42 protein-coding genes and 1 tRNA gene (2 of these 43 running past the window's edge) are annotated in these 57671 nt (G+C 45.4%); 14 read left to right on the top strand and 29 right to left on the bottom strand.

The features are described from left to right. Positions 1–216: the final stretch of a M20 family metallopeptidase gene (locus GPK88_RS05640; protein ID WP_148444988.1), read on the top strand. The gene continues 1143 nt to the left of window position 1, outside the view; only the last 216 of its 1359 coding nucleotides appear in the window; its start codon lies off the left edge, out of view; it ends in the stop codon at positions 214–216. A 156-nt stretch (positions 217–372) separates the two neighbouring features. On the opposite strand, the gene GPK88_RS05635 is transcribed toward GPK88_RS05640, so the two are convergent. Further along, positions 373–906, bottom strand: a complete 534-nt coding sequence (locus GPK88_RS05635) for a YgjV family protein (RefSeq protein ID WP_173761804.1) — start codon at positions 904–906, stop codon at positions 373–375. Positions 907–1188: 282 nt separating this feature from the next. On the opposite strand from GPK88_RS05635, the gene GPK88_RS05630 reads away from it, so the two are divergent. Continuing rightward, positions 1189–1995, top strand: a complete 807-nt coding sequence (locus tag GPK88_RS05630; RefSeq protein WP_173761803.1) for a Cof-type HAD-IIB family hydrolase — start codon at positions 1189–1191, stop codon at positions 1993–1995. 71 nt (positions 1996–2066) lie between these two features. Beyond that, positions 2067–3353 carry a Na+/H+ antiporter NhaC family protein gene (locus GPK88_RS05625; protein ID WP_173761802.1) on the top strand — a complete coding sequence of 429 codons (1287 nt, stop codon included), beginning with the start codon at positions 2067–2069 and terminating at the stop codon, positions 3351–3353. Here the strand turns inward: GPK88_RS05625 and GPK88_RS05620 are convergent. Together GPK88_RS05620 and GPK88_RS05615 are read right to left on the bottom strand one after the other, a co-directional pair. Next, positions 3346–4707: an MATE family efflux transporter gene (locus tag GPK88_RS05620; protein ID WP_173761801.1), complete on the bottom strand. Its 1362-nt coding sequence runs from the start codon at positions 4705–4707 to the stop codon at positions 3346–3348. The genes GPK88_RS05625 and GPK88_RS05620 overlap by 8 nt on opposite strands. After that, a complete protein-coding gene (locus GPK88_RS05615; RefSeq protein ID WP_173761800.1) occupies positions 4697–5320 on the bottom strand; it encodes a sugar O-acetyltransferase in 624 nt (207 codons plus the stop codon). The genes GPK88_RS05620 and GPK88_RS05615 overlap by 11 nt, the downstream gene beginning before the upstream one ends. Before the next feature lie 232 nt (positions 5321–5552). On the opposite strand from GPK88_RS05615, the gene GPK88_RS05610 reads away from it, so the two are divergent. Continuing rightward, positions 5553–6425 carry an AraC family transcriptional regulator gene (locus tag GPK88_RS05610; protein ID WP_173761799.1) on the top strand — a complete coding sequence of 291 codons (873 nt, stop codon included), beginning with the start codon at positions 5553–5555 and terminating at the stop codon, positions 6423–6425. A 14-nt stretch (positions 6426–6439) separates the two neighbouring features. Here GPK88_RS05610 and GPK88_RS05605 read toward each other — a convergent pair whose 3' ends face one another. Then, positions 6440–7285 carry a helix-turn-helix transcriptional regulator gene (locus GPK88_RS05605; protein WP_173761798.1) on the bottom strand — a complete coding sequence of 282 codons (846 nt, stop codon included), beginning with the start codon at positions 7283–7285 and terminating at the stop codon, positions 6440–6442. 183 nt (positions 7286–7468) lie between these two features. Between GPK88_RS05605 and GPK88_RS05600 the strand changes: the two genes are divergently transcribed. Continuing rightward, the gene (locus GPK88_RS05600; RefSeq protein WP_173761797.1) at positions 7469–8662 is read left to right on the top strand and encodes an MFS transporter; all 1194 of its coding nucleotides are present in this window, start codon (positions 7469–7471) and stop codon (positions 8660–8662) included. Positions 8663–8798: 136 nt separating this feature from the next. Here the strand turns inward: GPK88_RS05600 and GPK88_RS05595 are convergent, their stop codons facing one another. Further along, the gene (locus GPK88_RS05595) at positions 8799–10916 is read right to left on the bottom strand and encodes a glycoside hydrolase family 36 protein (protein ID WP_173761796.1); all 2118 of its coding nucleotides are present in this window, start codon (positions 10914–10916) and stop codon (positions 8799–8801) included. Between the two features lie 212 nt (positions 10917–11128). Between GPK88_RS05595 and GPK88_RS05590 the strand changes: the two genes are divergently transcribed. Beyond that, positions 11129–12073, top strand: coding sequence for an AraC family transcriptional regulator (locus GPK88_RS05590; RefSeq protein WP_173761795.1), 945 nt, complete (start codon positions 11129–11131; stop codon positions 12071–12073). A 155-nt stretch (positions 12074–12228) separates the two neighbouring features. On the opposite strand, the gene GPK88_RS05585 is transcribed toward GPK88_RS05590, so the two are convergent. The 3 genes from GPK88_RS05585 to GPK88_RS05575 all read right to left on the bottom strand — a co-directional run bounded on the left by GPK88_RS05585 (position 12229) and on the right by GPK88_RS05575 (position 15387). Further along, complete coding sequence (locus tag GPK88_RS05585) at positions 12229–14304, bottom strand: heavy metal translocating P-type ATPase (protein WP_330626585.1); 2076 nt, start codon at positions 14302–14304, stop codon at positions 12229–12231. A gap of 14 nt (positions 14305–14318) precedes the next feature. Then, on the bottom strand, positions 14319–14663 hold the full coding sequence (locus GPK88_RS05580; RefSeq protein ID WP_021976234.1) for a DUF6110 family protein: 345 nt from the start codon (positions 14661–14663) through the stop codon (positions 14319–14321). Positions 14664–14928: 265 nt separating this feature from the next. Beyond that, entirely contained in the window at positions 14929–15387 is a 459-nt protein-coding gene (locus GPK88_RS05575) for a transcriptional repressor (protein WP_021976235.1), read from the bottom strand. A gap of 337 nt (positions 15388–15724) precedes the next feature. Between GPK88_RS05575 and GPK88_RS05570 the strand changes: the two genes are divergently transcribed. After that, positions 15725–16840: an ABC transporter ATP-binding protein gene (locus GPK88_RS05570; RefSeq protein WP_118061999.1), complete on the top strand. Its 1116-nt coding sequence runs from the start codon at positions 15725–15727 to the stop codon at positions 16838–16840. Positions 16841–16949: 109 nt separating this feature from the next. Continuing rightward, entirely contained in the window at positions 16950–18035 is a 1086-nt protein-coding gene (locus GPK88_RS05565; protein WP_148444999.1) for a PucR family transcriptional regulator, read from the top strand. A gap of 89 nt (positions 18036–18124) precedes the next feature. Here the strand turns inward: GPK88_RS05565 and GPK88_RS05560 are convergent, their stop codons facing one another. The 3 genes from GPK88_RS05560 to modA all read right to left on the bottom strand — a co-directional run bounded on the left by GPK88_RS05560 (position 18125) and on the right by modA (position 20788). Further along, positions 18125–19174 (bottom strand): sulfate/molybdate ABC transporter ATP-binding protein, encoded by a 1050-nt coding sequence (locus GPK88_RS05560; protein WP_148445000.1) that lies wholly within the window; start codon positions 19172–19174, stop codon positions 18125–18127. Next, positions 19174–19869, bottom strand: a complete 696-nt coding sequence (gene modB, locus GPK88_RS05555) for a molybdate ABC transporter permease subunit (RefSeq protein ID WP_148445001.1) — start codon at positions 19867–19869, stop codon at positions 19174–19176. Before modB ends, GPK88_RS05560 begins: the two co-directional genes overlap by 1 nt. Positions 19870–19933: 64 nt before the next feature. Next, the gene (gene modA, locus GPK88_RS05550; protein ID WP_148445002.1) at positions 19934–20788 is read right to left on the bottom strand and encodes a molybdate ABC transporter substrate-binding protein; all 855 of its coding nucleotides are present in this window, start codon (positions 20786–20788) and stop codon (positions 19934–19936) included. Between the two features lie 194 nt (positions 20789–20982). Between modA and GPK88_RS05545 the strand changes: the two genes are divergently transcribed. After that, positions 20983–21195, top strand: coding sequence for a TOBE domain-containing protein (locus tag GPK88_RS05545; RefSeq protein ID WP_118062004.1), 213 nt, complete (start codon positions 20983–20985; stop codon positions 21193–21195). Continuing rightward, positions 21188–22108: a substrate-binding domain-containing protein gene (locus GPK88_RS05540; protein ID WP_173761792.1), complete on the top strand. Its 921-nt coding sequence runs from the start codon at positions 21188–21190 to the stop codon at positions 22106–22108. The genes GPK88_RS05545 and GPK88_RS05540 overlap by 8 nt, the downstream gene beginning before the upstream one ends. A 4-nt stretch (positions 22109–22112) precedes the next feature. Here GPK88_RS05540 and GPK88_RS05535 read toward each other — a convergent pair whose 3' ends face one another. From GPK88_RS05535 to GPK88_RS05515, 5 genes are all read right to left on the bottom strand, one after another. Beyond that, positions 22113–23720 carry a serine hydrolase gene (locus tag GPK88_RS05535; RefSeq protein ID WP_215707583.1) on the bottom strand — a complete coding sequence of 536 codons (1608 nt, stop codon included), beginning with the start codon at positions 23718–23720 and terminating at the stop codon, positions 22113–22115. A 90-nt stretch (positions 23721–23810) separates the two neighbouring features. Then, on the bottom strand, positions 23811–24710 hold the full coding sequence (locus tag GPK88_RS05530) for a hypothetical protein (RefSeq protein WP_215707582.1): 900 nt from the start codon (positions 24708–24710) through the stop codon (positions 23811–23813). Positions 24711–24744: 34 nt separating this feature from the next. Continuing rightward, complete coding sequence (locus tag GPK88_RS05525; protein WP_173771127.1) at positions 24745–25647, bottom strand: undecaprenyl-diphosphate phosphatase; 903 nt, start codon at positions 25645–25647, stop codon at positions 24745–24747. 170 nt (positions 25648–25817) lie between these two features. Next, on the bottom strand, positions 25818–29033 hold the full coding sequence (gene carB, locus GPK88_RS05520; protein ID WP_215707581.1) for a carbamoyl-phosphate synthase large subunit: 3216 nt from the start codon (positions 29031–29033) through the stop codon (positions 25818–25820). Continuing rightward, the gene (locus GPK88_RS05515) at positions 29033–30109 is read right to left on the bottom strand and encodes a carbamoyl phosphate synthase small subunit (protein ID WP_118062010.1); all 1077 of its coding nucleotides are present in this window, start codon (positions 30107–30109) and stop codon (positions 29033–29035) included. Before GPK88_RS05515 ends, carB begins: the two co-directional genes overlap by 1 nt. Positions 30110–30347: 238 nt before the next feature. Here GPK88_RS05515 and GPK88_RS05510 point away from each other — a divergent pair. The 3 genes from GPK88_RS05510 (at position 30348) to GPK88_RS05500 (ending at position 31764) form a co-directional block, all read left to right on the top strand. Beyond that, a tRNA-Leu gene (locus GPK88_RS05510) sits at positions 30348–30431 on the top strand. A gap of 267 nt (positions 30432–30698) precedes the next feature. Next, positions 30699–31049 carry a DUF2500 domain-containing protein gene (locus GPK88_RS05505; RefSeq protein WP_148445007.1) on the top strand — a complete coding sequence of 117 codons (351 nt, stop codon included), beginning with the start codon at positions 30699–30701 and terminating at the stop codon, positions 31047–31049. Between the two features lie 13 nt (positions 31050–31062). Further along, positions 31063–31764 (top strand): protein phosphatase 2C domain-containing protein, encoded by a 702-nt coding sequence (locus GPK88_RS05500; RefSeq protein ID WP_173771125.1) that lies wholly within the window; start codon positions 31063–31065, stop codon positions 31762–31764. Between the two features lie 28 nt (positions 31765–31792). Here the strand turns inward: GPK88_RS05500 and GPK88_RS05495 are convergent, their stop codons facing one another. The 10 genes from GPK88_RS05495 to GPK88_RS05450 form a co-directional block, all read right to left on the bottom strand. Then, complete coding sequence (locus GPK88_RS05495) at positions 31793–35431, bottom strand: protein kinase domain-containing protein (protein ID WP_215707580.1); 3639 nt, start codon at positions 35429–35431, stop codon at positions 31793–31795. A gap of 20 nt (positions 35432–35451) precedes the next feature. Continuing rightward, complete coding sequence (locus GPK88_RS05490) at positions 35452–37095, bottom strand: hypothetical protein (protein ID WP_174095543.1); 1644 nt, start codon at positions 37093–37095, stop codon at positions 35452–35454. A 79-nt stretch (positions 37096–37174) separates the two neighbouring features. Then, a complete protein-coding gene (locus GPK88_RS05485; protein WP_148445011.1) occupies positions 37175–37756 on the bottom strand; it encodes a zinc ribbon domain-containing protein in 582 nt (193 codons plus the stop codon). 36 nt (positions 37757–37792) lie between these two features. Continuing rightward, positions 37793–39175: an ATP-dependent Clp protease ATP-binding subunit ClpX gene (gene clpX / locus GPK88_RS05480; RefSeq protein ID WP_243278882.1), complete on the bottom strand. Its 1383-nt coding sequence runs from the start codon at positions 39173–39175 to the stop codon at positions 37793–37795. A 131-nt stretch (positions 39176–39306) separates the two neighbouring features. Next, positions 39307–41007 (bottom strand): S1C family serine protease, encoded by a 1701-nt coding sequence (locus GPK88_RS05475; protein ID WP_243278883.1) that lies wholly within the window; start codon positions 41005–41007, stop codon positions 39307–39309. Positions 41008–41131: 124 nt separating this feature from the next. Continuing rightward, positions 41132–42061, bottom strand: coding sequence for a glycosyltransferase family 2 protein (locus GPK88_RS05470; RefSeq protein WP_148445013.1), 930 nt, complete (start codon positions 42059–42061; stop codon positions 41132–41134). A 68-nt stretch (positions 42062–42129) separates the two neighbouring features. Next, positions 42130–43506: an LCP family protein gene (locus tag GPK88_RS05465; RefSeq protein WP_173761785.1), complete on the bottom strand. Its 1377-nt coding sequence runs from the start codon at positions 43504–43506 to the stop codon at positions 42130–42132. 18 nt (positions 43507–43524) lie between these two features. Beyond that, on the bottom strand, positions 43525–44928 hold the full coding sequence (locus tag GPK88_RS05460; protein ID WP_173761784.1) for an undecaprenyl-phosphate glucose phosphotransferase: 1404 nt from the start codon (positions 44926–44928) through the stop codon (positions 43525–43527). Between the two features lie 108 nt (positions 44929–45036). Then, positions 45037–45993: a glycosyltransferase family 2 protein gene (locus tag GPK88_RS05455; RefSeq protein ID WP_148445016.1), complete on the bottom strand. Its 957-nt coding sequence runs from the start codon at positions 45991–45993 to the stop codon at positions 45037–45039. A 4-nt stretch (positions 45994–45997) separates the two neighbouring features. Continuing rightward, complete coding sequence (locus GPK88_RS05450; protein ID WP_173761783.1) at positions 45998–47857, bottom strand: glycosyltransferase family 2 protein; 1860 nt, start codon at positions 47855–47857, stop codon at positions 45998–46000. 146 nt (positions 47858–48003) lie between these two features. Here GPK88_RS05450 and GPK88_RS05445 point away from each other — a divergent pair, with 146 nt between their 5' ends. Next, positions 48004–49254 carry a D-alanyl-D-alanine carboxypeptidase family protein gene (locus GPK88_RS05445; RefSeq protein WP_173761782.1) on the top strand — a complete coding sequence of 417 codons (1251 nt, stop codon included), beginning with the start codon at positions 48004–48006 and terminating at the stop codon, positions 49252–49254. Positions 49255–49404: 150 nt separating this feature from the next. Here the strand turns inward: GPK88_RS05445 and GPK88_RS05440 are convergent, their stop codons facing one another. The 3 genes in view from GPK88_RS05440 to GPK88_RS05430 are tightly spaced (at most 12 nt apart) and all read right to left on the bottom strand, a layout consistent with a single transcriptional unit that may run on beyond the window. Further along, positions 49405–50844 (bottom strand): ArnT family glycosyltransferase, encoded by a 1440-nt coding sequence (locus GPK88_RS05440; protein WP_330596828.1) that lies wholly within the window; start codon positions 50842–50844, stop codon positions 49405–49407. 12 nt (positions 50845–50856) lie between these two features. Beyond that, a complete protein-coding gene (locus GPK88_RS05435; protein WP_148445019.1) occupies positions 50857–53304 on the bottom strand; it encodes a glycosyltransferase family 2 protein in 2448 nt (815 codons plus the stop codon). Next, a protein-coding gene (locus tag GPK88_RS05430; protein WP_173761781.1) for a glycosyltransferase crosses the window boundary here: on the bottom strand, positions 53280–57671 show its 3' portion. The gene runs 1248 nt beyond the window's last position; 4392 of the gene's 5640 nt are visible here — the last part of the coding sequence; the start codon falls outside the window, past its right edge; it ends in the stop codon at positions 53280–53282. The genes GPK88_RS05435 and GPK88_RS05430 overlap by 25 nt, the downstream gene beginning before the upstream one ends.

Raw genomic sequence — 57671 nt, 5'->3', positions numbered from 1 at the left:
GCCTACACCGATGTAACTGGCGATACAGAACACGAACCTGTAGTCATCGGCGGCGGTACTTATGCAAAATCCCTCAAAAATATCATTGCCTTCGGACCTGAAAAAGAGGGAATCGACTACCGCATCCACGGAGCCGACGAATTTATCCTGGTTTCCGGTATGGAAGAAGCAGTCCTGATCTATATGGAAGCAATCAGAAATCTGCTTGCGATCTGAAAAACACACTGAAACGTCAAACAGGTTCCGACAGAAGTGGAGGATTACTTCTGCCGGAACCTGTTTTATTTTCAGGGAAAATAATTCAATTATATATGTTTTATACAAAAAATTCATTTAATTTTTGTGTATGATTTTCCGTTTTCTGTTGTCTTATTATGTTTCACTCTCTGATGAATCCATATTTTTCCATCCATAACGGAGAATGGATATCACCATAGACGATTCACTGACAATTTCGTCTAATATTCCCGCCCAGGAACCAACAACAATATCATATATGATCCACAATGGTGAATTGATCAGCATTCCAACCAGGCGGATTTTCCGTGCATTGTATGTGTATCCACCTATCGTTGCCGCAATATTAGCCACAACCGGAAGCAGCGACCACCATCCGGTCCAGGTAAAGATCAGCGTTGTCACCTGCAATATACAAAGCAGGCAGCACATCCGTCTTCCTTTCAGAATATCATTTTTGCTTCCCAGGCAGAATGAACGCACGGTATTCAGTATATAGCTTATCCCACCGGTAACTGCCCCTAACAGTAACAGATGTACCGTATAACACAGATAGGAAAAAAACTGAACCCGAAACAGTGATTTATTACTCCTGAACTGATAAGATAAAAAAAATAAGATGGTTCCCCAAAATCCTATCCCCTGTATTAATAAAAAACGAATTGACATTATTCCTCCAAAATTATTATCTGTTTCTGTGAAATATATTTTCCTTCCAGATCATATCATAATCTCAGCCATATTTCTATTTCCGTTTACTCTGACAAACCCCTTTCATATCTGACTTTTCTTTCTGATAATAACAAATCTTATGGAAAAAGAAAGCACCTGTGTTATAATATCTCATATAAATCACCCCTGCTGGGGACTTATTTGATTTGGGTCAAGCGGATATTCGCAATCCGCATTCGCTACTTGCTCACAATCTAACATGGAGATGAGAATTCTTATATGACATTAAAATTAATCGCACTTGATATTGACGGTACACTTACCAACGATGAAAAAAAGATCACAGAAGATACCCGGAGCACACTTCTGAACTTTCAGAAACAGGGAGTCCGGGTAATGCTGGCTTCTGCCAGACCTGTGCCCGGACTTTATTCTGCTGCCAGTGAGCTGCGCCTTTGTGACCACCACGGCATCCTCATGGCCTACAACGGTGGAAAAGTTGTAGATGCCACAGATGGCCAACTTCTTTCACAAACCCATATGGACCTTAATAAAGCCCGGGAACTTCTCCGTTTTCTGGAAGCGCTTCCTGTCACTGTAATCCTGGACGACGGCGAACGCTTCTATGTGGAAGATGCTCATGGATATAAGGTGGAATACGAATGCTGGAACAATCAGATGGACTGCACAGAAGTCGATAACCTTGCAGATTTTCTGGATTTTTCCCCGGTAAAGCTTCTCCTGTCTGTTGACCCGGATGAAATCCTGAACATTCAGGATATGATCCGCAGCCATCTTCCTGATGATCTCTGTGTTGTCCGCACGGCACCTTTTTATCTGGAGATCATTCCGGTTTCCATCAATAAGGGAAAAGCTCTTCTTGATGTGTGCAGCCGCCTTTGTATTGATCCGGCTGACACGGCAACATTCGGTGATTCCGAAAATGACATTCCTATGCTCCAGGCCGCCGGCTGTGGTGTTGCCATGGGAAATGCGGAAGATGCGGTAAAGGCTGTCGCTGATAAGGTTACACTATCCAATAATTCGGACGGTATCGCTCATGCACTTCGTGAACTGATAATGTAACAATTGTTTTCCTATTTCCATACTGGTATAATACGAAAACAATTTTCAGTATTACGGAGGAAAAAATATCTATGGAACTTTTATTTCTGGCGCTGTTTGCAGCCAGTCTGATCGCATGTGTAGTCACCGGTGCTTCTGTTGTTTTCGCCCTGGTATTCGGGTACATTCTGTTCTTTTTCTATGGACTGATCCATGGAAAAAGTGTAAAAGAGATGCTTCGTTTTTCCCGGAACGGAATTTTCACGGTAAAAAATGTTCTGCTGACTTTGTTGCTGATCAGTATGCTGACCGCGATCTGGCGTGCCTGTGGTTCCATTGCCTATATCGTATATTATGCTTCTGCCATCTGTACTCCTTCCGTGATGCTGCTGGCGTCTTTTCTTCTGTGCTGTCTGATCTCCTTCCTTACGGGAACCTCCTTTGGAAGTGCCGCCACCATCGGCGTGATCTGTATGACTATGGCCAACAGTATGGGGATTCCAGCCTTTCTTACCGGCGGCGCAATCCTGGCCGGGATTTTTTTCGGGGACCGGTGTTCTCCTGTTTCCACCAGTGCACTTCTTGTCAGCGAGCTGACGAAAACAGATCTTTTTTCCAATATCCGGAATATGACACGCAGTGCTCCGGTTCCCTTTATACTGAGCTGTGTTCTGTATGGAATTCTTGGTTTTTCCGTCCATACAGGATCTGCTGCGGATACTACCAGAAATTTGCTGCGGGATTATTATGCGTTCTCGCCGTTGATGCTTCTTCCTGTTGTAATCGTGCTGGTACTTTCCCTTCTTCATGTGGATGTAAAAAAGACCATTGCCATCAGCGGACTGGTGGGAATGGTCATTGCGGTTTTGGTACAGCACTTTCCGGTTTCGGAACTTCCTGCTTTATGTTTTTCGGGATTTTCTCCTTCTGATGGGGAAATTGCGAAGCTGATGAGCGGCGGCGGTTTTCTTTCCATGCTGCGTGTTTACCTGATCGTTGGAATTTCTTCCTGCTATTCCGGCATGTTTGAGGGAACCGGATTTCTGAACGGAATTGAAGCCCTGATGGAAAAACTGGGCTCCAGGATCACCCCTTATGGCACAACCTTACTGACTTCCATTGTCACTTCCGCCATCTCCTGCAACCAGACCCTTGCCATCATGCTCACCAGCCAGCTGTGCGGGGAAAACAATCCGGAAAGATCTTCTTTTGCCCTGGACCTGGAAAATACGGTAGTAGTCATAGCGCCCATGATCCCCTGGTCCATTGCAGGAGCCGTTCCGCTGGCTGCCATCGGTGCGCCAAACATCAGTATCGCAGTTGCCTTTTATCTGTATCTGCTGCCGCTGTGGGGACTGGCTGTGCATCTGTTCAGGTAGGGTCTGTTTTTACCGTCAGATCCTTCACCCAACGATACTTCTTATAATTCAGATACACAGCCGGGATCTTCACAAATTCATCCAGACTGATGATAAAGTAAACCGCAAGCACCGGAAGCTTCAGCACAAATGCGGCGATAAGGCCCAGTGGAACCATAATACACCACATGGAAATACAGTCGCAGTACAATCCGAACTTACTGTCTCCGCCTGCACAGAAAATCCCGCTGATGGTTACTCCGTTTACGGAACGTCCGATCATATAGTAAGCACAGATCAGCAGCATTCCCTTAAGATATCCTTCCGCTGTAACGCTTAAGTTGGCCGCACAAAGGATCAGCGGGCTGAATGCCAGAAGCACCAGTCCGGATACGATTCCGCTGGAAACAGACAGATGACAGAGCCTTCTGCCGTATTCTTTGGCTTTCTCCAGCTTTCCGGCTCCCAGTTCGTTTCCTACCATGATTCCGCCACCGTTTCCAAGTCCCATACAGAAACATCCGGCCAGGTTTTTGACAATGCTGGCAATGGAATTGGCGGCTACCGCATCACTTCCCAGATGTCCCATAATTACGGAATACATGGAAAATCCGGTTCCCCAGACGATCTCATTGCAGATCACCGGTGTTGTATATTTCCAGAAATCTCTCCTGAGAACGGGATCGTCTCTGCGGAGATATTTTGCCCGGAGTTTTACCTGATCTTTTCCCACAGTTTCCAGAACGCACCATGTAACTTCAATGATACGGGCCGTTACTGTTGCCAGTGCGGCTCCGGCGATCTCCATTCTTGGCATTCCGAACAATCCATAGATCAGCACTGCATTGATAAAAATATTTACTACCACACTGGTGGCACTGATCATGCTGCTTTTTGCCGCTCTGCCGCTGTTTTTCAGAATACAGAGATACATCTGTGAGATTCCGGTAAGCAGATAGGATACCGCGATCACACGAAGATACAGGGAACCGCCCCGGATCAGTACCGGATCATTGGTAAAAATCCTCATCAGCATTCCCGGGATCAGCAGCGCAGACAGGGTAAAGACCAGAGAGATCACAGTGGTAACTTTCATCACAAAGGCAAAGATCCGCTCCACTGCCGGAATATCTCCCTTTCCCCAGTACTGGGCTGCGATAAGAGAAAGGCCGATGGTCATTGCTTCCAGAAGAAGGTTGTGGATAAATGTTATCTGCCCCGCCAGAGATACTGCGGAAAGAGAATCCTGTGAGATCACTCCCAGCATCAGGGCATCGGATGCACTGACCAGCGCCAGCATAAACTGCTGAAAAGCGATAGGCATCACCAGGCTTATGAGCTTTCTGGTGAATGCCGGGTCTTTTTTATTTTTCATTTATTTTTGCCCATGCCTCCTCATCAAATTTCCAATCTTTAAAGTAATATGGCTTGTCTGCATCCGCGATCTCGCGGATCACGCGGCAGGGATTTCCAGCTGCACATACATTGTCCGGAATGTCCTTTGTCACTACGCTTCCCGCACCGATCACAACGTTGTTTCCAATTTTTACACCAGGAAGAACACAGCAGCTTCCGCCGATCCACACATTATCCCCGATGGTGACAGGAATCCCGTACTCAAAAGCGGAATTACGGCTTTCCGGATGGATAGGATGTCCGGCTGTGTAAATACCTACATTGGGACCAAACAGTACGTTATCCCCGATGGTGATCTTTCCCACATCCAGCATCACACAGTGGGTGTTGGCATAAAAATTCTCCCCGACTTCGATATGGCTTCCGTACTCACAGTGGAACGGTGGCTCAAAATATACGTTTTTCTTATGTTTCAGTCCTGTACGTTCCAGACATTCCATCCCTTTTTCCGGGTCAAAAGGCATGGCCTCATTGTACTCCCGGACGGCCTTTTTTGTTTCTTTCTGCTGCGCCACTACTGCATCATCGGAGATGTATGCCATTTCGTGATCTCTTCTGTAAATATTGTCCATTGTAAATCCCTCTCTTATAAATACACTTTGTTTTCTTCAAAAAAATGCCCGGTGTCTCCTGACGCACTGTGAGTGATTCCGGAGAGGACGGCGGCATGCTCCACTATATCTGCCTCACAGTTTACGCGGACATTGACCGAAGCATCTTTTCGTTTTATAATTATATTGTATATTTTTAAGTTATTCTATCGGTTTTCTATCTAACTTTATAACAATCCTGCGAGGTATGAATATGATCTATATAGACTTAAAGGATGACCTTTCTGAAAAAATGGTCTACGATTATCCTGACTGCCCGGCCTACACCATCCATGAAATGCTTTCCCACTATCCCAATTATTCCGCTATCAGCCACTGGCATGATGACATTGAATTTCTGATGATCCAGTCCGGCCAGATGCAATATAATGTCAACGGAAAAATCCTCACTCTGGAACAGGGACAGGGGATTTTTGTAAATTCCAGGCAGATGCATTACGGATTTTCTGAAAGTCACAGGGAATGTGAATTTTTTTGCATCCTCATCCACCCCATGCTTCTGTGCACATTACCTGCCTATGAAAAAAACTTCGTCCTTCCTCTGATCCGGAACAACGAAGTTCCCTTTTTTATCTTTGATCCCGGGATTTCCTGGCAGGCACAGATTCTGAAACAAATGGCCGACATCTATGTGCACCGTAAGAGTAAAACTGCTCCTTTACGGATCCTGTCCTCTTTTTCCCTGATCTGGGCTCTGCTTCTTGAACATCTGCCCTCTGCCTCCCGGACCGAAGACCATACCAATACAGATCTTACCACCATCCGGAACATGACCGGTTTTATCCAGCAGAACTATGCTTCCAGAATTTCCCTTAAGGAAATTGCGGCTGCCGGTTCCGTAGGTATCAGCAAATGCTGCAAACTCTTTTCCAGATATTTCAGCCAAAGCCCCAATCTCTATCTGAATCAGTACCGCCTGAACAAAAGCGCCCTGCTTCTCCGGGAAACCGATATGACCATAACGGAAATCGCTCTTTCCACCGGCTTTGGCAGTGCCAGTTATTATGCGGAATCTTTTCGGAAATGGGCCGGCATGAGCCCCGGTGAATTTCGAAAAGCCAGGTAACTGCTGCCGTCAGATCACACTGTCTTCCGGAATTTTGCCGGTGACACGCCGAACTGTTCCCGGAACAGATGATAAAAATGGCTCACATTAGAAAATCCACAGCACTCACAGATGTCCAGGATCTCCCTGTCTGTCTGCGCTAGGAGATAGACCGCGTATTTCAGACGTTCCTGGTTGATATACTGAGTAGGAGTTTTCCCGCTGATCTGTTTCAGAAGTCTGCAGAGATGGCTTGGAGAACAGGGAGCCAGCTCGCACATTTTTTTGTAGCCTTCCTGAAGATTTTCAATCTTTGACATATTTAAGAGAAGCTCTGACAGCCAGGAAGGCATCTGATTCCAGGGATCCTTTTCATCATAAGTGAAGAAATAATCCTCCAGAAGAAGTGCAATGATACACTGTGCATGATATCTTGCATGCCGGGGGTGGCTGCCGTTTACCAGATTTCCGGCCATATCCATCGCTTCCAGAACCCTGCGGAAATTTTCCCCTTCCAGATGTACGAAGGCCGGCATCTCACTGTTTATCAGTTTATCCATCTTTTCTTCCTGCTCCAGAAACAGGGAAACATTCCGGAGCACCTGGGTGGAAAAGCCCAGATTCCGGACACAGAAATTCTCTGAGTGAAAAAAGCTGTAGCTGTGCATATCATTGGGGCGTATAAAAAACAGGTCTCCTTTTTTCACCGTCTGCACGGAATCATTGATCAAATGATAGGCCGTACCCTCTGAAATAATAAAAAGTTCATAATGATTATGGGTATGTAGCGGCACATGCTTGTAAATATCCGAGATCGTATAGGAAAGTCCGGACTCTTTGCGCAGTGGATATTGTTCTTTTCCAAATACCGGTATTGCCATTTTTTCTACTCCTCCCCGTTTTCTGATATCAATATACTACAAAAATCTGACAGCTGTAAACAAGAAACACGGTGGAAATTGTGATATTCTTTTTACCGCATTGAGGTAGATTTTCTGTTGAAAAACGATCTCTCTGATGCAGAAACTTGATCTTTATTTCTTTTTGAGGGAGGACTTATTATCATGTCATCATCCAAAGCTCGATTTTTTAATCCGGCTGTTGTAGGCCTGATCATGCTCAGCTTTTTTCTGGGTACCAGTGAATATACGGTGATCGGTATCCTGCCGGAAATTGCGGACGGATTCGGGATTTCACTGACACAGGCCGGAAGCATTGTATCTCTGTTTGCTTTCGCCTATGGCCTGGGCACTCCGTTTCTGGCTGCCTATGTGGGAAAATATAACCGTTTCCGTATTACCATGCTGGGAATTTCACTGTTTGCACTCTGCAACCTGATCTGTGCCATTGCTACCAATTACATGGTATTTCTGGTGTTCCGTATCCTTACAGCTGTGGTTTCCGGTACTGTGGTTTCCATCTCCATGACGTATGCGGAAGATGTTGCTTCCATCCCGGAGCATATCCCGGGTGTGATTGCAGGTGTCTTTTCAGGCTTCAGTATCGCTTCGGTCATCGGTGTGCCTATCGCTTCCACCATCACTCATGTTTTTGGATGGCGCGCGGCTTTTATCACGATCTTCGTGGCAACTCTGGCTCTGCTGGCACTTCTGTTTATGAAACTGCCCCGGCAGAACCGTCTGAAAGCAGGGAGTATCCTGGAACAGTTTAAGCTTTTTCTGGATAAAAGAATCTCCATCGGCTGTGCCATTGTTTTTCTGGCCGGTGCTTCCACTTACTGTTTTTATACATATCTGACACCGATCTTCCAGCAGGAGCTTCATATTCCGGATTCCATGTTAAGCCTTGCGCTTCTGATCTTCGGTATTGCGGCTATCACCAGCAACGTAAGTTCCGGTCAGGTGGCAAACAAGACCGGCATCCGCCTGCTGCCTCTGATCTATGTGATACAGACTGTATGCCTGCTGCTTCTTCCCATTGCCACCCACAATCTGGTAAGCGGAGGACTGGTACTTTTTATCCTGGGTGTTGTGATGTATCTTCTGAACTCACCGCTGCAGATGCATTTCCTGAAAATTGCTACCAGAGAACATCCGGCCTGTGTAAACCTGGCTTCTTCTCTGATCTCGGTTTTCTTTAACTTTGGTATTGCGGCCGGTTCTGCCATGGGTGGTGTGATCGTGAAATATGCCGGTCTTCGTTTTGTGGGAATCGGCGGTGCAATCCCTGGTATCGGAGCGATCATCTGCGCGGTGATCCTGCTTCAGATCATGAAACCGGGTGCGGATATCCGATAAAAACGCAGCCAGGAATATCTCCGGATTTTGTATCCTGTATTCCTGGCTGTATTTTATTCTCTCAGTACTCTTTTGTTACTGATCTGCTTTTACTTTTGTATTCTTCCAGTCCCATAAACCGGACTTTCCTGTATCCCTATTTCATCTCAATTTTAAACAGTCTCGCTGCTTTTTCCTGCGGCATCTTCACTACAAGATTTCCATTTTCAACTTTATATTCGCACATCTCTTCCTTTGGATAGATCACGGATACTTTGCTGATCTTTTCTGCATCTTCCAGCGGGATCACTGCTTCTGTTGTTCCCGGTGTCCATACGGAAAGATAGGTATTCTTCTCTGCTTTTACTCCGTAAGCAAGCACTTCGGATTTCAGAGTTCCAAAACCAAGCGGAAAGAACGGCACACCGTCACGGACTTCCTCACGGATCTCTTTATACAGGGCAATTCCCTCTCGCATCCGGTTCATGGAATTTTCACCAAGCTTCCATACCATACCACTGATGTACGGGCGGAGAAGCATACCGTTTACCACATTGTAGATCACATGCTCTTCTTCATCCTCATACGGATATACCCACATGCCACCCTGCTCAGGGGCAACCGCACTTGCCACATTGGCTGCAATATTGGCATTGTAGAGATAATCGGTCTGGTCACTGGTGGACTGCAGGCTTAAGACTTTCAGCATACCATAGTCCATACGCTGTCCGCCGGAACCGCAGTTCTCCACAACAAGATCCGGATAATCACGGAAGATCTCCTCATACCACTGATGGAGGCATTCATAATGCTCACGGATGGCATCTGCACAGCTGTCGCTGTTCAATTCACTTCCGTATCCCATCGTTACGTTATAGTCCACCTTGAAGTACTCTACGCCATAATCACGGATCAGCCTGTCCACTACATCACGGCAGTATTTCCGTACTTCCGGATTGCGGAAATCCAGCATGTAACGTTTGTTGTCAATGTGGCGTTTTCCATGGCGGCAGACAAACCAGTCATCCGGAAGTTTATTTGCAAGCTCACAGGCAACTCCCATAACTTCGATTTCCAGCCAGAGTCCCATTTTCAGGCCTTTGCTGTGTGCGTAATCGCAGACTTCTTTCAGGCCTCCAGGGAATCTTCCGGATGCTTCCTTCCATTCACCGACACGGTCCCACCAGAATCCGTCGTCATACCATCCTGCATCCAGACAGTAATATTCGCATCCCAGCTCTGCCGCCTTGTCAATGATGGAAAGCTCCCGCTCTGTTGTGGGATCTCCCATCAGGCAGTTCATGTAATCATTAAATACCACGTTCAGTTTCTCATCGTCCGGATTCGCTCTGCGTACTTTTCTACGATATCTGGTCAGCGCTGCTACTGCCGGATTCAAACCTCCTTTTACAACGGCTGCCCCTGCCGGAACAGTTGTGAAGCATTCTCCCGGTTTCAGATTCTTATACCATCCATGCTCCTGCTCTGTGGCACCGCTTACAGTAAGATACAGATTCCCACCCTGGGCGGAACCATATTCTATCAGCCACTGTCCGGAACTTTCAACCTGGAAAATATAAGTTTCCCCTGTTTCTCTGTCTTCGGCAATTCCCATTGGAAGATACTCGCAGGTAGACCAGGTTCCCTTTCCACTGTAACAATAACGGTTCAGTCCATATCCCTGATGATTAAATCCGTCTACGACCATTCCGTTTAAGTTCAGTGTCTCTGCATCATATTTCTGCCACTGTGCCTCACAGCACCAGCTGTTAAACGGTACATAGATATCTGTTTTTTTGTAATAAGGTTTGTCACCGCCTCTGGAAATTCCCTGATATATAAAAGAAGAAACGTAAGTCAGGCCCTGATCTTCACTTCCCTCGTTGGTGATCTCTGTCCAGGTCTGCACTGCCGGAACTCCGTCAAACAGGCGCATATGATATACGGCTTTCAGCTTTTCCGGAGAAACCATTACGATCTCCAGTTCTTTTCCACCGTCCTGCTCTTTCAGTTCATGTTTCTCATAAACAAAGTCTACAGAGGACTGATTGATGTTGTTTTTGTAAGCATGCATATTCAGGCTTCCGGTGCCGCTTCTGTGGATCTCAACAGCCGGATAATAAATATCTTCCTTCGGCTCCATGGCTGCCTTTTTTACTTCCTGTGAAGAAAGATCTGCCAGCTCTACCACGCCGTTTTCACGGATACGGAACTGGATATCCAGGCCGTTTTCATGTAATTCGATTGTTTTCATGTTCCCGTTTTTGTAGCTCATACAAAATATCCTCCCGTTTTTGTAATCTTGATCTCAGTATAGCATCTGATCTTTTGCAAGGTGACAGGTATCATCCCCTGAATGTAAAAATGCAATATATTGTCGTATTTATTTTTCTGTGCTATACTGTCTCACAGATATTTTTTCACAGGTTTCTGATCCTGTGCCGCCGTTATCCCATAATATTTTCTGACGATCAGGAGGTTTGCCAAATGGATATTTTTCAGGACTCTTCCAGATATTTTCATATTTCCGCTTTTTATGCCCTTTCCCTTCCTTATTACCATATGGAACATCACACCCATTCCAGTTATGAGATCATGTATATTACTTCCGGTTCCTGCCGGGTTTTCTGCATGGATGAGGAACAGGACGTAGAATTTCTGCTGAAATCCGGACAGTTTATCTTTATCCGACCGGATGTCCCTCACAGGCTTGAAATCCCGGATGGTTTTCCCTGCTCGATCCTGAATCTGGAATTTTCCCTCACTTCCGAAAAAAGCCCGGTTTCTCTGGATCTTCTTCTGAAAAAAGATCCCGGATTTTCCCGGTTCTGGACCTTTATGGACTCCTCCCGGGGATTCTGTTCCGGCACAGATTCCCGGAATTTCGGATACAGCCTGAAAGACCTTCTCACCTTTTTGCAGCGCAGTTCCGGTGAGATAAAGGAGGAAGAATTTCTCTTCTTTCTTCTGTTTGGCCGTATGCTTACAGAACTTGCCTTCTGCGCCCACTCCAGCCGGAACTCATCGGGAAGTGCTTATCTAAAAAAAGCACTCCGCTATATTGACGAGCATTATCTGGAAGATATTGATATTCCTGCCATTGCCGCATATGCAGGAATCAACAAATCCTACCTCCAGGCGCTTTTTACAGAAAAAAACGGCTGCACCATCAACACTTACATTAACCGCAAACGCATGGAGCAGGCCGCCTTTCTTCTGTGCAACAGTACTCTGCACATTACGGATATTGCCTTTTCTTCCGGTTACAATAGCCGGCAGCATTTTGCACATACCTTCGAAAAATTTTATCATATGAACCCTTCCCGGTACCGGAGCCTGCATACCCGGCCTCTCCGTTCGGATACCGAAAAGAAGCGCTATCATATGGCGGATGGCCTGAAACTGGAAAGTGAACCTTTTCCACATGAATGAAGTCAGATCTGAATTCTGAACGACAACCGGGCATTCACGTCTCCACTTCTGATCAGCTGTAACACCATCACACAGGCAAAAAAATCCAGCCGAATCACAGAGATTTTGTATCTCATACGTGATCCGGCTGGATTAATATTTTATTATTGGACTATTTATGGAAGCAGATTCTGCATACTCTTCAGGCTGATCGCCAGTGTAGAAGTATTGTGCAGAAGTGCAGATGTAGTCGGCTGCAGGATTCCTGCAACACCACAGGCGATAAGGCCTGCATTAAAGGTAATGATGAAACGGTAATTACGTCTGATACGTTTCATCAGTGCATTACTGATCTCTTTCAGAACAACCAATTCCTGAAGATCATCCGCACCTACGGTAATGTCTGCGATCTCACGGGCAATTTCAGCACCATCACTGATGGCAATGCCCACATTGGCTGCGGAAAGTGCCGGAGAATCATTGATTCCGTCACCTACCATGATCACCCTTCTTCCGGCTGCCTTCTCTTTTTCGATGAAGTTGGCCTTATCCTCCGGAAGTACCTCGGAATAATATTCATCCACACCTACACGTCTGGCAATAGCTGCTGCTGTACGCTCGCTGTCTCCTGTCATCATAACGATCTTGGAGATTCCTGCCGCGCGCAGTGCTTCTACAGAAGCTTTTGCCTCCTCACGAAGTGGATCTTCAATACAGATCACAGCTGCAAGACGTCCGTCAATAGCCAGATACAGGTGAGAATATTCTTCCGGAATGCTGTCGAATTTCTCCTGGCCATCCTCCGGGATCACACATTTCTCATCTTCAAAAACAAAGTGATAACTTCCGATCACGGCTTTATGTTCTTCTATGGTAGTGGAAATTCCATGTGCCACTACATATTCAACCTTGGAATGCATCTCTTCATGTGCCAGATGTTTCTTTCTGGCTGCACTGACAACGGCCTTGGCCATGGAGTGCGGGAAATGTTCTTCCATACATGCGGCAATACGCAGCATCTCGTCCGGATTGTTGTTATCAAAGGAAACCACATCCACAACCGTTGGTTTTGCTTTTGTCAGAGTTCCAGTCTTATCAAATACGATGGTATCTGCATCAGCCATTGCTTCCAGATATTTACCGCCTTTAACCGTAACTTTATGTGTACCTGCCTCACGGATCGCGGACAGTACGGAGATTGGCATTGCAAGCTTCAGTGCACAGGAGAAATCTACCATGAGGATCGCAAGAGCCTTGGTAGCGTTTCTGGTAATCAGATATGTAAGTGCTGTTCCTCCAAGAGTATACGGAACCAGCTTATCTGCCAGATGCTCTGCCTTGCCTTCCAGGGAAGATTTCAGCTTCTCAGATTCCTCGATCATGGTGACGATCTTGTCATAACGGCTGGAACCACCTACCGTCTTCACCCGGATAGTGATCTCACCTTCCTCCACAACGGTACCTGCATAGGCAACGCTGCCTTCTTTCTTACATACAGGTACAGACTCACCGGTAAGAGACACCTGGTTCACCATAGCTTCTCCATCCGTAACGCTTCCGTCAAACGGAATCACAGTACCCATACGGACAACAACTTCATCTCCCGGCTGAACTTCTTTGGATTCTACAAGAATTTCCTGATCTTCTCTCTTCAGCCACACCTTGCCAACATTCAGTGACATGGTTCTTGCAAGATCACCGACTGATTTCTTATGTGTCCACTCTTCCAGAATTTCTCCGATTCCAAGCAGGAACATAATGGAACCTGCAGTACCGAAATCCTGACGCAGTACGGATACACCGATCGCAGTGGCATCCAGAACCGGTACTTCGATCTTGCGGTGAAGAAGTGTATCAATGCCCTTCCAGATATATTTCAGGGAAGTTGCTGTCGTATAAATCGCGTTCAACGGATATGGCAGGAAAAGCTTTCTTCCAAAATGATAGATCACCTTGGAGATCAGTTTCTCCTGATATTCTGCATTCAGTGCTCTTCCGGAGCTCTGCAGTACCTGCTGGGGAGCTTCCACATCCTGATAATGGAATGCTCTGATACCGCAGATAACAGCCTCACGGCTGCCCTGATAATTCACAACCGCATCACAGGTTCTCTCATATACCTTGGCGGAAGCCACTCCGTCAAGATTTTCGAGATAATACAGCAAAGTATCCGCCTGCTCGTAACTCATTCTCTTCTGGGCAAGATGAATACGAAGTCGTCCTCTTGTCTCATGTTTAATATAAAATTTCACGGGAAATCGCCTCTTTACTCAGCTGTCTCTTCAGTTGCTGCTTCTTTTGTCTCTTCTGCTGCCTCCTTGAATGCATCCTCATCTGCAGTCTCTTCTGCATTCTCTGCAACATCTTCTACAGCCTCTTCTGCTGCAGCTCTCTCCTCATTGATTCCCTTAGCCTCAGCGTAGATATCCTCCGCGTTCTCCTGAAGGCTTGTAGCTGTTTTCATGATGCAGTCCTTAGCTCTTAAAACGGCTGCTGTGCATCCTGTGTAAAGCTTCTTCGCATCCTTGCTTGTAAGGATCTTGATTCCTGCTGTTCCAAAAAGAACACCTGCTGCAAAAAGTCCTGATTTTTTGAATTTAAAATCTACCATAATAATTTTTCCTCCTAAATATATAATTTTTATCATTTTACTGATTTCCGGTGGACAATTTCCCATGCCTGCCCCGGTATTTTCATCATTATAAAATACTTGTAAAAAAATGTCCAGTGTTTTTTTTGTGAATTTAACACAATTCGCTGAATTTTCAGTTAATTTCTCCTAACAGTTAAGTTTTACTAATAGTTTCGTTTTTCTAATTTTTAGTCTGTACAAACCCTTTATTTCCTATTATATAGGGAATATCTCCTTGCTGTGTTTATCCCACTTCATGTACCGGAAGCACTGCAAGTGTGCGGATATTCTGCTCATGGATCTCCCCGCATGCCCGAAGTCCCGCACGGATCACCTCATTAAGCTTCTGCCCGGACAGGTGGCAGATGGTATCATCATCCAGCTCCACTGTGCAGGCCCCTTTGGTACTGCAGGCTACCCGGTACATATTTTTGCGGCTGATGGCTCCGATGGACTCCAGCGTATTGATCATACGGTATACCGTTGCCACACCGATCTTCGGGTCCAGTGCGGAAGCCCTGTAATAAATTTCCTTACAGCAGGAGCACTCCCCTTCCAGAATGATATCAAGCAGGATCCTCCTCTGTCTGGTAATTCTTAAGCCCCGTTCTTTCAGCTTCTCTATAATAAGATCTTTCTGCATCTGTGTATGGCGGTAACATCCTGTTCTCTTTTCTTCTTTCTCAGCTTTTGCGTTCTGCATTCTGATCCCTCCTTTATTATTGAGAAAACTTTTCTTTTATCTAATAAGTTAGTATACTCCAACTGTGGTTAGCTGTAAATAACTTGTTTTGGATTTTTTTATAATATTGAGGATTTCGCCGGAATGCAGTATAATAATTCGTGAATCTATCCATATGAAACCGTCGTTTTGACAAAATGACGAAAAATCCCCTTTCGTTTTTTCGTCAGAATGACAAGAAACTGCCGGAAACTTTGTACGATTCAGCTCTAGCTCTTTTCCTCCATTTTCGATATACTGTTAACCAGCAAAGGAAATTACGTAAAAAACAATATATTAATTTTGGAGGGAAACAACAATGGCAAGTTTATCATTATCTCACATTAATAAAACTTATCCAAACGGCTTCCAGGCAGTTAAAGATTTCAACCTTGAAATCGAAGACAAAGAGTTTATCATCTTCGTAGGACCGTCTGGATGTGGAAAGTCCACAACACTTCGTATGATCGCAGGTCTTGAGGAGATCAGCGGTGGTACACTTAAGATCGGTGACAAAGTCATGAACGATGTTGAGCCTAAGGACCGTGATATCGCAATGGTATTCCAGAACTACGCTCTGTATCCTCATATGACTGTTTATGATAACATGGCATTCGGACTTAAACTTCGTAAAGTTCCGAAAGATCAGATCGATAAAGCAGTTCGTGAAGCAGCAAGAATCCTTGACCTTGACAAACTTCTTGATCGTAAACCGAAGGCTCTTTCCGGTGGTCAGAGACAGCGAGTCGCTATGGGACGTGCTATCGTTCGTAATCCTAAGGTATTCCTTATGGATGAGCCTCTTTCCAACCTGGATGCTAAACTTCGTGTACAGATGCGTATCGAGATTTCCAAGATCCATCAGAGACTTGGTGCTACAATCATCTATGTAACACATGACCAGACAGAGGCTATGACACTTGGTACCAGAATCGTCGTTATGAAAGACGGTGTTGTTCAGCAGGTTGATACACCACAGAACCTGTATCAGAAACCAGGCAACCTCTTCGTTGCAGGATTCATGGGATCTCCGCAGATGAACTTCCTTGATGCTGTTATCTCCGAAAAAGGCGGTAACATGATCGCTACAATCGGTAACGAGCATGAGGTTATTGTTCCTGCAGCTAAAGCTAAAGTTCTCAAAGACAAAGGCTATGTTGGAAAGAAAGTTGTTCTTGGTATCCGTCCTGAGGATATCCATGATTCTCAGATGTTCCTTGAGACATCCCCAAGCAAACCGATGAACTCCGTAGTTAAAGTTTACGAGCTTCTTGGTGCCGAAGTATTCCTGTACTTCGATGTTGACGGAACTCAGATCACAGCACGAGTTGATCCTCGTACAACAGCTAAGACCGGTGATCCGATCAGATTCGCATTCGATATGGAGAAAGCTCACTTCTTCGACAAAGAGACAGAGCTTACAATCACAAACTAATTCTTACCGAATTACAAAAAATGAATTTAACCCCGGGGATATATTTTCCCGGGGTTTCTTTTTTACTCTGCACAATTTTCACTTCATCTACAGAAAGGACTCAATTTTTATGAAAATACAGCAAACACTTCAAAAATGTCTGGATGACTGGAACCGGATCAGTGGACTGGATTTCTGTATTCTGAATGAAAGTAATCAAGTTTTCGCTTCCACCGGAGACAGAAAGCTTCCATCTGCCGAAAAACTCACCCAGTTCCGTGAAGATCCTGCTTTATGCATTTCCAACCGTTCCTGCAGCCTCTACAAATTAAACGGCACATCCGGCGATATGCTTCTGACTGTATGGGGTTCCACGGATTCTGCTTCTACCATCGGAGAACTTGCTGTCTGCCAGGTAGAAAGCCTTCTTACTGCCTATGCGGAAAAAACGGACAAAAATTCCTTCATGCAGAACCTTCTTCTGGAGCGCTACTCTCAGGTGGAAGCCTTCAACAAAGCTGCCCGTCTCCACATTGCACCTTCTGTCCGCCGTGCAGTATTTCTTGTGGAAACCAAACAGCATAAAGATGAAAATGCTCTGGCAACCATCCGGAATATCTTTTCCGCCCGGACCCGTGACTTTATCACTGCCCTGGATGATTCCGGCATTATTGTTGTCCGTGAGCTTCAGAGCACAGAGGGCTATGAAGAGCTTGACGGAATTGCCTGTATGCTTGTAGATATGCTGAATACAGAAGCCATGACTTCTGCCTGGGTCTCCTACAGCAATGCTGCCGACGATATTATGCAGCTTTCTGATGCCTACAAAGAAGCGCGTACTGCTCTGGAAGTCGGAAAAATCTTTTATGCAGACAAAAATGTCTTCGGCTACAACCGCCTTGGTATCGGCCGCCTGATCTATCAGCTTCCGACGCAGGTCTGTGACATGTTCGTAAATGAAATTTTCGGAGATGAGTCTCTGGATTCTATTGATGATGAAACACTGAATATTATCCGAACTTTCTTTGAAAACAACCTGAATCTTTCCGAGACATCCAGACAGCTTTATGTACACAGAAATACTCTGGTGTACCGTTTTGAAAAGCTTCAAAAACGATTCGGACTGGATATCCGTACCTTCGAAGATGCACTGGCTTTTAAACTTGCCATGATGGTAACGGATTACATTACCTACTCCCGGAATCATGGAAAATAAATATCTCAGAAAATATAGTACATAGCACAAAAAAATCCCGGAAATATCTGACGGATATTTCCGGGATTTTATTTTTTACAGAGATATTTTTATTTCAGCAGCATCAGATGTTCCGGTGGAAGATACAGATACTTGGGAAGTCCCATGTCCGGATCTTCCATGAAACTGTTCTTGGGATGCATCCACCACAAACCGGCTGCTGCCTCCTCATCTTTCTTACGGATCATATACTGATGTTCAAACGTTGTTTCAATATACTCATCCACCTGCACTTCCAGGCAGTTCTCTCCAGGCTTCTCTTCCGGCCGGATCCAGTGTCCACGAATTCCCACGTGCGTAATATCTTCTGCCACTTTTTCTGCTGTATGAAGTTTCATTTTCCAGTCTGTGGCATAAATTTCGTGTTCTCCCAGCCGCTGAACTGCTGAAAAATTCTTACATCCGGTAAGTTTTGCCGCTTTCAGCATTCTGGGATTCTCAAACAACCGCTTCGTTTCATCGGTCACGAGGATACGTCCTCCATCCACAACAGAAAGCTCTTTACAGAATTTATAGGCCTCATCTCTGCTGTGAGTTACAAGAATCATATCCCCCGGATAATCCTTAAGAAAATCCTGCATCTCTCTCTGCAGCACATCCTTCAGAAATCCATCCAGTGCGGAAAACGGTTCATCCAGAAGGATTGCTTCCGGCTCTCCGATCATCATTCTGGCCAGTGCCACTCTCTGCTGCTGCCCGCCGGAAAGCTGGGATGGAAGACGTTTTTCCAGTCCCTCCAGATGATAACGCCGGATCAAATCCGACACTTTTTCCTGGACGGAGGCCTTTTCCCCACGGTAACCGCATCGGATATTCTGCTCTACGGTCATGGTTGGAAACAATGCATAATTCTGGAAAAGATAGCCAATCCGCCGTTTCTGTGGTTTCAGATTGATTCCTGCTTCCGAATCAAAGACTGTTTTTCCGTTAATTACAATCTTACCCCGATCCGGAGTTTCAATTCCTGCTATACACCGCAGCGTCATGCTCTTTCCGCTGCCGGATGCTCCAAGAAGCCCGATGGCTGCCGAGCTGCCCTCAAATTGTACTTTCAGGGAAAAATCCCGGAAATTCTTTTCGATATTTACACTGACTGCCATCAGATCCACCTTCTTGTCTTCATTCCTCTTCCGGATACAATGTTAATCAGCGCTACAATCACAAAGGAAATCAGCACAATCACAACGACCCAGAAGCCTGCAGTTCCATAGTTTCCGGCTGCGGTCTCTGCAGCTATGGCTACCGAAACCGTTCTTGTTTTTCCAAGGATATTTCCGGCAAGCATGGAAGTTGCTCCATACTCACCGATGGCACGTGCAAAAGCCAGTACCGTTCCGGAAGCAATTCCCGGTCCTGCCGCAGGCATAACCACCTTCCAGAAGATCCGGTTATCGCTCATTCCCAAAGTCTGGCCCGCATAGATCAGATTCACATCTACCTGCTCAAAAGCACCACGTGCATTGCGGTACATCAGCGGAAACGCAATCACTGCAGCCGCGATCACACAACCTTTCCAGGTCTGTACGATCTTAATATCAAAATTATCCAGAAGAAAACTTCCCAGCGGTCTTTTCAGGCTGAAAATCAGCAGAAGAAAAAATCCGGCAACTGTAGGCGGAAGTACCAGAGGAAGGGTAAGGATACCATCCAGTACTGCTCTGGCTCCTGGTTTCAGTTTCATGATCTTACGGGCGCAGAATACCCCCAGAAAAAAGGCGATCACGGTAGCCACCAGACCTGTTTTTAAGGAAATCCACAGAGGACTCCAGTTTATTTCTTTCAAAAATTCTGTCATCGTTCATTCCTGCACCGACATTTACCGTATTTCAAAAAATTACTGCCGGTTTTCTGCATAATGATTATTTGGAGATACTGTCTTCAGAGTCTGTGCTGTCCTCAGCCTTATATGCTGTGAATCCATAGTCCTCAAATACCTTGATCGCAGCGTCAGATTCTACATAATCCAGGAATGCCTCTGCTGCCTTGGTGTCATCCTCAGATGCTTCTTTATCCTCAATAAGTCCTACCGGATAAAGAACCGGAGTCTGAAGGCTGTCTGCCGGTGCCTCTGCAATAATCTCTACTTTATCCGCAACAGATGCAGCATCTGTCGCATATACTACACCAACTTCATTACTTCCCTCACTGACTGCAGCAAGTACATCTGTTACGTTCTTGCACTCGTTGATCTCCATCTCGTTTACATCATCCATGATTCCAAGGTTGTTGAAAATCTCACGGGAGTACTGTCCAACCGGAACATCCTCACCTGCAAGCGCCATATTCTCGGCATCTGTGATGTTCTCAAATCCTGTTACCTTTGTCTCTCCGTCCTTTGGTTTGATCAGAACGACTTTATTCTCAAGAAGGTCAACAACAGTGTCCTCTTTTGTCAGTTTCTCCTCTGTGAGGGCATCCATCTGTTTATCTGCTGCTGAAAAGAAAAGATCGCAGCGTGCGCCTTCCTCAATCTGTGTCTGCAGTGTACCTGAGCTGTCTGCGCTGTAGTAGATTGTCACATTCGGATAAAGTTCATTGAAATCCTTCTGGATCTCTTCCATGGAATTGCTGAGGCTGGCTGCGATAAAAGCATAAACCTCACCTTTCAGATTCTCATCGCCTTTCACCTCTGTGTCTGCCGCAAAAACACCTCCGGTCATAAGGCCTGTTGTCAGAATTCCCGCTGTAAGAGCTGCTAAGATTTTTTTCTTCACCTTTTTGTCCCTCTCATTTTTCTGTTTCGTTCAGTTTCATTCAGTTTTGAATGGTTTCGTCTAATTTTACCTAAATGAAAGTTTCTTGTCAAGCGTAAGGCCATTGCTGTTTTTTCATACACATGCTATCATAAAATACACAGAGCAATTTTTACTGCAACATCAGGATCTTAAAAGATAAGGAGAATTTTTTTATGAAACTCAGTGCACGTAATCAGTTAAAAGGAAAAGTTATCAACATCAACAAAGGCGCCGTAAATTCCATTGTTTCCATTGATATTGGCGGAGGAAATATCATCACAGCAACCATCTCCTGTGCCGCTGTGGAGGAACTTGGACTGAAAGTTGGCTCTGACGCTTATGCGGTAATCAAGGCTACCAGCGTTATGGTGGGAATCGATGAATAAATTTTACACAGCCCAGGAAGTCGCCGATAAACTGAAAATCAAAAAGACAACCGTATACGAACTTATCAAGAGAGGCGAACTTTCTTCCTCAAAAATCGGCAAGCAGCTTCGTGTCAGCGAAGAACAGTTAGCACAGTATCTGGATGGAGCAGCGCAGATCAGTACTGCGGCGCAGACCCGTGACTATCAGCCGGAAAGTTCTCTTCTGAAAAGAGACTATCTTCTCCACTCCAGTGGACTGATCATCAGCGGACAGTCTTCCCCTGCCCTGGATCTTCTCTTAAATCAGCTTCCTTCCACTCCTGGAAGCCTTCCGGTACTGCAGTCTCATATGAATACCTACAACGGACTGTATTCCCTCTATTTTGAAAAAGTCCACCTGGCCTGTGCTGCCGCTTCCCCGGAGGATATCAAAAGTCTTGTTCCAGGAGTTTCTCTGACAGCAATCCGGTTCTGCCAGTATCCGGTTGGTTTTTATGTAAAAAAAGAAAATCCCAGAAATATCCGGGATTTTTCAGATCTTACACGGGCAGACATTATTTTTGCAAACCGCGAAAAAGGAAGCAGCCGAAGAGTTCTTCTTGACCGGCAGCTGAAGGCTTCCGAAATTTCACCGGAAGCCATATCCGGATACCGCAACGAACTGGTTTCCGACTATTCCACCGCCGCTGCCGTTGCCGGTGGACAGGCTGACACCGCTCTTGGCGAAAGCTGTGCTGCCAGAAGTTTTCCAGGGCTTACATTTCTTCCTGTCTGTGAGGAAACGCTGTATCTCATCCTGCGTTCCGAGAACCTCTGCGCTCCCGGTTTTCAGGCAGTGGCAGATACCATTGCATCCGAAAATTTCCGGCGCACCCTTTCTCTTCAGACCGGATATGATACCTCACATACAGGAGAAATTATCACCCTGTAATTACTTAATGGTTTGCGTTCATATATTCATATACTCTGGTTGATACCGCCCGGATTCCGGACTGCAGATGCCCTTCGGACGCACCACTTGAAAATACGCATAATACATAATCGGTCTTCTTTCCGTAAATAATTGCAATATCATGCTGAACAGAACTTGTTTCTCCTGTTTTGTTGGCACATACCACTCCGTATGGAAGACCTGCAGGAATCTTATAGCGTACAGTCTGATGGAGCAGAAGATTCAGCATTTCCTTGGAATACTGTTTGGACACACATTTGCCACGGTAAATCTGTTCCAGCAGTTTTCCGCAGTCCTTTGCGGATGCGGTATTTCTTCCTCCGTCACTTGCCCAGGAAGAGGATGACGGATGAAGGGAACTGTGGCAGCCTGTCTTTGTATATCCATTCTTTTTCAGATACTGGTTTACTACCGCGGTTCCTTTTACAAAACTTCCGCCTCCGTGGCGTCTTACCAGCTCATTGTAGCTTTCATTGTCACTGACTGTAATCATATCCCACAAAAGATTTCGAACGCTGGAACTGTACTGCATTTTTCCCTGTCTGATCTGATCGTAGGTAGATGCCATGACAAAAGCTTTGATGGTACTTGCCGGATACATTGCCTGATCATTTACATTCACAATATTTCCGGTTTTCAGATCTTTTATGTAAATGGACCAGTTTCCTCCGTAAGCAGACGCAAAATGCTCCATCTCAGCCTTAAAAGCGCTTAATTTATACTCAGACTTTGTGCTCTTTCTTCCCTGCCAGTCTACATACTGGCCATCCGGCGTTTTCATTGTCTTGGCAATGGTACCGTCAGATTTCAGATAAAAACCGCTCTTCCAGCAATTGGTTGCCATCTTTCCATTTTTGTCGATATAGTATTTGCGGCTTCTGTAGGTAATACATCCGGCTTTCTGTGTCAGTCGGCCGTTTCCACTTCCAAAATAATAACTTCCGTTAAATTTCTTTCCGTTTACGGTTATATTCAGCTTATGAAAATGTGTTCCAAAACACATTTTTCCCACGCCGTTGAAATAATAATAGCCACTTTTCAGCGCCATACCATGAAGTTTTCTCTGCTTTATATAACGGACATAAGTTTTTCCGTCTAATCTGCCACGATCGCCCGCATAATAATAGCCCCCGAAAGCTTTTCCGTTTACTTTCTGATCTGCAATTTTTACAAGACCTTTTTCTCCTTTTGTAAAACGGCCATTGGGATCCGAAACATAATACCCCTGAAACGTAATTCCACGAACCGTCAGATTTTTAAAATAATAAACAACCCGTTTCTGTATCAGACGTCCATTGCTGTCAAACATGTAAATGCCACGGTGCAGAAAATCTGTTTCCGGAATTGCCAGATACTGCAGTCCTGTAATCTTTTTGTTTTTTACATCCCGCAGGCACCAGTTTGCACCGGACTTTTTCAGGTACCTTCCACTATTATCCTGAAACATGATTTTCTCTGTGCCGGACTCCGCTTTTACCTCACGGCAGTTTCCTGCCAGACCAATGCAAAAAATTGCTGTCAGCATAAATAAACACGCAAGCACAGCAATTCCCGGTTTTTTGTTATTAACTTTTACTCTTTTCTCTTCCATTTCTCTTTTTTACAGCCTGCCGGAGTTCCCGGCAGGCCCTTCCACCTGTATGTACCTTTATGTAACTTTTACGGGATATTCGGATTTTTATTACTCTTCTGACCAGTCTCCATTATCATCCCAGACAATGTCTCCATCACTGCCACTGTTACTGTCATCAATTACATCGTCTCCACTTCCACTGTTATCACTGTCATCTACATAACCGCCGTCATCATTGCCATCATAGTTTCCGCTATCGCTGTTATCGTAATCTCCTCCGTCTCCGTCATCGCTGTTATCACTGTTGTCGTTGCTGTCATAACTGTTGTCTGAACTTCCATCATCGCTGCTATCATAGCTGCCGTTATCAGAACTGTCGTAAGAGCTGTCATCTGTGGAAGAAGTATCGGTCACACTGGAAGTGTCTGTACTGTCTGTGGAATCTGTACTGTCAGATTCACTGTTATCGGTCTCCACATTTCCCTGTGTACTCTTTTCACTCTTGTCACTTAAACTCATGTAAGTCAGATATGCAGAACCGTCCTGAATCATCAGTTTGGCCTTCTCCATATCGCCCAGCTCTGCACTGTAAATCTCATATGCGTTTCCATCTCCGTCTACAACTTTCATATCATAGATTGCATCTGTGGCAGAATCCGGTGTGTAATACATCTGTACCTGCTCTGCATCTTTGATGGTAGATTCCGCAGGAACGAGATTTTTGCCCCATTCTGTTCCGCCGGCTGCACGGAGATAAACCTCACGGATTTCACCCCTGGTACTGTTGGTAAGATATACAAATTTTGCAGTGCTTGTTTTTACGCCAATCAGCTTCGGTGCCGGCGTGGAAGTCGGAAGCGGTGTGGACGTCGCAGGTGCTGCAGTCGGTGCCGCAGTCGGAACCGGTGTCGGGGTTACTTCCACTGTGTCTTTTGAGGAACTTCCACATCCGGCTGCACTCAGTGCTGCAGCTGCTGCCAGTGCAATCATAATTTTCTTATATTTCATAATAATTACCTCCAGAATTACTGTTTACACATATTTACGCAAGTAATGTTTTTCCGATAAAATATCCGAGAACCAGGATTCCGAGAATGATTCTGTACCATCCAAATACCTTGAAATCATGTTTCTTGATATATCCCATCAGGAATTTGATCGCCAGGATTGATACCACAAAAGATACCAGTACGCCTACGATCAGGATGATCAGCTCTGTGGAGCTGAAGGCAAAACCGAATTTCACAAGCTTCAGAAGGCTTGCGCCAAACATAACCGGAATTGCCAGGAAAAAGGTGAACTCAGCCGCAACCGTACGAGATGTTCCGGCAAGGATTCCTCCGATAATCGTAGATCCGGAACGGGAAGTTCCAGGAATTACGGAAAGCACCTGAAAACAGCCAATAATCAGAGCTGTTTTGAATGTAAGTTTATCCAGTCTGGTACAGGTTGGTCTGCGGCGTTTATTGTAATTCTCGATCACAATAAAAAGAACACCATAAACAATCAGTGTGATCGCAACCACAACATAATTATAGAATTTCTCTTCAATGATGTCATTAAACGGAAGTGCGATGATGATCGTCGGCAGACATGCTACCAGGATCTTGAACCACAGGATCCATTTCTCCTTATCACAGTATTTCTCCACAAATGTAAGGATTCCTCTGGATACTGCCGGCTGTTTACGAAGGGCCATCTGTGTTTTTTTGGGAATCTTCCTTATGTAAAAAGGCCACAACTTGTTCCAGTACAGAACAACAACTGCCATGATCGCACCAAGCTGGATCGCTACCAGAAAAAATTCCATAAATGCATCGGACACATTCAGCTTGATAAATTCATCTACCAGGATCATATGCCCGGTACTGCTGATCGGAAGCCACTCTGTGATTCCCTCCACAATGCCAAGAAGGATAACCTTCAGCAATTCTATAAAACTCATGTTAACTCCTTTCCAAAAGCACATTTCGCTTTGTGCCAAAAATAAGATAAGGACCGAACCGGTATATAAACAACGGCTCCGTCCTTATCAGTATATTACATATTTTTCAATTCGTAAACTTTGAATCTTTTATTTCGCAAAATTTACATATTTTTTACATTTAACAACGCTTAACGATTGTCAATTGTCGCAATATCTACCAGAGTCAGGTTGTTCAGGTCTGTATTCTCAAGACTTGTAACCAGAGCCTCTGCAGTATCAAGGCTTGTAAGTACGTTAACACCTGTCTCAATGGCATTACGACGGATGACGAAACCATCTTTCTGATGCTCAACACCCTGTGGCGGTGTATCGATGACAACATCGATCTTGTGGCCAAGGATCAGATCCATCAGGTTCGGAGACGGCTGCTCCAGTTTATTGGTACGTGTTACCTTGATTCCGTTCTCAGTCAGGACATTTGCTGTACCTCTTGTTGCAAAGATACGGTATCCCTGAGCCTCGAAGCGTTTTGCGATCGGGATGATATCCTCTTTATCCTCATCCTTAACAGTGATGATCATCTGTTTGTGTTTCGGAAGACGGATTCCTGCCCCGATGAATGCTTTGTAAAGAGCCTCGTTGAAGGTCTTAGCAATACCAAGGCACTCACCTGTGGATTTCATCTCCGGTCCAAGGCTGATATCTGCGCCTCTGATCTTCTCGAAGGAGAATACCGGCATCTTGATTGCAAAGTACTCTGCTTCTTTCTGAAGTCCAGGTGTGTAACCAAGCTCTTTGATCTTGTGGCCAAGGATAACTCTTGTTGCAAGCGGAACAATCGGGATTCCTGTTACCTTGCTGATGTACGGTACTGTACGGCTGGAACGTGGGTTAACCTCGATAACATATACATCCTCACCTACAACGATGAACTGGATATTGATCATACCGATTACATGAAGTGCCTGTGCAAGACGACGTGTGTACTCGGCGATGGTGTCTTTTGCTTTCTGGCTGATGGTCTGTGCCGGATATACGGAAATACTGTCTCCGGAGTGGATACCTGCACGCTCGATATGCTCCATGATTCCAGGGATCAGAATGTCCTCACCGTCGCATACCGCATCAACCTCGATCTCTTTACCCATGAGGTATTTGTCAACAAGGATCGGATGCTCCTGTGCGATCTGGTTGATGATTCCGATATACTCTTCCACATCCTCATCGCTGACAGCAATACGCATTCCCTGTCCTCCAAGTACGTAGGACGGGCGGACAAGTACCGGATATCCCAGCTCGTTGGCAGCTTTTTTCGCCTCTTCTGCTGTGAATACGGTGTGTCCCTTCGGTCTCGGGATCTGGCATTTCTCAAGGATGGCATCAAAGAGCTCTCTGTCCTCTGCGGCATCTACATTCTCAGCAGATGTTCCAAGGATCTTAACGCCCATCTTGATCAGTGCTTCGGTCAGTTTGATGGCTGTCTGTCCACCGAACTGAACAACAGCTCCATCCGGTTTCTCGATATTTACTACATTCTCAACATCTTCCGGTGTCAGTGGCTCGAAATACAGCTTATCTGCAATATCGAAGTCTGTACTTACAGTCTCCGGGTTGTTGTTGATAATAATGGTCTCATATCCCTCTTTCGCAAATGCCCATGTACAGTGTACAGAGCAGAAGTCGAACTCAATACCCTGTCCGATACGGATCGGGCCGGAACCAAGTACCAGGATCTTTTTCTTATCTTTTGTCTCGATTGCTTCGTTCTCTGTCTGGTCATCGCCGTATACAGAGTAGTAGTATGGTGTCTCTGCCGCAAACTCTGCCGCACAGGTATCAACCATCTTGTATGCTGCACGGATGCCGTACTCTTTACGAAGATCTTTGATCTCAGCTTCTGTCTTGCCTGTGAGATCTGCGATGATGTAGTCCGGGAACTCCATTCGTTTTGCTTCCAGAAGAAGGTCTTTGTCCAGTTTCTGGGTCTTCAGAGCCTGCTCCATCTCAACAAGGATTGCCAGCTTGTCGATGAACCAGATATCGATCTTGGTGATCTCGTGAAGTTTCTCCTGGGAAATATTTCGTCTCAGGGCTTCTGCGATCTTCCAGATACGGCGGTCATCCACGATATTCAGCTCGTCCAGAAGTTCCTCATCAGAAAGATGGGAGAAATCGTAGGACATCAGACTGTCTACGTGCTGCTCCAGGGAACGGATGGCTTTCATTAAAGCACCCTCAAAGTTATGGCAGATACTCATAACCTCACCGGTAGCTTTCATCTGTGTGGTCAGTGTACGTTTTGCTGTGATAAATTTATCAAATGGCAGACGCGGGATCTTAACGACACAGTAGTCCAGCATCGGCTCGAAGCTTGCGTATGTTTTGCCTGTGATGGCATTCGGGATCTCATCCAGTGTGTAGCCCAGTGCGATCTTGGCCGCAACCTTGGCGATCGGATAACCGGTAGCCTTACTTGCAAGTGCGGAAGAACGGCTTACACGAGGGTTAACCTCGATGACACAGTACTCAAAACTCTCCGGATGAAGAGCGTACTGTACGTTACATCCACCTGTGATACCAAGTTCTGTGATGATGTTAAGCGCAGATGTACGAAGCATCTGGTACTCTTTATCTCCAAGTGTCTGGGAAGGAGCAACTACGATGGAGTCACCGGTATGGACACCAACCGGGTCAATGTTCTCCATGTTGCAGACTGTGATGCAGTTTCCTGCGCTGTCTCGCATTACCTCGTACTCGATCTCTTTCCATCCGGCGATACATCTCTCTACAAGAACCTCGCCTACACGGGAAAGACGGAGACCATTCTCAAGGATCTCACGAAGCTCCGGCTCGTTGTGTGCGATACCGCCGCCGCTTCCGCCAAGTGTGTATGCAGGACGGAGAACAACCGGATATCCGATGGTCTGTGTAAACTCCACACCATCTTCTACGGTTGTAACGACCTTGGATGCTGCAACCGGCTCGCCGATCTTTTCCATGGTATCTTTGAACTCCTGACGGTCCTCAGCCTTACGGATGGTAGCTGCTGTGGTACCGATCAGTCGTACATTGTGCTCTTTCAGGAAGCCTTTCTCCTCAAGCTCCATGGCAAGGTTCAGTCCTGCCTGGCCACCCAGTGTAGGAAGTACACTGTCCGGTTTTTCTTTGAGGATCAGCTGCTCTACGACCTCAACAGTCAGAGGCTCGATGTAAACTCTGTCTGCGATGTCTTTATCTGTCATGATGGTAGCAGGATTGGAGTTTAAAAGTACAACCTCCATGCCCTCTTCCTTCAGAGAGCGGCATGCCTGGGTTCCTGCATAGTCAAACTCTGCTGCCTGGCCGATTACGATCGGACCTGAGCCGATCACAAGTACTTTTTTTATGTCCTTATTCCTTGGCATTATTTCTCTCCTCCCATCATCTTCATGAATCTGTCAAACAGGTAACTGGAATCCTGTGGTCCCGGGCATGCTTCTGGATGGAACTGTACGGTAAAGATGTTCTTTCCATTATATGCCATACCCTCGTTTGTTCCGTCGTTGACGTTTACAAATGCAGGATGTGCGATGTTTTTCTCCTCAAGGCCTTCTGCGTCTACTACGTAGCCATGGTTCTGAGAAGAAATATAAACTCTTCCTGTCTCCAGGTCTTTGACCGGATGGTTTCCACCTCTGTGACCGTATTTCATCTTATGGGTATCTCCGCCTGTTGCAAGAGCCATAAGCTGATGTCCAAGACAGATGGCAAAGATCGGCACATCGGAGTCATAGAGTTTCTTGATTTCTTTAATAATAGAAGTGCATTCCTTCGGATCTCCAGGGCCGTTGCTGAGCATGATGCCGTCCGGATTGTCTCCAAGGATCTCTTCTGCCGGTGTCAGAGCCGGGTAAATGGTAACCTGGCATCCTCTCTCATTCAGTGAGCGTGCGATGTTTCTCTTGGCGCCCAGATCAAGAAGCGCAACCTTCGGTCCGTTCCCCTTAAGCACTTCCTTTTCGCGGCAGGAAACCTTCTCTACCACTTTTCCTGTTGTATATGCTTTTAATCTGGGGATGATTGTATCCAGGTCATAGTTCTCGTCAACTGTGATCATTCCGTTCATGGTTCCCTTCTCACGAAGGATCTTAGTCAGTGCTCTGGTATCAATTCCTGCGATTCCCGGAATGTCGTTTTTGCTCAGAAAATGCTGAATGGTGTCTACGCTTCTGAAGTTGCTGGGAACTCGTGATAATTCGCGTACAATAAATCCGTCAATCCACGGCTTCCTTGATTCCTGGTCATCATAACAGATTCCGTAGTTTCCGATCAGCGGATATGTCATACACACCGCCTGTCCTGCGTAAGAAGGATCTGTCATTACTTCCAGATAACCAGTCATGGAAGTGTTAAAGACAATTTCACTGATGACTTCCCTTGCAGAACCAATGCTAGTTCCTGTAAATACATGGCCATCTTCCAATATCAGAAATGCTTTCATACAATCTCCCTTTCTTTGTTCTCTTATTTTATCCTAAATCTTCAAGATTGTATCACAGGAATCGCCATTTTTCAACACCATATACAAAAAAAATGCATAAAACTAACTCAAAATATTTTTTTCAAATTTTTTTAATTTTTTTGAATTTTTCTATTGACATTATTCAATTCTTGGGTTATTATAAGTGAGCAGTCGACGAACGGAGCTAAATGAAGTGAAGTAAGCCGGTTGAAAAAATGCAGGAATGGCGGAATTGGCAGACGCGCAGGCTTCAGGTGCCTGTGGTCGCAAGATCGTGTGGGTTCAAGTCCCATTTCCTGCATTCTTTTTTATTTTATCCAAAATCAAAAAGGAGCTGTTGCTTCCGGATGAATATTTATCCAGAGGCAGCAGCTCTTTTTATTTTTCTCATTTTTCCTCAAAAAATCCGGAGAAAAAAGTAAAACCCGGGTTCTCTCCCACTTTCGCTATGATGTAGTCAGTTCAAAGAACAACACATTTACAAAAGGAGGATCCGATCATGAAGCCCTAAACTTTAGACACCAATTACCAATTAACTTCATTCATATGTAAAACAGGAGGAAAAAATATGACTATCAGATTTGATCATTACGATCCCAACGAATTTCTCAGCACTTTCATAGCATTTATTATTGTACTGGCCGGCATCTCCATTTTAGCATGGATAGTTTTCTACTTTATAAAAAATTCCGACAAAACCAAGCCTGTCATCACAAAACGTGTAAAAATCCTCGCAAAACTTCCAGGTGCACACATGGTTGGATGGTATCTCGTTGAATGTGAAGACGGAGAACGTTTAAAACTCAGAACCTTTGAAAATCATAAAGTACTTTTTTCTGTAAATGATATCGGAATTATCCGCTATCAGGGAAACACCATCCTCTCCTTCCAGAGAGAAATAACCAATCCAATCCGCTGAAAGGACACTTTCTATGATTCATGTACGATCTTTCCGCACTGCCGGGAAATGCCACGGATTTGATATCAGCCGGTGTCAGGATCAGATCAGAATACTTTCCGATGCCACACAGACAACCATTGTTTTATGCGACGGGGCTGGAAGCAGCCCCTATGGTGGCATTGCAGCCAGTGTAACTGCAAGTATTCTGGCCCGGAATCTTCATTCTAATTTTGAGCAATATCTCCATAACGCACTTCCCGATATCAAAATGCAGCTCACCCGGACAATAAATAACGAACTGAAAAAAATGGCAAAAGAAATGCAGATCGCTCCCAGACTGCTGGCAACAACCATACTCGCCATTTCCATGGACAAAAACGGCAAATTTATCGGTGTACATCTGGGAGATGGATGCATATTATGGAACATTAACAGTTCCGACCGCCTGCAGACCGTTTCTTCACCCCAAAGTGGAAATACCCCAAATTCAACCTATCTGACCATGAACTGCACTCTTTTTTATTATCTGCGTTTTTATCGCTGGACAAAACCTGGTGCCAGAAGGATCATTCTTTTATCCGATGGAATGAACAGCCTGAACGTTCCTCTCACTTCCGGTATCTTTTCTGTGCAGAATCAAGATCTCCTGAATCAGAAAATGATAAACACCAGAAATTTTGATGATATGAGCTATGTACTCTGTGAGTTAGATGCTCCCTGTTCCAGACAATAACGTCAGTGATACGGACATTTTGGCAAAATCATTCGGAAATATATGTGATATCCACAGTTTTCTCTTTTCTGGCTCCTAGGATCTGCTCCGCTTTTTCCCTCAGCTCTCCGTACCCGTAGAAAGGAATACCATAATATCTGTCGTCATCCCGTCCCAGCGCATATACCATCTCTTTCTCAAAATCCACATAGGCATAAGGAATATCCGCATACGGGTGCAGCTGAGAATTTTCATCCACAGAATAGATATTCAGTACTCTTTCCAGCCATCCGTCAAGGGAACTGATGCTTACCTGGCCCTCTTTTGTATACAGCGCCAGATATCTTCCTTTCGGATCTGTCAAAATATCTGTTTTCTGTGCAGAATCCGTATCCACCACCTGTGTCGCAATGTTTTTTCCGGAAGCAAGATCCCAGATTGTAACTTTTTTGTTGCAGTATACTACCAACTGTTCATCTCTTTTAAAAAATGCCACCAGCGGTTCCTCTGCCCCATTACGGGGAATTGTGAAAAACGGCTCTTTCTTCCCTCCGTCATACACATCAATGGATGTATCACCTACAACTGCAAAACGCTTCGTTGACGTTCCCTGAACTTGCGTCTCTTCCGTCGTTTCCTCCACAGTTTCTTCTGTCTGAATTTTCTTTTTTATATCCTGCGCCTCTGCCGGTTTCATGGATGCATCCTGCGCGATCTGAGAAATAACCAGAAACGGCGTCCCGTCCTTCATCTGAATGATCACTTTTTTATTCGAATCATATAAAAAACCGCCAACAGAACGGTCTTCCACTGAAAAAATCTTCTGATGATTATCCATCCAGAACCGTTCCACACTTCCGTCCGCAAGACCAAGCAGCACTGTACTTTCATCATACACTGCCATTTTCACGATTGGATATGAAAAATCTTCTTCGCATAATATATTGTATGTATTCCTGTCAATGATCATCAGATGTGTACCCAGGTTGACGAAGATCACATCTGCCTTTTTTTCACTGTCAAACTGGAAATCTTCATATACTGCCGCATCTGCATACAGCGAATCTTCATACTGTGTCCGCAGGTAATGGGTCGTATTTTCCCACACTTTTCCCTTTTCCAGCTGATATATTACCTCGCGGTATCTTTTTTTATCATCGATTCCACTGTTTCCAAAAGGCACGTTCTCACATTCTATGGTAAGAAATTCCGAATTACTGATAAAACGGATCGTAGAAACATGATTGGCTTCCAGTGTTGTCTGTTTTCCGGTATTCAGATCAACCGTCTGAATACCTCCGTCCCAGATATCTCCGGAAGCATAATCAAGCCAGCTGACTGCCAGCATATTTCCGTCCGGAGAAATTGCGATGGAAGTTATATGATCCATTGCGTCCACAGTCAGTCTGATCTTTTTCATGCTGCCATGGTTCAGATCATACCGATACACATAAACTCCATCCAGAGACTCGCAACCAAATACAAGCATCCCATCATGAAGTGCCCAGACCGGAGTTTCCAGCATGTTGTCGTCTTCTTTTAACAAAATCCTTTTTATACATTTCTGCTGTTCAATGTCCATGTAGTACGCTGTGTTCTGTGAAAACAACAATATTTTTCCTTCGGAAACAAATTTTCCATCTATAAATATAGAAGTTTCTTCTTCCAGTTTACACTTCCACTGCAAAGACCAATCTTCCATATTGTAAAAATACGCGATTCCGGATTCATCCAGACAGAAAAACACCTTTCCATCCGGACTGCTTTCACCGATATCCGTTGTATTATTTTCCAGTTCCACCTGTCTGTCCGGTCGGAAGCCTTCTACATTTCCTTCATGATGATAACTGTACAGGGCAGAATTCAATGCATAGATCTCTTCCGGAATCACTGGAGTATCCCCGTCTTCCTGTGCCTCCAGAGCAGCCTGCAGTGCTTCTTCCCGGTTTCCTTCCTTCAAAAGTTCCCCAGACAGAGCCACCTGATCCTCTGCCCTGTTTTCCAGGATCCGCCGGTTCTGTTCTTCAATCCTGCGGTTTCTGTCCATGGCAAACAGAAAAAAAGCATTTGCCATCAGCACAGCCAGGGAGCCAATGACTGCATATTTCTTTATGATATAATTTCTCTGTCTCTGTTTCAGAGAATCATATGTGGTTCCTAAGATGGGAGCAGCAATCTTTAACAGTACATTTTTCTTTACATTTCGTATCACCTGTTCTGGTGTTTCCCCTCTTGCATCGGCAGCAAGAACCTCTGCGGTCCTGTCACTGCCCAGCAGTTCCTTTGGAAAAACTTCTTCCGGTTCTCCATCTGTTACTACGGCAAGTATTCTGGATCGGTCATGAAATTCAAGAAATGTTTTTATTTCCAGATTAACCCAGGGGGAATCTTTAGTTTCAGAAGAGCAGATCACGATCAGCCATCCTGAATTTTTCAGCGCTTCCCGGATCTGAAGCCCAAAATCAGAACAGGATGACAGTTCCCCTTCGTCCATAAAAACCCGTCTGATCTTTTTTATTTTATTTTTACGCATCCACGGAATGTGGAAATGTTCCAGTTTCTGCTGAAGTATTTTTGCAGCCTGGCTGTCCGTTTCCCCATGACGATAGCAGATAAACGCATCATATACAACCTGGGAAAGATCGCTTTTATACGGCTGCAGCGCATGAATAAGATCCGATACATCTGCCAGCATTTCTTCACAGGAATGATATCGCTCCTCCGGCGTTTTCTTTAACGCTTTCGAAATGATCTGATGGACTTTATCCGCCATATGAGCCGGACAGTTCAGCTTTTTCAGTTTTCTTTTTGAAAGATACAGGCCGATATTCGCAGAGTCAAGTTCCCTCTGGGTGTATCTCTTTCCGGTCAGCATCAGAAGAAGCAGGTATCCCACACTGTACAGATCTGCCTCTGCTCCCAGCCTCAGAGTTCCATCATTGTGCCCGACAATCTCCGGCGACTCGAATCCCATTGTGGAAAATAATGCTCTGTCACGAATCACAGGACATAACCCGTCCTCGCAGACAGGTCTCGCCGCTCCAAAATCCACCAGAGAAACCAGATTATCTTCCGCCGAAAGGCTTCCTTTTATAAAAACATTTCCGTCCTGGATATCCAGATGGAGAAAACCTGCTTCATGGACTTCCTTTACCGCAAATAATACCTGTTTTATGATCTGAAATGCCTGGACAACCGAAAGTTTTTCTCCCCGGGAAAGATAAGATTTCAGTGCTTTTCCTTTGGATTCCAGTGATGTCATGACTGTAAGTGTATTATTTACCAGATGAAAGGTATGTCCCTCATCAAAAGAGAGCTCAACTTCCCAGGAAGCACTAATGACAGGAATCGTTCTAGCCGCGGTATTGTAAATTTTTCCTGTTATTTCCTGCTCCTGCATCTGCATTTTTCTGACAGAATTAAGATAACGGACTGCTGCCGGATTTTCTGTCGCAGATACGATCTCACCATCTTCCCTGCGCTCAAAAACAAAGGCAGATGACAGTGGAAAACACTCTTTTAACGCATAGTCAATTTCACTGACTGTAATTTTCCCATTAAAATGAGATATTTTTTTACACGGATATACGATACTTCCGCCGCCTTCTCCGACAGGCGTTCCGGTAATTTTATACAGTTCACCCTGGGATAAACGGATCCATGTTCCCTCCCGCAGTACTTTTCGCATTATTTTTATCCCTTTCTTATTCACACTTCTTCCATATTTCCGTATCCGGATTCCAGCCACATATCACTTAAATTCTCTGTTTTTCCATCCCATGACAGAGCCGGTGTTCCTATCTCTTCCGCCACAAGCGCATAAAGAACAAAACGGTCCAGAGGAAATGGCGGATAAAGAGGGTCAAAAGAAAACATCATCAGAAATCCGTTAATACAGCTGATATAACCTTCTATTTTTTCGTATTCATCCCAGCATTCAACCGCATCTTCCAGCTGCCCGAGAATGTTTTCCAGATTTTCAGAAAAATGTTTTTCTTCGTTTGCTTCTGCCATTTCATAAAGTTCATCCCGCAAATCTTCATTTTCATTTCTTGAATATCCGGAAATAAACAGATATGCGAGCAGCAATATATCTTTACGTTCAACAATGGCCGCATTGTCCGGTTTTTCCACAAAACGTCTGATGGCACCCAGACGGTTGCTTCTCTCATAAGCTTTACACACAAGATAAATCTCTTTATTAAATGGTATATTATCATGTTTCGTCTTCAGACTTCCATGAGATGGCAGGCCAATCTCCCCGGGTTCCGCAAACTGCCAGCCATGAGCACACATAAATGCCTTGGCCAGGCTTCCCATATCCGGATAACCATCTTCTGCGATCTCCACCTTAACCTGATTGTCTCCGGAATTTGAGACCTTTCCGACTGCGTCGCTTCTGCGGTCACCTTTGTGATATGCCCAGTAATCGTAAGTTGGATAGAGTTTTACAAGATAGCGTGTCAGTTCCATCAGGTCTTTTCTTCGCTGCAGGGAGTATCCGGAATAATAAACAGAAAGATTATCCGATATCACTTTTTTCGTTTTTTTATCTTTCTTCACGAGGTTTTTTCGTCTGGTAAACTCTGAATCTACGGAATACATGTATTCGATCAGCTTATCTTCCATATCTTCCCGTTCGGATTCCGGGACACTGATACCGGCCAGTTCCGGTATCTGGTTGCTGATCATTCTGGTCATCCCCATATTACCTACAGACTGTATTTTTCCGGCATCTTCTTCATCATACCGTGGCCTGTTCTGTTCATATTTTTTGAGTATGCTTTTTACTTTGGTCCAGTCTCCCCGGGGACGCAGCATTTTGCAGAACAGGCAGATACAGTCCAGCGGATTTCTTACGCTGAACGGTTCATGTCCACAGGCAAGGAGAAATTTTGTCGTAGTATAATCATCCATATTTAAAAGAAAAGACAGTTTTACCGCAAGTTCCCTTTTTCTGGGATATTTTTTGTCACTGAGCCACTGAAACCATTCGGTTGCCTTTACTACCTCGTCCTGTTCCTTTAACATATATTTTTCCAGCCTGGAGCTCAGAACTTTAAGAAATTTCTCCGGCCATGGGACATTGTTGTTTACGGTCAGATCTTCATAAGATTCCCCTGTTTCTTCGGAAACACCACCCAGAAGCTCCGGAAAAGAGACCTGTATCTGCCTTCTCATCAAAAATCCGGCCGTGCAGAGATTTCTGGCATCATTCAGGCTCCTGACAACAGCCATGGGGTCGTTCATCAGTTCTTCACTCATATCCGCCAGTTCTTTCGTCCACATATCCATTGCTTCTTCTGCCTGTCTTGTGAGACTGTTCTCGTATTGAAGGCCTGTATTTTCCATATGTTTTTATTTCCTTTCCCTGTAAAAAATACAGCAACAGGCTCCCTTTCTCTCAGGAGCCTGCCACATCTTCAAATATTTATTCTGTTTTCTCTTCGGATTCTGTTGCAGTTTCTTCTGCTTCTTCCACCACTTCCTGTGTATCTGTCTCTTCCGAAACCTCTGCTTCCGGAGCGGCTTCTTCAGTTTTCACAGTTTCTGTTACTTCCTCTGCTTCCGTAACTTCTGCCTCCGCTGCATCTTTCAGCTCTTCCTCTGCCTGCTCGATTACGTCTGTGGCTTTTTCTTCCAGCTCTGCAGTAGGACACGCGGCTCCACAGTAAGGGCAGAAACTTGCTTCCCGCATAACTGCCTTATGGCAGGCCGGGCAGAATTTTTCACCTTTGCTGGCTGCAATGGCATCCCGGAAGTGATCCGCCTCCAGCATATGCTGACTGATCTCTTCACAGATTGCTCCTACTTCACCATCCACTGCCTCCCCGTGCTCATAACGGGTATAGATCAGTTTTCCGATATCCATCATCAACTTCTCTGTCATACGCTCCTGTGCAGAAAGCTTATTCCGGATTTTCTGAATCTCATAAAGATTTTCTGCTCTGGAGCTGAGCCCCTTCGCCTTCCGTGTCAGTGTATTTCCAAGATCATCCCAAAAATTCGCCATATCTGTCACGCTCCTTTTCTTTTATAAAACACGTTTTCACCCTTCAATGAGCGGAGTTTCCTGACCACGCATCAGAATCTTCGGTCCGCCATTTCCCTGGATATAACCTTCTGTGATCACTACTTCACCGATATTGTCGTCCTTCGGGATCTCGTACATGATATCCAGCATATACTCTTCCAGGATCGCACGAAGCGCTCTGGCCCCTGTGTGACGCTCCAGCGCTTTACGTGCGATGGCATGAAGGGCTCCGTCCTCAAACTCAAGTTTTACCTCATCCAGAGCCAGAAGTTTCTGGTACTGCTTGAGAATAGCATTCTTCGGCTCCTTAAGAATCTTCACAAGCATGTCCTCTGTCAGTCCGTTCAGTGTAAAGATAATCGGAAGACGTCCGATAAACTCCGGGATCATTCCAAACGCACGGAGATCATCTACGGTAACCTTCTCCAGGACATGTGGATCATTGTCATATTTATCCTTCAGATCTGCATAAAATCCGATGGACGCCTGCTTATTCAGCCTCTCCTTGATGATGTTCTCAAGATCTGGGAACGCACCGCCACAGATAAATAGGATATTTCTTGTATTTACCGTTACCATCGGGACCATTGCGTTCTTGCTGGTGGCACCTACCGGCACCTCAACCTCACTTCCTTCCAGAAGTTTCAGAAGTCCCTGCTGAACAGCCTCACCGCTGACATCTCTTTGGTTGGTATTCTTCTTCTTGGCAATCTTGTCGATCTCATCGATAAAGATAATTCCATGCTCTGCTTTCTCCACGTCATTATCTGCCGCTGCAAGAAGCTTGGATACTACACTCTCGATGTCATCGCCGATATATCCTGCCTCTGTAAGAGATGTGGCATCTGCAATAGCAAGCGGCACCTCAAGAAGTTTGGCAAGCATCTTCACCAGATAAGTCTTACCACAGCCTGTCGGTCCGATCATCAGCATATTGGATTTCTCGATCTCAATATCATCCATGGTGTCTGTGGCAACTCTCTTATAATGATTATAGACACCTACAGACATTACTTTCTTGGCATATTCCTGTCCGATCACGTATTCGTCCAATGTTGCCTTGATTTTATGCGGTGCCGGAATATCTTTAAGATTGATCACCGGCTTCGGGGTTTCGGATTTCTTCTTGATTTTCTTCGCCTGATTTCCCGGATTCTGAAGACTGCTGAGGTCGATCATACTCACATTCGGCATGTTAAAAAGATCGGAATAATTTCCGTTACTCATCTGTGTATTCATAGTATCGAAACTCTTCTGCATGCAGTCTGCACAGATATGTATATTATTGGGAAGGTCAATCATCTTCCCTGCCTGACTCTCCGGTCTGCGGCATAAAAAGCAGAATTTTTCATATTTCTGCTCCTGATCATTGTCTTTATTATTATCAAACTCTGCCATAACGTTTCCTTTCTCGTTTTTATTATGCATATTATAGCACATAATCCTCAGGTATCAAATTAACTTTTTATAAAACCAGGGAGCTGCATTTTCCTGCAGCTCCCTGTATAAATTCTATTCGCTGTTTTCTTCTAGTTATCAGAAGATGGCTTGCTTCCCAGTGTAACTTCCACGGTCTGTTCCTTATATTCTCCGCTTTCTGCTCTGGCAATTACCACTTCAATGGTTTCTCCGGACTCGTAATACTGAAGCTTGCTTACCAGGTCATCCTTGCCACTTACTTTCTGTCCATCCAGCTTCACGATAATATCGCCTTTTTTTATTCCGGCATTGTCGGCCGCACCGCCTTCTGTTACCTGTGTAAGGAAAGCACCTGCCGGCATATTATACATCTGGATCGCTTCTGTTGTAAGATCAGCCGCCTTAATTCCCAGATAACCAACCTTGGAAGAATCCTCCACCTTATCACGTGTCTGGCGGTTCATCAGCTCCTCCAGAATTGGCTCTGCCTTGGAAATCGGAATCGCATATCCCATGCCTTCTACCTGGCTGTCCGCATATTTGGCAGCATTAATTCCAATTACTTCACCCTTCATATTAAGAAGTGCGCCGCCACTGTTTCCTGGATTGATTGCCGCATCTGTCTGAATGAGTCCGGATGTCTCTCCTTCTTCTGTACTGATGCTGCGGTTCAGGGCACTTACCCATCCGGAAGTTACAGACTGACCATATCCAAGTGCATTACCAATCGCAACTACCTGCTCTCCTACAACCAGATCATCGGAGCTTCCAAGCTGTGCAATCTTGATCTTACTCATAGTTGCTTCCGGAATGTCTGATTTCTCCACTGCGATCACTGCCAGGTCATTTTCTTCATCGGTACCTTTGATCTTGGCTGAAACCGCATTATCAACATCCACATCGTTTCCGGAACTGTCACCACTGGCCATTGCCTGTGTTTCTTCTTCCGCACCGACAACATCACCATCCGCGAAACATACGGTAAGTGTTGTTGCACCGGATACTACGTGATTGTTGGTTGCAATCAGAAGCTCACTGTCATTTTCACCTACAATGATTCCGGATCCGCTTCCCGCACTCTGATACTGACGTGTTCCATATCCGAAAAAGCTCGGGATCTCCTGAACACTGACGGAAGTAATTGCCACAATAGATGGCATCGTTGCCTGTGCAACGCCTGCTACCGTACCGCTTTCTGCCACAATATCCTGTACGCTGGAATCTGTGGAACTATTATCTGCACTGCTGTTGTCTGTTCCGTCAATGGTTTCTGTTTTTTCAATCTGTGTACTGCTGCCATCTTTTATGAATTTATCAGCTGCAATATTCACTCCCTGGAATACTGCACCCGCAACCAGTCCGAAAATCACAGCCAGAGCCACTGCTGTCGCTGCTTTTTTGCCAAAACCGTTATTCCCATTTCCACCGGATGTTCTGGGTTTTTGTGGTTTCTTGGGCGGTATGCTTCCTCCTGCATAATTTCCTGCCTGAGGCTGATGCACTTCATAATGTCCGTATTTCGGTTTTTCCTGAGCCATACCGCCATTCTGTGTGTTTCCGGCATTGCCCTCCTGCATCCGTCTGCCTGCTGAATATGGATGTGTCAGTGGTTTTTCCATTGTGAAATTCACTTCAGATGTTCTTCTGTCAGAATCTGTTTTCTCTTCCTGTACGGTCTCTATATGATCCATGCCACTGCCTGTTGCACTGCCAGTGTCTGTATTTCCATAAGTATTCAGAGCATTACCCTCTTTAGGAGCGTTGCCGCCTGTTTCCGGCAGGTTTTCACCCCATCTGTTTTCTTCACTCATGATTCTGGTGCTCCCTTCTTTATTTTTTCTTCTGCCATCGCTTTATAAGACACAGTTTAACAGGCAATTGTGTTCAAACTGTGATATATCTTTTAAAAAAGAGTGACCCTCTGATCCGGTTTGTTTATTTCTTTTTCTTCCAGTATTCCGGACTCATGGTGCAGGATAGAATCAGCTTTTCAGGAAGTTTTTTATATCGCTTTCCGAGAAAATATCCCGCATATTTGGAAGCGCTCTGAAAAAACAGTCCCGGTATCATCCAGATGTGTCCTGTTTTTGTCAGATATGCCATACTTTTTTTCACCAGCCGGATTCCCTCCCCTTCAGATGGAACTCCCTCAAATATCTCCGGATGCTCCGCCTGGGAAACACCAAGGTCAAAATTTCTGTGAAACTGCTGCGCGCAGCTGTAATTATGGGAATGGTAAACTCTTGCCTCTGCCACATAGGCAACTCCGTATCCTTTTTTTACCATCCATCCTGCATAAATCATATCTTCATTAAAAATCGCATGTTCCGGAAATCCACCGATTTCGTTATAAATTTTGTGATCATAGGCAGCACAGACATTGGAACAGAAATAGGTTTTAATTCCCCGTGTTGCCAGATCCTTCTCTGTTTTCAGGCAGGACTCTGACGGATAATTAAAAGAACGGGTATATTTTTCCAGGAAACCACAATCACTTTTTGGAAGCTGTCTGGCATAGGCAGCACCGACCTTCTCATTTTCCTGTATCGCTGTAACAAGACTGCCGATCAGTTTCCTGTCTGCCGGCAGGGCATCCTGTGTCATAAAAACCAGAATTTCTGCATCGGACAGCTCTGCGCCCCGTCTTCTTGTTGCCCCGTGATCAAACTCTTCCTTTGTAAGATGATGCACTTCCACAAGAGGATATTTTTCCTCCCATGTTTTTTTCCAGAATTTTTCTTCTGTATTCATAACAATAATTCTGTTAACCGGATATTTCTGAGCACTGAGACGTTCCAGAAGTTTCTCAAATTCCTCCCCCGGACGGTATGCCGGAATGATTACATCTGTTTTCACTGTATTCATAATTTTCTCCTGTCCAGAAAGGACCACCCGTTACTGGATGGTCCTTCTTCTAATTGATTATTTCTTTTTTATTCTCCGTCTGAAAGATCCTCACCGCCGCCGGAATCGCCACCGGAATCTTCTGCGGAATAATCACTTCCAGCATCATCTCCACCGCCGGAATAGTCTGTGTCGTCTCCACCGCCGGAATAGTCTGTGTCGTCTCCACCGCCGGAGTAATCGGTATTATCACCGCCGCTGTAATCCGTATTGTCGCTATAATCACTGTCGTCACTGCTGTAATCATAGGAATATGAAGTATCCGTATCCCCCTGCCATGTATAGGAATCATCCGTTGTGGCACTCGGAGCCTCCGTTGCTGCCGGAGATGTACTCTGTGCCTCACCGCCACCTGCTATTGTGGTAATCTGTGCACTCTTGTTCAGTACATCTTCTGTCGGTGTATAATTTGTATTTCCATACAGGAACTGGTGCATTTTGAGAACATTGGATTCCAAAGTTGTCGGTACAATAACACTGCCCTTAACCGTAGAAAATTTGTAATCCTGCGGGAATCCTGTGGTTTCATCGATTCCATATCCGATCATTGCCGGAATCATTTTCAGGATTTCTGTTTTGGAAACAGAAGTCTTAACCATCGGGAATACCTGATCCATAATATCAAAGATTGTGGAAAGTCCGGCTTTTTTTGCCTTATCTACAATCATCTGGATTACTCTTCTCTGTCTTTCTGTACGTCCCATATCCAGACTTGCGGTATAACGGATACGGCAGTAAGAAGTAGCCTGTACACCATTCAGATGGTAAGTTCCCACAATTGCTTCCTGATCTTCCGGTTTCGGATCCGGCAGTTCAACAGGGGTGTAACTCTTGCCTGTCTCTTCAGAAGTTTCCACACAGTAGTTATTCATATGCACAATCTCTGCATAGGACAGCGGGATATCCAGACCTCCAAGACAGTCTATTACCGTTACCAGAGCGTCGAAGTCAATTGACACATAATCTGTAATATTCAGATCCAGATTGGTATTCAGCATATTGACAGCCTGTGTCGGGCCGCCCAGCGCATAGGCTGCGTTTGCTTTGGAATAGGTATCATCTTTCACATTCAGAAGTGTATCTCGATAGACAGACACAAGCTTGACTGCTTTTGTGTCATTGTTGATACTCGCAATGATGATGGTATCACTGTTCTCTGTATTCAGCTTCTCATTTTTGCTTCTGTGATCCAGTCCGAACAGTGCATATGTGGTATATCCTGTCATCTGCGGTGCCTGATCATTGGTTACGATATCCTGCTCCTGAAGATCTGTCTCCTGAATATCAATCTTATCCAGTTTGGCTGAAATCTGTCCATAAACGTACAGACCGCCTATAAACAGGAGCAGTACGATAATTTCCAGGATAAACAGAACTTTTTTCCTTTTTTTCCGAGGTTTTGACATCTTTTCCTTTTCCCCTTTTTAGTATGCATTCTTGTTGATAAAGCCCTTGAATATGGTGAGGAACATGATCTTGATATCGAATCCTACAGACCAGTTTTCGATATAGTACAGATCACATTCGATCCTCTTCCTGATAGAAGTGTCACCACGGTAACCATTTACCTGTGCCCATCCGGTAAGGCCCGGACGCACCTGATGTTTTACCATATACCGTGGTATTTCCTCCCGAAACTTTTCTACAAAAAACGGCCGCTCCGGTCTTGGCCCCACAAGACTCATTTCCCCTTTCAGGATGTTAAAAAGCTGTGGAAGTTCATCAAGACTGGTATGACGCATGAACTTCCCGATACCGGTAACTCTTGGATCGTTTTTTACAGTCCATGCTTTTTTTTCTTCAGACTCCTTCTGAATTTCCATGGAACGGAATTTATACATTCGGAAAGTCTGATTATGCAGTCCGACACGTTCCTGTTTATAGATCAGCGGTCCTGGAGAGGTAAGCTTGATCAGAATGCACAGAATCAGCATCACCGGTGATGAAGCAATGATCGCAATCGAAGAACCGATAATATCCATCGTCCTTTTTATCAGTGCATTAAACGTGTTACTCAGCGGCACGTACCGGATATTGATCACCGGAAGCCCGAGAATATCTTCTGTATATGGTTTGGTCGGAATAATATTATTATAATCCGGAATAAATTTCGTGTGCACACCGGATTTCTCACAGAGTGCAACGATCTCTTCCAGACGATAATACTCACTTAAGCCCAGGGTAATGGCTATCTCATCCAGACGGCTGGATGGAAGGATGATCATAAGATTGGCGATTCTGCCGATTACCTTAACCCCTTTGTAGGTAGTGCCTGCCGGCACATTGTCATCCAGTATACCCCTGATCACGTATCCCCATTGCGGATTCTGCAGGATCCTGTCTACATATTCCTCGGCAGCGCGGCTGTATCCTACCAGCAGCACCTGCTTCTGATTCATTCCCTTTTTTCGCATGTCCCGGAGAATGTAGAATATGAACATACGCACACACCATTCCAGAACAATGTTGATCACACAGAAAGAAACCAGTGTAAGACGGGAATAATCCAACTCTTTAAAATTATAAAGTGCAAACATGATGATAAGGAGCCCTAACGCGTTTGCCTTCACAATTCCGGCAAGCACGAGACGACGCCCCTGCATTCGCATCGGTGTATAAAGATCAAAAGCCTGGTAAAGAAGCACGTAGCCCGGAATAATAAAAATCAGCATGAACATATATTCCTGGACAGTCTTGGACTGAACCGCAGAATGCTCAAAAATTCCCTGAAAACGGATCAGCCATGCCAGCGCATAGGAGGCCGCAATCACAAATACATCGATCAGCATATGGAGACGACTGAAATTTTTCTGGTTATCTTTAATCAATTTCCGCCACCTCATTTAAGTTCATTGCCTTTATCTTATAATAGATGAATCCCAAAAGCAACAAAATCTTCCCTCTGAAATATAAAATTTCTGTGAAAATATGGTGTTTTAACCGGCAAAACGCCTAAAAATGTTGATCCAGAGCTCAATCTGAAGCTGGATATAACGTGGAAAATTTCTCATGGAAAACTTCACTTTTTTTCCTTTTCGGCTGATCTGGAAACCATTTTTGATTCCCGCCAGATACTCCCGTCCAAAACCTTTTGACGCAAAGAACAGAATTTTTGCCCCAAATCCGACAATCAGAAGCGGAAGATTCAGTATGATCTGAAGGAACGGCATGTTCTTGTAAATAAGGTAAATATTATTTCTGGACGAATACCGGATCTTAAACTGATTGTATCTGGAACCGCTCGTTCCGCTTCCCACATGATAAACTTTCGCTTTTGGAGCATACCAGTTCTGGTACCCAAAAATCCGGGCGCGGTATCCGATATCCAGATCCTCCAGATAGGCAAAATGCTCTTCATCAAAATCCCCGATCCGGTCGATGATTTTTTTTCTGTAAATGGCAGCTCCCGCACAGGCGGAAAAAATCTTCTGCTCTTTATCGTAATGGTTAATGTCCTTGTCTTTTCCTCTGGCAAACGCCCATCCCAGCGCACAATAATAATTACCCGCATCATCCATCTTGTCATGGTCGTGAAGCTGGATCATTTTTGCCTGGCAGGAAAAAGCTTTTTTATGTCTTCTGAGAGCCGCTACCATTTCTTCCAGAAAATCCGGTTCTGCTTCCGTATCATTATTCAAAAGCAGAACATACGGTGAACGTGCCGCATGAATTCCCTCATTCACAGCTCTGCTGAATCCGTAGTTTTCCGGAAGCTGGATCATGTGAACCCACGGATATTCCGCGGAAACAAAAGCACAGCTGCCATCTGTGGAGCCATTGTCCACCAGTATAACTTCAAAATTGCGGATGGTCTGCCTCTCAAGGCTTGAGAGTACGCCATCCAGATATGCCATTCCGTTAAAATTCGGTATGACTACTGATACTTCCTGCATTGGTTCATCCCTTCTTCTTTCCCATTCCCGGAAGAGGCTTCAGGGAATAATTCCATTTTGACAGAGAAAGATTTTTGTTATAGTACGGATCTCCGTTTTTTAGGATCTCCATCCAGTGAGAACGGATATATTCGATTTCCGACTGGAAGCGGCGGACTTTTTCCTCACTGTCCTCTGCTCCTCTGGATTTGGACTCGTAATGGTAAAGTTTCACGTACGGATCATAAACAATCAGATGTCCATGACTTCTCACCTTCAGGCAGAGATCCACATCATTAAACGCCACCGCAAGTTCTTCTGTAAAGCCGCCGGCTTCCAGAAAAACATTTTTCTTCATCATCATGCAGGCCGCTGTCACACAGCTCATATCCTGCAGAAGGGATGCCTTATGCAGATATCCGGTACGTTCCGCCGGCATATTTACAAACATATGTCCCGCAATGCCGCCCATTCCGATGACACATCCCGCATGCTGGATAGTGTTGTCCGGATAAATTAATTTGGCACCGACGGCTCCCACCTCCGGCCGCTGGCAGACGCCAAGCATTTCCGAAAGCCAGTCCGGATTGATTACTTTTACATCATTATTCAGGAAAAAGAGATAATCTCCTTTCGCATGACGTACTCCAAAATTATTGATTGCGGAATAATTGAATTCCTTTTTCCAGCGAAGCAGACGGATTCTCGGGTCTTGGGAAAGTTTCCGGTAGTAACGGAATATCTCCTCGGAACTGCTGTTGTTCTCCACAATAATGATCTCATAATTCTTATAGGTAGTTTTTTCAAAAATAGATTCCACACAGGCCTGAAGGGTCTCTTTTTCTTCCCGGTTGGGGATGATAATAGACACCAGCGGTTCTCCCTGCACCGGATATTTCACACGGTAAAATCCGAAATCCGGGGTATGCTCCACAGTTCCCGGGGTTCCGGTACGTGCAAGGTTTCCCTCAATGGCACGCTTTCCTGCTTCGAAAGCATACATTTTACTTGCCGGATTATCTGCTGTGGATGATTTGTGGGTTCTCCAGTGATAAAGAATCTCCGGTACATGAATGACCTCACGTGCCTGTTCCACACAGCGGAAAATAAAATCATAGTCCTGCGCTCCGTCAAATTCTCTGCGGAAACCTCCGGCTTTCTGTACAACCGAACGTCTCACAACCAGAAAATGACAGATATAATTGTTGGATCTTAAGAGATCCAGGTTAAAATCCGGTTTCAGATGAGGCTGAAAATGCTCGGACAGATCTGTTGTGACCTTGTCTTCATCTGTATAGATCACATCTGCCTCCGGATGTTCCTCCAGTGCAATTGCAATCTCATACAGCGCATTTGGAGCAAGCAGATCATCATGATCCAGAAGTGCAATAAAATCCCCTTTCGCCATGGCAAAAGCTGCATTGGTATTCTCGGCAATGCCCAGATTTTCCTTCAGATCTTCATAGCGGATCCTCTTATCCATCTCTGCGTAGGATTTCAGCACGGTCTGCATATCCGGATCTTCCGGGCTTCCATTTGCGAGACAGAGTTCCCAGTTCTGATAAGTCTGGGCAAGCAGGGAATCCAGCATCTGTCTTAAGAACCGCTCCGGCGTCAGATATGCCGGCACTACAATACTGATCAGCGGACCGTTACGAAACTTCCTCTTTCGCTGCTTCTCCAGTTTCTCCTCCGTTGGCCTGTATGCCTCATACCAGGGTCCGTAGGGAACTTCTTCCGGCTCAAAACGCTCATGAAGCCTGATCCAGAATTCTTTCAGACCGTAATGTTTCAGATATCTCAGGCCTTTCTGTACTGTATAGGGAGAAAGCTTCTTCAAAAGCCTGTCCCATTGAATCTTTCCTGTGGAATCATCTTTACTCATATATTTTCTCCGTATTACTCAATTTGATAAACGTATTTTAACATTACCGCATTTTTTTTGCAAGGAAGAGAGAAAGTGTGTTATACTGAGCTTACGTATGTATTGCTTACATAAGAATTATTTTTTATACAGGAGTACCATATATTATGAAAAAATCAAGAATAACCGCGGCGCTTCTGGCCTTTGGAATCTCAGCTTCCATGGTGTTCCAGACTCCAGTTTTCGCCACAGAAGAAACCGCTGTTGCTGTATCATCCGGTATTACAACCAACTTCATCAGCGGATGGCCACAGGGGCCTGAGATCACTTCCGCATCTGCCGTAGTCATGGAAGATTCTTCCAATACCGTTCTCTACGCCAAAGATATGGATACCGCTCTCTCCCCTGCCGGTGCAGTTAAAATTATGACCTGCCTTCTGGCTCTGGAGAACAGCCAGTTAACCGATCAGGTTACCATGACAGAAACCGGTGTTTCCGGTGTCACAGATGGCGGCGCCCATATTTCTTCACAGCTTGGAGAAGTTTTTACCATGGAGCAGTGCCTCTATGCAATCATGCTGGCTTCTGCCAATGATATTGCCCTTCAGGTTGCGGAACAGATCGGCGGCTCTGTAGATGCTTTTGTCCAGAAAATGAATGACCGCGCCCAGGAACTTGGATGTACCAATACCGTATTTACCAATCCTACCGGTCTTCCGGACGATAATCAGCACACCACCGCCCATGACCTGGCCCTGATTATGAAGGCAGCTATCAGCAATGACAGTTTCCGCACAATTTCCGGTGCCACTTCCTATACGATACCGGCTACCAATGTTTCCGGCGGTGCCAGAAACCTTACCAGTTCCTTTTCCATGACAACTCCGACTTCCGCCACTTATTATCAGGGCTGTATCGGCGGACGTGAGAGTACTACCACAGCTTCCGGAAGCGTCCTTGTAACTGCTGCCGAGCGTAACAGCACTACTCTGATCTGTGTTGTTATGAACGGTGCAACCGGACAGACAGCCAATGAAGCCATCACTCTGATGGACTACGGCTTCGCCAACTTCCAGCTTCTGGATCTTGCAGAAGAAGATTTCCACATCCTGTCCGGAGGTACTGTAATGGTTCCGGCCGGTGCAACTTCCGATGACCTGACTACAGAAGATACGCCATCCGATGGACAGCTTCTCCGCACCTATTCCTTTGGCGGAGCTCAGGTTGGAACTGCCGTAGTGGAAGATACTTCCGAAGAAAGTACCACCACAGAGGTTCAGGAAAATGACGACAACATGGATGCAGCAAAAGCTTATTCCGAATCCCGCTCCCCCATTCCTTATTTTGTAATCGGTGGCGTTGGCGTTCTGCTTCTGCTCCTGCTTCTGTGGCGTATGATAAAGATTATCCGCGCCTGATCTCGCTTTACGTTGGATTTTGTTTTGCAGTCTTACAGAAATCCAACGGATATTCGAAATTCACATTCCGTAAAAAAATCCCTCCTATGTATCGATCATTTTCAGATACATAGAAGGGATCTTTTTTTACTCAATTTTCCTGTCAGAAACTTAGTGATAAAACGGAACCACCAGAAAAATATAGCACAGAAACGGTGAAGCCACCAGAAGTACACTCAAAACCCGGTAGATCCACATTCTGATCTTTTCTTTTTTTACAAAACGTTCCAGCAGACGTTTCCAGCCGACTGTCACAAAATACATAGCCGGATACAGAGCAGGGATAATATAACGTCCCTGTGCCTGGTTATCACTGTAATATACATAATACATAAATAGTCCCACAGGAATCAGGATCAGAAGGATCATCAACAGATGGAAGATTCCTTTTCTGTCCCATTTATCGGACACAGTTACTGTTTTTATCTTCAGTTTTTCACTGCCCGATGTTTTTCGTTCTTTTACAACGGTACGCTTCTTCGGATAAAACATTCCCAGCATGGACAAAATCCCAACTCCACCAAGTCCGAAGAACAGAAAATACACCTTGCTCACACCATAAGGCATATAAATCTGCATCAGTCCGAAAGTTCCGATAAAACTCACCAGAACTGTGAGAAGCCAGTTATGCTGCCAGCCCGGGTCCTGATAAAGAAGGATATCTTTCCATGTCCATTTCAGTTTCTCCGGTGTGGGATACCTGGACGGCCGGTAATCAATGGCTGCATATTTCTCCGCACATTCGGCGCAGGCTTTTCTTCCGATAAAATCTCCGTCATAAAGAATGGCATTTCGCACAAACCACCATCCACATAAGGCAATGGTTACGACTGCGATCACGATTCCCCTTCGAAATAGAAAGGCAATCCTCTGTTTCACCGGTTCTTCCCTGCACAGAAGGACTGTCAGGCAGAAAAACAGGAAGCTGCATAAGATCCAGCCGTAAGCATTATAGTAGGACAGTGCACAGACCGCCATTCCAACAGCCAGCAGGATCGAATTTTTGAGACTCCAGTCTCCTTCTTCCAGATAGCAGGACCAGGAATACAGAATGATTCCCATGGATAAAAGGGCCAGGGAATCTGTATTTACATAAGTTCCCAGGAACAGTGCCTGCGGCATAAAACCTGCCAGCGCCGCAAACAGCCATCTTCCCTCTTTCGGAAAAAGCTTTCCGGAAGCTTTCACAACGAAATACACAGATCCCGTCACAAAAAGCACATCTGCCATTCTCGCCGCATGGAGAAGTCCGTCGGCAGAGGCATGGAACAGTCCTGCGATCCCCATAAATACAGCAGATACCATATAGGAAAGAATGGGATAATAAGCATAGGAAATTCCCCAGGTAGCATCACGGATGGTTGGCTCATCTCCAAGAGGCAGTTTGCCCGGATGTTTATGAAGATACTGTGCCACCATGTAGCGCATTTTTTCATCAGGGCCCGCTCCCAGCGGCTGCATGAACGCCCATGCAGTCAGAAGCGCAAATGCCGCCAGGACAAGGACCAGCACCTGAAACCGTTCTTCTTTCCAGATTTTTTTCATTTCCAAGATCAGCTCCTCCTATATCCGCTTCAGAGAGAAATCCTGGCTCTCCAGTGTAAGGTTCGGGTTATAGTAAGGATCTCCGTCACGGAGGATTTCCGGCCAGTGTTTTTCGAAGGAAGCAATCTCACGGTTAAATCTTGCCACCTTCTCCGGTGTATCCTCAAGACCTCTGGATTTGGACTCATAGTGATAAAGCTCCGCGTAAGGATTGTATACAACCAGATATCCGGCTTTTCCAAGGCGGAGACAGAAATCAATGTCATTAAAGGCAACCTGGAATTCTTCGCTTAATCCATGAACCTTTTCAAAAGCCTCACGTTTTACCATCATGCAGGCTGCTGTTACTGCACTGTAGTCCTGGGCACAGATGATTCTGTGGCAGTATCCGGTAGCATCCCTCTTCTGCTGCACAAAGCAGTGTCCGGCAATGCCGCCGAAACCAATGACTACACCTGCATGCTGCACAGTATCATCCTCATAATAGAGACGTGCTCCCACAGCTCCCACATCTGGTCTCATACAGTATCCCAGCAGCTGTTCCAGACAGTCCGGACTGATGATCTCCGTGTCGTTGTTGAGAAGAAGCAGGTACTCACCTTTGGCATGGGCCGCACCGAAATTGTTGATAGCAGAATAGTTGAAAATACCATCCCAGTACACCACATGAGCCTTCGGATTGGAGGCTTCCAGCTCTTTATAATAAGCAAAAGTCTCCTCTTCCGTACTGTTATTTTCCACGATCACATACTCATAATTGCGGTAAGTCGCCTTTTCTTCAATGGAATCAATACATCTTTTCAGATCATCAATATGATCTTTATTAGGAATGATGATGGATATCAGCGGTTTTTCTTCCCATAGGAATTTCGTGCGGTAAAGACCAAGATATTCGCCCTTTTTGATCTCTACCGGAACGCCGATCCTGTCATAATGAGCCTTAATGGCACGTGCGCCTGCATCAAAAGCGTACATCTTGCTCTCCGGATTCTCGGCTGTGGAATCCTCATGGCATCTCCAGTGGTAAAGGATCCTGGGGATATGATGGATCTTCTCTCTTCCCGCAGCTTCCACACAGCGGAATACAAAATCGTAATCCTGTGCACCGTCGAATTCTTTTTTCAGCATTCCGATCTGATCCACGATCTCTTTTTTCACAACAAAAAGGTGACAGATGTAGTTTACTGTACACAGAAGGTCGATATTGAAGTCCGGTTTGAAATGAGGCTGGAAGAATTTATGACCATCCATGGACATCTTATCTTCGTCGGAATACAAAACCTCGATCTCCGGATTCTCATTCAGTGCTTTCACACACTGGAACAGGGCGTCCGGTGTCATCTCATCATCATGATCTGCAAATACGATAAAATCTCCGGTTGCCGCTTCCATAGCCGCATTGGTATTCTCTGCGATCTGAAGTGCCTGTTCATTACGGATCACACGGATTCTCTCATCGCTTTTTTCCAGTCCGGCGAGATAATCGGTAAGAGGGGAGTCTGCCCCACTTCCGTCGGAAAGACAAAGCTCCCAGTTTCCGTAAGTCTGAGCCTCAATAGAGTCCACCAGCTGCTGGAGATATTTCTCCGGAGTCTTATAAAGCGGGATCACAATGCTGAACTTTGGATTCCAGGAAAATTTTGTTTTTCTTTCTTCCGCAAGTTCAGCCTTATCCGGCAGGTGCTTCACGATCCATTTGGAATAATCCACAGGACGATTTTTCCGGTTCATCACTTTTCCGAAAACTTTTCCGGTGAGGGCTGCTGCCCCGTGAAGTTTCATGTAGCGGCTTCCTTTCCGGAAATATACGGCAGCTTTCTCCGCAAGGCGCTTCTGTGGCTGCAGATGTACCAGACGAAGTGTCCGCACATTGCCGGCCTCAAATACAATATAGAATTCCTTCACACTGTCATAATGGAATTCAAAGAAAAATCCGCTCTTCTCATCAATTTCTGTTTCCTGGTACTGGTTCTGCACGTCCACACGTTTCAGTCTGGTGATCTCGCAGGGGATCTCCTTCCGGCTGCGATCTTCCAGGCGGATGGTCAAGGGGCGGTTAAAAGCTGCCCATCCACGGACACGGCAGATTTTTTCCCCGGATTCCACCTCAATACTTTCGATAAAGTACTGCGGTTTTCCCTGCTTTTTGTAAAGCTGCGCTGCAGAAACAGAAAACCACTGGATGCGTTTTCCGCCTTTTACTGCATAAACAACAAGCTTCTTTTTGCCTTCCAGATCCGGCAGACAGATCTCCATCTGTACACGCTCTCCGTTTACCAGATCCAGATCTTTAAAGCGCTCCAGGGCGCTGACACGCTCCTGGGCACTGATGGCTGCCGGAAGTTTTTCCCCGTCAAGAACGGCTTCCGGCTTATGGTCTTTCGGCCAGGTTCCCTGAAGGTGATACAGGGAACTGTCCTTCAGGTCAAACCTGTCTTTTTCTACTTCGTATAGCTCTCGCTGCATAACAATTCCTCCATTGCGTCCTTTCCGGTATTCTCTGTCAGGTAATGTTCCATGACTTTCTCATGTGCCGCCTCTCCCATGGCTTTTCTGGCCTTCTCATCCGTTACCAGAGATTCCAGGGCACTGACCCATTCTTCTTTCGTGGCGCACATCCAGCCGTCTTTTCCGTTTTCGATCACATATTCCATCTCACGGTTGCGGCTCATGACACTTGGAACTTTTACAAGTGCTGCCTCCGTCCACTTGTTTTCGGACTTGCAACAGTGGAACAGGCTGTTCTCCAGCGGCATCAAATTGATGTCCAGCCCTGCGATCACGCCAGGCAGCTGTCTCCAGTCCATAAACGGAAGTTTCTCAATACGGTTCTGTACCGGCTCCATTCCGGATTCATCCAGCACGCCCACCAGTTTCAGATAAACCTCCGGGTGGCGCTGCATCACTTCCAGAAGTGCGGCTTCCACCTGGGCAAAATCCTGGTCATGGGTCTTGGAACCGCTTAAATATCCTATATAGATCCGGTCTTTATCTTTGTCTGTCTGCTCCACTGCTTCGTGGGACAGAACCTCCATCTCCATGCTCATGCAGTTACGGTTGATGACCACCGGTTTTCCCGGAAATTCTTCCCGGATCTCACCAGCCAGGGTTTCCGTGGATGTGAAATATCCGTCGCAGAATTCCATACATCCGTGGATACGGTCTGTGGTTGTGCGGAAATCGCTGTACTCGCTTCCCTTCAGGAAATGCAGCCCGGAGATTTTTTCGTAATCAAATACCAGGTCATCCACATCATAGTAAACAGGGATTCCGGCTGCTTTCGCCCGGTTGACCAGCATCTCCGCTTCCATAAGTTTGCTACAGCGGTACATCACAACTGCCGTATATTCCTCGATGTTCTCCTGCTCTGTCTGGTCCATCTGGATAAATTTCGATGCATATCCGTTAAGGATCAGCTGTTCCCGGAAATGTTCCACACGATATCTGGATGCAAAGGAGATTTCCTCCCCGACGAAAAGAATCTTGCGGTTTTCCACAGGAAATTCATTTTCGCCGAGAGTTTTCCACAGGGAAATCATCTCTTCCACAATATTTTCCGGCTGCTCATTCTTAAGGACAAGGCCTTTCTCATAACGTTTCACACGTTCCACAGGTGCACCTACCGGAAGTACGGCTACCGGGAAGCCCATGGAGATGATCTCGGAAGTTGTGTAGGAGAAAGTCTCCGGCCATACGGACGGGATCAGGAACATGTCAATATCCTGCTCCAGGGTAAGTCTCGGGATCTCTTCTCTTGTATATCTTCCAGTCTGGGAAAATACCGGGCTTTCGATCTCTTCGTCGGAAGTACCGATCAGTCTCAGACGGATGTTCAGATCATTCTCTTCGATATATTTTACAAGCGCCTTCACAACTTCCAGGCCTTTTTTATAGCAGAGCACACCGATGAGGCCAATGTTAAAGGTCTCTGTGGTCTTTCTGGTTTTCTTCACTGCCGGAAGATAATGTGGTGCATGCGGAATCACATGGAGATTGTATACATCCGGATAAGCACGCTTGAACAGCTTCGCCGTATCATCGGAAAACGCACGGATCTCGTCACAGTTCAGTAAGAATTCACGGAATTTTGTACGCCAGAGAGTTCCACTTCCGTACTCTGTGCAGGCATTGCTGCGGTTGTCCGGAACGCATTTGTCGCAGACCTCACAGGATGGCACGCCGCAGTATTTTCCCCTGGCATCGATCAGGTTCACTGCCGGACAAAGGGCGAAAAAGTCATGAAGAAGCATGAGGATCTTCGCCCCCTGCTCTCTCTTAAGACGCAGGATACGCTCCAGGGTTTCGTAGAGATTCTGGTAAGTTACAAGCTCGTTGATCCAGATCTCGTCCACACGCATCAGCTCGTCAAGTGCAGTTTCCAGATCATTGGCAAAAAATTCCATCTCGTACTGCTTATACTGATAAGTAAAGTAAAAACGATTGCTTACGATATTATAGCGGATGGTCACAAAACGGTATCCTTCCCGCAGTGCCAGACGCCTTTTCTCCACAAGATAAGCCGTAGCTCCGCCGCCCAGATCATGGTCAAAGGCCACAATGGTAGGCACATCCAGCTTCTTATTGAGAAGTTTCATCTCCACATAAAGTCTTACCGGACGGAGCGGATCTCTTCTGCAGTAGTCTGCGGTATCCTTGTTGTAATCCGGATGTTTGCGGAGCAGTGCGTCGCTGTGCTCTTTCAGAAGGCGTTGTTTCTCCTCGGACGGGAAGCTTCCACCGTGTTTGTGATATACGAACAGGTTATCCACATGTACGTTCTCATAACCTGCAGCTATGGCACGCTGGCACCAGTCGTTTTCCTCTCCGTAGCCTTTTCCGAAGTTCTCCTCATCCAGAAGTCCGACTTCTCTGATGGCTTTCAGGTTCATACCCATGCAGAATCCCACACCTGTAGGCATGGATGGATACTGCGGGCGGATCATGCGGAATTCATCATCGATCTCCCACAGCGGCATTCCCTCAAACAGTTTGTTATCCCGGCAGAAATCCGGGAAACTGCAGATGGTTCCGCAGGTGGTAAACGGTGTGGTGGTGGCGATCTTTTCCTTTGCGAAGATCGGAAGCATCAGGCGCTCCAACCATTCTTCCGGAACCTCCACATCTGTATTTACAAGGGCAACGTGATTTTCCGCCATCTTTAACGCACGGTTTACAGACGGAAGGAAGCCCATATTGGTCTCATTGTTAAGAAGTACCACATTGTCATGCTCTGCGGCATATTTTTCCAGATATTTTCCTACTTCCAAGTCCGGGCTCTTGTCATTTACAATGATCAGGCGATACGGAACCTTTGTCTTCTCAATTCCGGAAAACAGGGCGTCAAAATACTCCAGACCATTATAAACCGGCACGATCACATCCACCTTCTGCTGATAAACAGCCTGTGGATAATCTTTTCTCACACTGCGGACATAACGCTGTTTGAAGTGGCGGAGATTTCCGATACTCTTCGGATCTTCAATGGCATATACCAGAAGTTCCTTCTGATCTCTGGTTCCGGGAATCTTTCCAATGAGGAATCTTCCGGTATCTGCTGCTGTTCCGTATTCCAGAAAAACAGAAATCTCTGCCGGCGCAAGAACCGTTGCCAGGAAAGAAAATCCCGCACTTTCCGCCTCCGGCTTTCCAATGGCATTGGCTACATCCGTACGGTAGATCGTAGTACAGGAAGCTTCCTGAAGCTTCTGTGTTCCCTGATAAAATACGATCCTTGGCTGTCCCATGGAAGCAAATGTAGGATCAAATGCCCAGCCAATGGCATTTAAAGTACCATTTTCATAATGGAAAAAATCAACACTTCCCATACAGGTAGGAGTTGCCTCCACTCCCATCACAGTTGCTGGCTCTGTATGATAATGGAGAACTTTTTTGACCAGCCTTTTCACCTGAGCTTTTTTGCCAGGATGACGCAGTGCCTCTTCCTGCATACGGGCTGCCTCTTCCGCCGCCTGTTTTGCTGCACGTTCGGCCTCTTTTTTAACTCTTTCCTGTTCCCTGCGTACTTCCCGTTCTTTTTCAAATGCCAGAAGCTTTTCCACATCCGGAAGCTCCAGACAGTCAAGTTTTCCCTCAATTACGATCTTATCTACATTTTCCGGGTGTGTAACGTGAATAAGATAAAAACCATCGGTTGTAAAAAATGCGGTTATACTGTTGTCCACCTTCATATGAACACCCTGCGGCACAAGTTCTGCACTGCATCCGCAGTCCAGGCGCTCTACTTTTACTTTCAGGAAATGACCGTTTGCCGGATTCCATCGGAGATTCTTTATCCCCTCAATTTCGGAAAGATCAAAATCCACCCGAAAACGGTTTCCTGTAAGTTTTCCCTCTGCATAAAGCGTATGTTCTTCACAGAAGCCCTCACCAAGATCATAGTAAATCTTACTGTGCATCTGGTGTTTTTCTCTTTCTCTGTTCACCAGCTCTGTTACGGAAACCGGTACTTTTTTCTGTTCAAACGGAAGCAGGGATCCACATCCAACATACTCATAAACAAAATGCATGGTCCATTTCATGAAGATCTCATAATCTGTGTAACCGATTTCAAATTCTGCCATCATATCATCTTCATGTATCAGCTGTGGCAGCTCCGGAATATGAGTATACAGTTCATGGATCAGACGCCACATAATGAAATTCACCGGTACAGGAAAATCAAACATCCATTCATAATCAATGATCTGATTTTGGCTTTCACCCATGAAAATATTACTGCAGATCAGATCCACATTGGCAGGGCAGACACATTCATAATCTGTTCTTCCGGGATATTTTCCAAATACCTCACAGAACTCTTTCGTTCTGTAATC

Source organism: Blautia sp. MCC269 (assembly GCF_018785655.1).
Classification (GTDB): Bacteria; Bacillota; Clostridia; order Lachnospirales; family Lachnospiraceae; genus Blautia_A.
This window is presented reverse-complemented; position numbering and strand designations above follow the sequence as displayed.

Excerpts from the sequence above, each read along its gene's own strand:
- GPK88_RS05530 (WP_215707582.1), bottom strand. The coding sequence starts at position 24,710 with ATGAAATATAAGAAAATTATGATTGCACTGGCAGCAGCTGCAGCACTG.
- GPK88_RS05610 (WP_173761799.1), top strand. The coding sequence starts at position 5,553 with ATGATCTATATAGACTTAAAGGATGACCTTTCTGAAAAAATGGTCTAC.
- GPK88_RS05630 (WP_173761803.1), top strand. The coding sequence starts at position 1,189 with ATGACATTAAAATTAATCGCACTTGATATTGACGGTACACTTACCAAC.
- modB (WP_148445001.1), bottom strand. The coding sequence starts at position 19,869 with ATGACAGAATTTTTGAAAGAAATAAACTGGAGTCCTCTGTGGATTTCC.
- GPK88_RS05490 (WP_174095543.1), bottom strand. The coding sequence starts at position 37,095 with ATGGAAAATACAGGCCTTCAATACGAGAACAGTCTCACAAGACAGGCA.
- GPK88_RS05540 (WP_173761792.1), top strand. The coding sequence starts at position 21,188 with ATGAATAAATTTTACACAGCCCAGGAAGTCGCCGATAAACTGAAAATC.
- GPK88_RS05570 (WP_118061999.1), top strand. The coding sequence starts at position 15,725 with ATGGCAAGTTTATCATTATCTCACATTAATAAAACTTATCCAAACGGC.
- GPK88_RS05475 (WP_243278883.1), bottom strand. The coding sequence starts at position 41,007 with ATGAGTGAAGAAAACAGATGGGGTGAAAACCTGCCGGAAACAGGCGGC.
- GPK88_RS05465 (WP_173761785.1), bottom strand. The coding sequence starts at position 43,506 with ATGTCAAAACCTCGGAAAAAAAGGAAAAAAGTTCTGTTTATCCTGGAA.
- GPK88_RS05495 (WP_215707580.1), bottom strand. The coding sequence starts at position 35,431 with ATGCGAAAAGTACTGCGGGAGGGAACATGGATCCGTTTATCCCAGGGT.
- GPK88_RS05450 (WP_173761783.1), bottom strand. The coding sequence starts at position 47,857 with ATGAGTAAAGATGATTCCACAGGAAAGATTCAATGGGACAGGCTTTTG.
- GPK88_RS05625 (WP_173761802.1), top strand. The coding sequence starts at position 2,067 with ATGGAACTTTTATTTCTGGCGCTGTTTGCAGCCAGTCTGATCGCATGT.
- GPK88_RS05445 (WP_173761782.1), top strand. The coding sequence starts at position 48,004 with ATGAAAAAATCAAGAATAACCGCGGCGCTTCTGGCCTTTGGAATCTCA.
- GPK88_RS05620 (WP_173761801.1), bottom strand. The coding sequence starts at position 4,707 with ATGAAAAATAAAAAAGACCCGGCATTCACCAGAAAGCTCATAAGCCTG.
- GPK88_RS05635 (WP_173761804.1), bottom strand. The coding sequence starts at position 906 with ATGTCAATTCGTTTTTTATTAATACAGGGGATAGGATTTTGGGGAACC.
- GPK88_RS05595 (WP_173761796.1), bottom strand. The coding sequence starts at position 10,916 with ATGAGCTACAAAAACGGGAACATGAAAACAATCGAATTACATGAAAAC.
- GPK88_RS05615 (WP_173761800.1), bottom strand. The coding sequence starts at position 5,320 with ATGGACAATATTTACAGAAGAGATCACGAAATGGCATACATCTCCGAT.
- GPK88_RS05565 (WP_148444999.1), top strand. The coding sequence starts at position 16,950 with ATGAAAATACAGCAAACACTTCAAAAATGTCTGGATGACTGGAACCGG.
- carB (WP_215707581.1), bottom strand. The coding sequence starts at position 29,033 with ATGCCAAGGAATAAGGACATAAAAAAAGTACTTGTGATCGGCTCAGGT.
- GPK88_RS05600 (WP_173761797.1), top strand. The coding sequence starts at position 7,469 with ATGTCATCATCCAAAGCTCGATTTTTTAATCCGGCTGTTGTAGGCCTG.
- GPK88_RS05500 (WP_173771125.1), top strand. The coding sequence starts at position 31,063 with ATGATTCATGTACGATCTTTCCGCACTGCCGGGAAATGCCACGGATTT.
- GPK88_RS05470 (WP_148445013.1), bottom strand. The coding sequence starts at position 42,061 with ATGAATACAGTGAAAACAGATGTAATCATTCCGGCATACCGTCCGGGG.
- GPK88_RS05525 (WP_173771127.1), bottom strand. The coding sequence starts at position 25,647 with ATGAGTTTTATAGAATTGCTGAAGGTTATCCTTCTTGGCATTGTGGAG.
- GPK88_RS05455 (WP_148445016.1), bottom strand. The coding sequence starts at position 45,993 with ATGCAGGAAGTATCAGTAGTCATACCGAATTTTAACGGAATGGCATAT.
- GPK88_RS05485 (WP_148445011.1), bottom strand. The coding sequence starts at position 37,756 with ATGGCGAATTTTTGGGATGATCTTGGAAATACACTGACACGGAAGGCG.
- GPK88_RS05545 (WP_118062004.1), top strand. The coding sequence starts at position 20,983 with ATGAAACTCAGTGCACGTAATCAGTTAAAAGGAAAAGTTATCAACATC.
- GPK88_RS05560 (WP_148445000.1), bottom strand. The coding sequence starts at position 19,174 with ATGGCAGTCAGTGTAAATATCGAAAAGAATTTCCGGGATTTTTCCCTG.
- GPK88_RS05580 (WP_021976234.1), bottom strand. The coding sequence starts at position 14,663 with ATGGTAGATTTTAAATTCAAAAAATCAGGACTTTTTGCAGCAGGTGTT.
- GPK88_RS05575 (WP_021976235.1), bottom strand. The coding sequence starts at position 15,387 with ATGCAGAACGCAAAAGCTGAGAAAGAAGAAAAGAGAACAGGATGTTAC.
- GPK88_RS05505 (WP_148445007.1), top strand. The coding sequence starts at position 30,699 with ATGACTATCAGATTTGATCATTACGATCCCAACGAATTTCTCAGCACT.
- GPK88_RS05605 (WP_173761798.1), bottom strand. The coding sequence starts at position 7,285 with ATGGCAATACCGGTATTTGGAAAAGAACAATATCCACTGCGCAAAGAG.
- GPK88_RS05435 (WP_148445019.1), bottom strand. The coding sequence starts at position 53,304 with ATGCAGCGAGAGCTATACGAAGTAGAAAAAGACAGGTTTGACCTGAAG.
- GPK88_RS05535 (WP_215707583.1), bottom strand. The coding sequence starts at position 23,720 with ATGGAAGAGAAAAGAGTAAAAGTTAATAACAAAAAACCGGGAATTGCT.
- GPK88_RS05590 (WP_173761795.1), top strand. The coding sequence starts at position 11,129 with ATGGATATTTTTCAGGACTCTTCCAGATATTTTCATATTTCCGCTTTT.
- clpX (WP_243278882.1), bottom strand. The coding sequence starts at position 39,175 with ATGGCAGAGTTTGATAATAATAAAGACAATGATCAGGAGCAGAAATAT.
- GPK88_RS05515 (WP_118062010.1), bottom strand. The coding sequence starts at position 30,109 with ATGAAAGCATTTCTGATATTGGAAGATGGCCATGTATTTACAGGAACT.